The organism is Kitasatospora sp. NPDC051984, from assembly GCF_044593455.1.
In the GTDB taxonomy this organism is placed as follows: Bacteria; Actinomycetota; Actinomycetes; order Streptomycetales; family Streptomycetaceae; genus Kitasatospora.
The window spans coordinates 1-56,287 of the sequence record NZ_JBIUCB010000023.1; the positions used below are offsets into that span (position 1 = coordinate 1).

The 56,287-nt window shown below is 73.7% G+C and carries 49 protein-coding genes and 1 rRNA gene (1 of these 50 cut by a window edge); 37 read left to right on the forward strand and 13 right to left on the reverse strand.

Going from position 1 to position 56,287, the window contains the following annotated elements:
- Together rrf and ACIHEI_RS30580 are read left to right on the forward strand one after the other, a co-directional pair.
- Positions 1 to 87, forward strand: a 5S ribosomal RNA gene (rrf, locus tag ACIHEI_RS30575); the annotation flags it as partial.
- Positions 88 to 1,496: 1,409 nt separating this feature from the next.
- Positions 1,497 to 2,369 (forward strand): tetratricopeptide repeat protein, encoded by an 873-nt coding sequence (locus tag ACIHEI_RS30580; RefSeq protein WP_387636896.1) that lies wholly within the window; start codon positions 1,497 to 1,499, stop codon positions 2,367 to 2,369.
- Positions 2,370 to 2,443: 74 nt separating this feature from the next.
- Here the strand turns inward: ACIHEI_RS30580 and ACIHEI_RS30585 are convergent, their stop codons facing one another.
- Positions 2,444 to 3,799, reverse strand: a complete 1,356-nt coding sequence (locus ACIHEI_RS30585) for a DUF1015 family protein (protein ID WP_396608988.1) — start codon at positions 3,797 to 3,799, stop codon at positions 2,444 to 2,446.
- 41 nt (positions 3,800 to 3,840) lie between these two features.
- Here ACIHEI_RS30585 and ACIHEI_RS30590 point away from each other — a divergent pair, with 41 nt between their 5' ends.
- Positions 3,841 to 4,413 (forward strand): tetratricopeptide repeat protein, encoded by a 573-nt coding sequence (locus tag ACIHEI_RS30590; protein ID WP_387636746.1) that lies wholly within the window; start codon positions 3,841 to 3,843, stop codon positions 4,411 to 4,413.
- 42 nt (positions 4,414 to 4,455) lie between these two features.
- Entirely contained in the window at positions 4,456 to 5,469 is a 1,014-nt protein-coding gene (locus tag ACIHEI_RS30595) for an HAD-IIA family hydrolase (protein WP_396608989.1), read from the forward strand.
- Positions 5,470 to 5,724: 255 nt separating this feature from the next.
- Here the strand turns inward: ACIHEI_RS30595 and ACIHEI_RS30600 are convergent, their stop codons facing one another.
- The gene (locus tag ACIHEI_RS30600; protein ID WP_392955611.1) at positions 5,725 to 6,072 is read right to left on the reverse strand and encodes an SCP2 sterol-binding domain-containing protein; all 348 of its coding nucleotides are present in this window, start codon (positions 6,070 to 6,072) and stop codon (positions 5,725 to 5,727) included.
- Between the two features lie 187 nt (positions 6,073 to 6,259).
- Here ACIHEI_RS30600 and ACIHEI_RS30605 point away from each other — a divergent pair, with 187 nt between their 5' ends.
- The 4 genes from ACIHEI_RS30605 (at position 6,260) to ACIHEI_RS30620 (ending at position 9,120) form a co-directional block, all read left to right on the forward strand.
- Positions 6,260 to 7,135, forward strand: a complete 876-nt coding sequence (locus tag ACIHEI_RS30605; RefSeq protein ID WP_396608990.1) for a hypothetical protein — start codon at positions 6,260 to 6,262, stop codon at positions 7,133 to 7,135.
- Positions 7,128 to 7,283, forward strand: coding sequence for a hypothetical protein (locus ACIHEI_RS30610; RefSeq protein ID WP_387868380.1), 156 nt, complete (start codon positions 7,128 to 7,130; stop codon positions 7,281 to 7,283). Before ACIHEI_RS30605 ends, ACIHEI_RS30610 begins: the two co-directional genes overlap by 8 nt.
- Positions 7,284 to 7,319: 36 nt before the next feature.
- Entirely contained in the window at positions 7,320 to 8,126 is an 807-nt protein-coding gene (locus ACIHEI_RS30615; RefSeq protein ID WP_387636728.1) for a TlyA family RNA methyltransferase, read from the forward strand.
- Between the two features lie 91 nt (positions 8,127 to 8,217).
- Positions 8,218 to 9,120 carry an NAD kinase gene (locus tag ACIHEI_RS30620; RefSeq protein WP_387636726.1) on the forward strand — a complete coding sequence of 301 codons (903 nt, stop codon included), beginning with the start codon at positions 8,218 to 8,220 and terminating at the stop codon, positions 9,118 to 9,120.
- 156 nt (positions 9,121 to 9,276) lie between these two features.
- Here ACIHEI_RS30620 and ACIHEI_RS30625 read toward each other — a convergent pair whose 3' ends face one another.
- Positions 9,277 to 10,752: a PLP-dependent aminotransferase family protein gene (locus ACIHEI_RS30625; RefSeq protein ID WP_396608991.1), complete on the reverse strand. Its 1,476-nt coding sequence runs from the start codon at positions 10,750 to 10,752 to the stop codon at positions 9,277 to 9,279.
- Positions 10,753 to 10,865: 113 nt separating this feature from the next.
- Between ACIHEI_RS30625 and ACIHEI_RS30630 the strand changes: the two genes are divergently transcribed.
- The 3 genes from ACIHEI_RS30630 to ACIHEI_RS30640 all read left to right on the forward strand — a co-directional run bounded on the left by ACIHEI_RS30630 (position 10,866) and on the right by ACIHEI_RS30640 (position 14,594).
- Positions 10,866 to 11,498, forward strand: a complete 633-nt coding sequence (locus ACIHEI_RS30630) for a YitT family protein (RefSeq protein WP_387636722.1) — start codon at positions 10,866 to 10,868, stop codon at positions 11,496 to 11,498.
- A gap of 64 nt (positions 11,499 to 11,562) precedes the next feature.
- Positions 11,563 to 13,293, forward strand: a complete 1,731-nt coding sequence (recN, locus tag ACIHEI_RS30635; protein ID WP_392955628.1) for a DNA repair protein RecN — start codon at positions 11,563 to 11,565, stop codon at positions 13,291 to 13,293.
- Between the two features lie 140 nt (positions 13,294 to 13,433).
- The gene (locus tag ACIHEI_RS30640; RefSeq protein ID WP_396608992.1) at positions 13,434 to 14,594 is read left to right on the forward strand and encodes a glycosyltransferase family 4 protein; all 1,161 of its coding nucleotides are present in this window, start codon (positions 13,434 to 13,436) and stop codon (positions 14,592 to 14,594) included.
- Between the two features lie 7 nt (positions 14,595 to 14,601).
- On the opposite strand, the gene ACIHEI_RS30645 is transcribed toward ACIHEI_RS30640, so the two are convergent.
- Entirely contained in the window at positions 14,602 to 16,533 is a 1,932-nt protein-coding gene (locus ACIHEI_RS30645) for a glycoside hydrolase family 15 protein (RefSeq protein ID WP_396608993.1), read from the reverse strand.
- 352 nt (positions 16,534 to 16,885) lie between these two features.
- Between ACIHEI_RS30645 and ACIHEI_RS30650 the strand changes: the two genes are divergently transcribed.
- From ACIHEI_RS30650 to ACIHEI_RS30695, 10 genes are all read left to right on the forward strand, one after another.
- Positions 16,886 to 18,556 (forward strand): CTP synthase, encoded by a 1,671-nt coding sequence (locus tag ACIHEI_RS30650; protein ID WP_392955598.1) that lies wholly within the window; start codon positions 16,886 to 16,888, stop codon positions 18,554 to 18,556.
- Positions 18,557 to 18,705: 149 nt separating this feature from the next.
- Positions 18,706 to 19,320, forward strand: a complete 615-nt coding sequence (locus ACIHEI_RS30655; RefSeq protein ID WP_387636891.1) for an NUDIX domain-containing protein — start codon at positions 18,706 to 18,708, stop codon at positions 19,318 to 19,320.
- An 806-nt stretch (positions 19,321 to 20,126) separates the two neighbouring features.
- Positions 20,127 to 22,013 carry a tetratricopeptide repeat protein gene (locus ACIHEI_RS30660; protein WP_396608994.1) on the forward strand — a complete coding sequence of 629 codons (1,887 nt, stop codon included), beginning with the start codon at positions 20,127 to 20,129 and terminating at the stop codon, positions 22,011 to 22,013.
- A gap of 242 nt (positions 22,014 to 22,255) precedes the next feature.
- A complete protein-coding gene (gene ald / locus ACIHEI_RS30665) occupies positions 22,256 to 23,371 on the forward strand; it encodes an alanine dehydrogenase (protein ID WP_100586047.1) in 1,116 nt (371 codons plus the stop codon).
- A 480-nt stretch (positions 23,372 to 23,851) separates the two neighbouring features.
- Complete coding sequence (locus ACIHEI_RS30670; RefSeq protein WP_387636889.1) at positions 23,852 to 24,913, forward strand: ParA family protein; 1,062 nt, start codon at positions 23,852 to 23,854, stop codon at positions 24,911 to 24,913.
- Positions 24,910 to 25,428, forward strand: a complete 519-nt coding sequence (locus ACIHEI_RS30675; protein ID WP_387868368.1) for a hypothetical protein — start codon at positions 24,910 to 24,912, stop codon at positions 25,426 to 25,428. The genes ACIHEI_RS30670 and ACIHEI_RS30675 overlap by 4 nt, the downstream gene beginning before the upstream one ends.
- A 165-nt stretch (positions 25,429 to 25,593) precedes the next feature.
- Positions 25,594 to 26,388 (forward strand): segregation and condensation protein A, encoded by a 795-nt coding sequence (locus tag ACIHEI_RS30680; protein ID WP_392955592.1) that lies wholly within the window; start codon positions 25,594 to 25,596, stop codon positions 26,386 to 26,388.
- Between the two features lie 131 nt (positions 26,389 to 26,519).
- Positions 26,520 to 27,122 carry an SMC-Scp complex subunit ScpB gene (gene scpB, locus ACIHEI_RS30685; RefSeq protein ID WP_396609045.1) on the forward strand — a complete coding sequence of 201 codons (603 nt, stop codon included), beginning with the start codon at positions 26,520 to 26,522 and terminating at the stop codon, positions 27,120 to 27,122.
- Positions 27,115 to 28,311: a pseudouridine synthase gene (locus ACIHEI_RS30690; protein ID WP_392955588.1), complete on the forward strand. Its 1,197-nt coding sequence runs from the start codon at positions 27,115 to 27,117 to the stop codon at positions 28,309 to 28,311. Before scpB ends, ACIHEI_RS30690 begins: the two co-directional genes overlap by 8 nt.
- Before the next feature lie 207 nt (positions 28,312 to 28,518).
- On the forward strand, positions 28,519 to 29,496 hold the full coding sequence (locus ACIHEI_RS30695; protein WP_387636700.1) for a helix-turn-helix domain-containing protein: 978 nt from the start codon (positions 28,519 to 28,521) through the stop codon (positions 29,494 to 29,496).
- A 4-nt stretch (positions 29,497 to 29,500) separates the two neighbouring features.
- On the opposite strand, the gene ACIHEI_RS30700 is transcribed toward ACIHEI_RS30695, so the two are convergent.
- The 3 genes from ACIHEI_RS30700 to ACIHEI_RS30710 are packed head-to-tail and all read right to left on the reverse strand — an operon-like array spanning position 29,501 to position 33,532.
- Entirely contained in the window at positions 29,501 to 29,863 is a 363-nt protein-coding gene (locus ACIHEI_RS30700) for a DUF952 domain-containing protein (protein ID WP_392955586.1), read from the reverse strand.
- A gap of 43 nt (positions 29,864 to 29,906) precedes the next feature.
- On the reverse strand, positions 29,907 to 31,484 hold the full coding sequence (locus ACIHEI_RS30705; RefSeq protein WP_392955584.1) for a mucoidy inhibitor MuiA family protein: 1,578 nt from the start codon (positions 31,482 to 31,484) through the stop codon (positions 29,907 to 29,909).
- Positions 31,481 to 33,532, reverse strand: coding sequence for a DUF4139 domain-containing protein (locus ACIHEI_RS30710; RefSeq protein WP_396608995.1), 2,052 nt, complete (start codon positions 33,530 to 33,532; stop codon positions 31,481 to 31,483). The genes ACIHEI_RS30705 and ACIHEI_RS30710 overlap by 4 nt, the downstream gene beginning before the upstream one ends.
- Before the next feature lie 171 nt (positions 33,533 to 33,703).
- Between ACIHEI_RS30710 and ACIHEI_RS30715 the strand changes: the two genes are divergently transcribed.
- The 4 genes from ACIHEI_RS30715 to der all read left to right on the forward strand — a co-directional run bounded on the left by ACIHEI_RS30715 (position 33,704) and on the right by der (position 38,183).
- Entirely contained in the window at positions 33,704 to 34,789 is a 1,086-nt protein-coding gene (locus ACIHEI_RS30715) for a prephenate dehydrogenase (protein ID WP_387636691.1), read from the forward strand.
- A 193-nt stretch (positions 34,790 to 34,982) separates the two neighbouring features.
- Entirely contained in the window at positions 34,983 to 35,774 is a 792-nt protein-coding gene (locus ACIHEI_RS30720; protein WP_396608996.1) for a DUF899 family protein, read from the forward strand.
- A 95-nt stretch (positions 35,775 to 35,869) separates the two neighbouring features.
- Positions 35,870 to 36,586, forward strand: a complete 717-nt coding sequence (gene cmk / locus ACIHEI_RS30725) for a (d)CMP kinase (protein WP_387636687.1) — start codon at positions 35,870 to 35,872, stop codon at positions 36,584 to 36,586.
- A 145-nt stretch (positions 36,587 to 36,731) separates the two neighbouring features.
- A complete protein-coding gene (gene der / locus ACIHEI_RS30730; RefSeq protein ID WP_392955578.1) occupies positions 36,732 to 38,183 on the forward strand; it encodes a ribosome biogenesis GTPase Der in 1,452 nt (483 codons plus the stop codon).
- Between the two features lie 137 nt (positions 38,184 to 38,320).
- Here der and ACIHEI_RS30735 read toward each other — a convergent pair whose 3' ends face one another.
- Together ACIHEI_RS30735 and ACIHEI_RS30740 are read right to left on the reverse strand one after the other, a co-directional pair.
- Entirely contained in the window at positions 38,321 to 39,082 is a 762-nt protein-coding gene (locus tag ACIHEI_RS30735; protein WP_396608997.1) for a hypothetical protein, read from the reverse strand.
- A 14-nt stretch (positions 39,083 to 39,096) separates the two neighbouring features.
- Complete coding sequence (locus ACIHEI_RS30740) at positions 39,097 to 40,029, reverse strand: hypothetical protein (RefSeq protein ID WP_396608998.1); 933 nt, start codon at positions 40,027 to 40,029, stop codon at positions 39,097 to 39,099.
- A 632-nt stretch (positions 40,030 to 40,661) separates the two neighbouring features.
- On the opposite strand from ACIHEI_RS30740, the gene ACIHEI_RS30745 reads away from it, so the two are divergent.
- Positions 40,662 to 41,438 (forward strand): transglycosylase family protein, encoded by a 777-nt coding sequence (locus tag ACIHEI_RS30745; protein WP_396608999.1) that lies wholly within the window; start codon positions 40,662 to 40,664, stop codon positions 41,436 to 41,438.
- Positions 41,439 to 41,552: 114 nt separating this feature from the next.
- On the opposite strand, the gene ACIHEI_RS30750 is transcribed toward ACIHEI_RS30745, so the two are convergent.
- Complete coding sequence (locus ACIHEI_RS30750; RefSeq protein ID WP_396609000.1) at positions 41,553 to 42,356, reverse strand: MBL fold metallo-hydrolase; 804 nt, start codon at positions 42,354 to 42,356, stop codon at positions 41,553 to 41,555.
- Positions 42,357 to 42,809: 453 nt separating this feature from the next.
- Here ACIHEI_RS30750 and ACIHEI_RS30755 point away from each other — a divergent pair, with 453 nt between their 5' ends.
- From ACIHEI_RS30755 to ACIHEI_RS30765, 3 genes are all read left to right on the forward strand, one after another.
- Positions 42,810 to 43,496 carry an alpha-ketoglutarate-dependent dioxygenase AlkB family protein gene (locus ACIHEI_RS30755; RefSeq protein ID WP_396609001.1) on the forward strand — a complete coding sequence of 229 codons (687 nt, stop codon included), beginning with the start codon at positions 42,810 to 42,812 and terminating at the stop codon, positions 43,494 to 43,496.
- A gap of 244 nt (positions 43,497 to 43,740) precedes the next feature.
- A complete protein-coding gene (locus ACIHEI_RS30760; RefSeq protein WP_396609002.1) occupies positions 43,741 to 44,604 on the forward strand; it encodes an acyl-CoA thioesterase in 864 nt (287 codons plus the stop codon).
- Positions 44,605 to 44,711: 107 nt separating this feature from the next.
- The gene (locus tag ACIHEI_RS30765) at positions 44,712 to 45,500 is read left to right on the forward strand and encodes a DUF1684 domain-containing protein (RefSeq protein ID WP_387636667.1); all 789 of its coding nucleotides are present in this window, start codon (positions 44,712 to 44,714) and stop codon (positions 45,498 to 45,500) included.
- A gap of 138 nt (positions 45,501 to 45,638) precedes the next feature.
- Here the strand turns inward: ACIHEI_RS30765 and bla are convergent, their stop codons facing one another.
- A complete protein-coding gene (gene bla, locus ACIHEI_RS30770; RefSeq protein ID WP_396609003.1) occupies positions 45,639 to 46,592 on the reverse strand; it encodes a class A beta-lactamase in 954 nt (317 codons plus the stop codon).
- A 218-nt stretch (positions 46,593 to 46,810) separates the two neighbouring features.
- Here bla and ACIHEI_RS30775 point away from each other — a divergent pair, with 218 nt between their 5' ends.
- From ACIHEI_RS30775 to ACIHEI_RS30795, 5 genes are all read left to right on the forward strand, one after another.
- Positions 46,811 to 47,518: a TetR/AcrR family transcriptional regulator gene (locus ACIHEI_RS30775; RefSeq protein ID WP_387636654.1), complete on the forward strand. Its 708-nt coding sequence runs from the start codon at positions 46,811 to 46,813 to the stop codon at positions 47,516 to 47,518.
- Positions 47,515 to 48,417, forward strand: coding sequence for a VC0807 family protein (locus ACIHEI_RS30780; RefSeq protein ID WP_396609004.1), 903 nt, complete (start codon positions 47,515 to 47,517; stop codon positions 48,415 to 48,417). The genes ACIHEI_RS30775 and ACIHEI_RS30780 overlap by 4 nt, the downstream gene beginning before the upstream one ends.
- 173 nt (positions 48,418 to 48,590) lie before the next feature.
- Positions 48,591 to 48,995 (forward strand): hypothetical protein, encoded by a 405-nt coding sequence (locus ACIHEI_RS30785; protein WP_396609005.1) that lies wholly within the window; start codon positions 48,591 to 48,593, stop codon positions 48,993 to 48,995.
- Positions 48,996 to 49,497: 502 nt separating this feature from the next.
- On the forward strand, positions 49,498 to 51,588 hold the full coding sequence (gene fusA, locus ACIHEI_RS30790) for an elongation factor G (RefSeq protein ID WP_396609006.1): 2,091 nt from the start codon (positions 49,498 to 49,500) through the stop codon (positions 51,586 to 51,588).
- 76 nt (positions 51,589 to 51,664) lie between these two features.
- Positions 51,665 to 51,982, forward strand: coding sequence for a hypothetical protein (locus ACIHEI_RS30795; protein ID WP_396609007.1), 318 nt, complete (start codon positions 51,665 to 51,667; stop codon positions 51,980 to 51,982).
- 94 nt (positions 51,983 to 52,076) lie between these two features.
- On the opposite strand, the gene ACIHEI_RS30800 is transcribed toward ACIHEI_RS30795, so the two are convergent.
- Positions 52,077 to 52,952: a helix-turn-helix domain-containing protein gene (locus ACIHEI_RS30800; protein ID WP_396609008.1), complete on the reverse strand. Its 876-nt coding sequence runs from the start codon at positions 52,950 to 52,952 to the stop codon at positions 52,077 to 52,079.
- 140 nt (positions 52,953 to 53,092) lie between these two features.
- Here ACIHEI_RS30800 and ACIHEI_RS30805 point away from each other — a divergent pair, with 140 nt between their 5' ends.
- Positions 53,093 to 53,707 (forward strand): YbhB/YbcL family Raf kinase inhibitor-like protein, encoded by a 615-nt coding sequence (locus ACIHEI_RS30805; protein ID WP_396609009.1) that lies wholly within the window; start codon positions 53,093 to 53,095, stop codon positions 53,705 to 53,707.
- A 78-nt stretch (positions 53,708 to 53,785) separates the two neighbouring features.
- Here ACIHEI_RS30805 and ACIHEI_RS30810 read toward each other — a convergent pair whose 3' ends face one another.
- Entirely contained in the window at positions 53,786 to 54,505 is a 720-nt protein-coding gene (locus tag ACIHEI_RS30810; protein WP_387636611.1) for an SDR family oxidoreductase, read from the reverse strand.
- Between the two features lie 178 nt (positions 54,506 to 54,683).
- Here ACIHEI_RS30810 and ACIHEI_RS30815 point away from each other — a divergent pair, with 178 nt between their 5' ends.
- Positions 54,684 to 55,256 (forward strand): TetR/AcrR family transcriptional regulator, encoded by a 573-nt coding sequence (locus ACIHEI_RS30815; RefSeq protein ID WP_396609010.1) that lies wholly within the window; start codon positions 54,684 to 54,686, stop codon positions 55,254 to 55,256.
- Positions 55,257 to 55,368: 112 nt separating this feature from the next.
- Positions 55,369 to 56,287 carry the 5' portion of an MFS transporter gene (locus tag ACIHEI_RS30820; RefSeq protein WP_396609046.1) on the forward strand. It continues 344 nt past the right edge of the window, so the window shows 919 of its 1,263 coding nt (coding positions 1-919); the start codon lies at positions 55,369 to 55,371; its stop codon lies beyond the right edge, outside the window.

The window sequence follows — 56,287 nt, forward strand, 5'->3', positions numbered from 1 at the left end:
GGTTACATTCCGAACCCGGAAGCTAAGCCTCACAGCGCCGATGGTACTGCAGGGGGGACCCTGTGGGAGAGTAGGACGCCGCCGAACAATTCTTCAAAAGGCCGAGGCCCCAGCGATGAGCTGGGGCCTCGGCCTTTTTTGTTGGGCTTTTTCAGCCGAACACAGACGGCCGGCAGACGGCGGTCGGGCACCCGGGCGCGGTGCTCGCTCGTGTGCCGGACAATGGACAAGACGGATGTAACGGACGGACCGGGCCCTGGTGGGGTTCGGGGGTCGTCCGGATCGCGCGCTGGTGTCGATGGATCGGCAGTGGCGCCTCTAGAGCCAGCAGTGTGCAGACAGGAGTCACCAGCATGTCGAACCCGCCCCAGGACCGGCCCGAGCGCCGTAACGACGGCGGCCGGGGCTACGAGCCCAGGTCGCGCGGGGGCTGGTCGAACGACCGCGGCCCGCGTCGTGACGACCGTGGCGAAGGCGGCGGCTACCGCGGTCGTGACGACCGCGGCGACCGTGGCGCCGACCGCGGTGGTTACCGCAGCGACCGTGGCGACCGCCCGTCGTACGGCGACCGCCCCCAGGGCGGCGGCTTCCGCCGCGATGACCGTGGCGACCGTCCGCAGGGTGGCGGCTTCCGTCGTGACGACCGCGGTGACCGTCCCCAGGGTGGCGGTTACCGCAGTGACCGTGGCGACCGTCCGTCGTACGGCGACCGCCCGCAGGGCGGCTTCCGCCGTGACGACCGTGGCGACCGTCCCCAGGGCGGCGGCTTCCGCGGCCGTGACGAGCGTCCGCAGGGCGACCGTGGCGGCTTCCGTCGGGAGGACCGTCCGCAGGGTGGCTTCCGTCGTGATGACCGTGGTGACCGTCCGCAGGGTGGCGGTTACCGCAGTGACCGTGGCGACCGTCCGTCGTACGGTGACCGCCCGCAGGGTGGCTTCCGTCGTGACGACCGTGGCGACCGTCCCCAGGGCGGCGGCTACCGCAGCGACCGTGGCGACCGTCCCCAGGGCGGCGGCTACCGCAGTGACCGTGGCGACCGTCCGTCGTACGGCGACCGTCCGCAGGGTGGCTTCCGTCGTGACGACCGTGGGGACCGCCCGCAGGGTGGGTTCCGTCCGCGTGAGGACCGTCCGTCGTACGGGCGGGACCGGGACGAGCGTGGCGGCTACGACCGTCCGCAGCGCACCGGTGGGTTCGAGCGCCGTGACGACCGTGGCGACCGTCCGCAGGGTGGGTTCCGTCGCGACGACCGCGGCGACCGTCCCCAGGGCGGCGGCTACCGCAGCGACCGTCCCCAGGGCGGCGGCTACCGCAGCGACCGTGGCGACCGCCCGCAGGGCGACCGTGGCGGCTTCCGTCGGGACGACCGCGGTGACCGTGGCGGGTTCCGTTCCCGTGACGACCGCGGCGACCGCGGTGGCTACCGGGGTGGCCGGGACGACCGTGGCGGGTTCAACCGCGACCAGGACGAGCGTCGGATGGAGCCGGTGCGCCGGCTGCCGATCCCGGACGACGTGACCGGGTTCGAGATCGACGCGGATGTCCGTCAGGACCTGAAGAGCCTGCCGAAGACCCTCGCCGACGACGTGGCGCGCAACCTGGTGATGGTCGCGCGGCTGCTCGACAGCGAGCCGGAGGAGGCCTACAACTACTCGCGCGTCGCGCTGCGGCTGGCGTCGCGTGTGGCGAGCGTCCGTGAGGCGGCCGGCTTCGCGTCGTACATGACGCAGCGGTACTCCGAGGCGCTGACCGAGTTCCGTGCGGCGCGGCGGATGACCGGCCGGGTGGACCTGTGGCCGGTGATGGCGGACTGCGAGCGTGGTCTGGGCCGTCCGGAGCGGGCGCTGGCGATGGCCGGCGAGCCCGAGACGAAGCAGCTGGACAAGGCCGGTCAGGTCGAGATGCGCCTGGTCGCGGCGGGTGCCCGCGCGGACCTGGAGCAGTTCGACGCGGCCGTGGTGACGCTGCAGAGCCCGGAGCTGGCGTCCTCGGCGATCCACCCGTGGACGGCGCGCCTGCGCTACGCGTACGCCGACGCGCTGATCGCGGCGGGTCGGGCCGACGAGGCCCGCGAGTGGTTCGTGAAGGCCGTGGAGGCCGACTCGGACGGTTCGACCAACGCGTCCGAGCGGCTGGCGGAGATCGACGGCGTGGAGTTCACCGACGCGCTGGACGAGGACGCCGAGGCCGAGGCCGTGGAGTCCGAGGAGCCGGCCCGCAAGCCGGTCAACAAGGACGACATCGGCGACGACCGGATGATCTTCGAGGACGAGGAGGACGTCGAGGAGTTCTACGACGACGACGACCTCGAGATCGACGAGGAGTACGACGAGGACTCCTTCGAGGAGAAGAAGCCGAAGCAGGCCTGATTCTCAACTGGCAGTCAGACGGCCCCCGTTCCGGGTAGGAGCGGGGGCCGTTCTGCGTGCTGCGCGGGTTCGGGTCAGCCGAGTTCGAGGGAGCGCAGAACCAGTCCGGTGGCCGGTTTGGGGCCGAAGGAGGTGGACTTGCGGGGCATCGTGACGCCCTGCTCGGCGAGGCGGCGGACCACGCGTTCCTCGACGGGGTGGAGCAGTACGGCGGTGCCACCGGTGCGGGCGGCCTCGCGGACGGCGGCCTCGGGGGAGTGCAGGTAGCCGATGTGCTCGGGGCTGTCGGGGACGTGCCAGGTGCGGTCGAGCAGGGTGGCGTGCAGGACGGTGGCGTCGAGGTGACGCCATTCCTCGGGGCGGTCGGTGCGGACGGTGGCGTCGAGGGTGCGTTCGTCGGGGCCGGTGAGCAGCAGGTAGCGGTCGTCGCCGGCGGTGAGGACGAAGGCGTTGCGGGCGTCCGTGCGGGCCTCGCCGAGGGCCTTGAGGGCGTCGTCGAGGGAGCCGGGGAGTTCGGTGAGCTGCCAGACGTCGGGGTCGAGGGCGGCGATCGCGGCGTGCAGCGGCAGGCGGTGCAGGACGCGGTGGATGGCGCGGACCCGCAGCGGGTAGCGGTCGGTGTCGACGAGCAGGACCAGGCCGCGGTCCCAGGGGCTGCGGGGCAGGTGGCGGTGTTCGCGCTGGAGCCGCAGGTACATCTCCCAGCGGTGGTGGCCGTCGGCGATGAGGGCGCGGCAGGTGGCGAGGTCGCGGCTGACGGCGGCCAGGTCGGCGGGGGCGGTGACGGCCCACAGCCGGTGGTGGGTGCCGTCGCTGGTGGTGACGTGCAGCAGTGGTTCGCCGGCGGCGGTGCGTTCGACGACCTCGGCGGCGCGGCCGTGGCCGCGGTAGGTGAGCAGCAGGGGCTCGAGGTTGGCGCGGGTGGTGCGCATCAGGCCGACCCGGTCGGCGACGGGCTTGGGCATGACGTCCTCGTGGGGGAGGACGACGCCCGTTTCGGCGCCGCTGACGGCGAGGGCGCCGATCAGGCCGCGTTGCAGGTCGCCGGTGGGGGAGTGCTGCTCGTAGACGTACAGGGCGGGCCGGGGGTCGGCGGTGAGGATGCCCTGTTCGCGCCAGTCGCGCAGCAGGCGGGCTGCGTGCCGGTAGCGGGTGTCGCGGTCGGGGCGGAGGCCGGAGTCCTCCGGTTCGGGGCGCGGCAGGATGAGTCGGACGATGTTGTGCGGGTCCGAGGTCTCCAGGTCCTGGCGCCGTCCGGGGTCCACCACGTCATAGGGGGGTGAGGTCACCGCGGCCAGGTCGCCGACCTTCTGGGGGTCGTAGCGCAGGCCGCGGAACGGGGACAGGGACAGCCCTGCGGTGGCGACGTGCCCGGGGTCTCCGGGGCCGCCCGAGGGCTCGTTGCCGATTTCGGCACGAGGGGCGCTCATCCTGGGCATGTTAGCCGGGTACTCCTTGTTGGGAGATCGCGATGCACGCGGCCGTTCCGGTTGCGGGCGGGGCGGTGGGCGCCGACCAGGAGAGCGGGGAGTTGCGGATGAGCTACGGGAGCCACGACGGCGACGGCGCGGAGGCCTCTTCGGGAAGTGCGGCGGGGGCGCCCGGCGGCGGGGTGTACGACTGGTTCCGGCGCGGGGTGCGGCTGTTGGAGGAGCGGCACCCGGCGGCGGCGGTGCAGCTGCTGGCGCGGGCGGCGGAGGCGGAGCCCGGGTCGCGGTCGATCCGGGAGGCGCTGGCGCGGGCGCAGTTCGACGCCGGGCAGTACGCGGCGGCGCTGGCGAGTTTCCGGACGGTGGCGGAGGCGGACCCGTCGGACGACTACGCGCAGTTCGGGTGGGGCGTGGCGGCGGCCCGGCTGGGGGACTTCGAGTCCTCGGCGGAGCACCTGGCGCTGGCGGTCGCGATGCAGCCCGGCAACAAGCACTACCGGGCGGCGCTGCGGCAGACCCGGGCGACGCTGGCGGCCCGGGCGGGGGCGTTCGGTCCGCTGCGGCCGGGGGCACCGGGGTACTTGGCGCCGCCTGAGGAGCCGGACGGGTCCTAAGGTTGCGGGTGTTCGATCGTTCGAGGTGAGTGGAGAGCTGTGATGGTGCGGAGCGTGCCGCAGGGTAGCGCGGTGGCGTTGACGGAGGCGTACGACACGGCGCTGCTGGACCTCGACGGGGTGGTGTACGCCGGGCCGCACGCGATCGTGCACGCGGTGGAGTCCCTGGAGCGGGCGCGGGCGGCCGGGATGCGGCTGGCGTACGTGACGAACAACGCCTCGCGGCCGCCGCGGGTGGTGGCGGAGCACCTGTCGGAGCTGGGGGTGCCGGCCGAGCCCGCCGATGTGATCAACTCGGCGCAGGCGGCGGCGCGGGTGGTGTCGGAGAAGGTTCCGGCGGGTTCGCGGGTGCTGGTGATCGGCGGAGCCGGGCTGGTGGAGGCGCTGGAGGAGCGCGGGCTGGTGCCGGTGCGTTCCCTGGACGACGACCCGGCGGCGGTGGTGCAGGGCTACGACCCGTCGGTCGGCTGGGCGGACCTCGCGGAGGCCTCGTACGCGGTGGGCCGGGGCCTGCCGTGGGTGGCGTCGAACACCGACATGTCGATTCCGACCGCGCGCGGCATCGCGCCCGGCAACGGGACGCTGGTGGCGGCCGTGTCGGCGGCGACGGGCGTGACGCCGGAGGTGGCGGGCAAGCCGCTGCCGCCGATGCACCGGGAGACAGTCCTGCGGACGGGCGCGACGCGTCCGCTGGTGGTCGGCGACCGCCTCGACACCGACATCGAGGGCGCGTTCAACGGCGGCGTGGACTCGCTGCTGGTCTTCACCGGCGTCACCACCCCCGAACTGCTGCTCGCCGCCCCCGTGCAGCACCGCCCGACCTACCTGTCGGACGACCTGCGCGGCCTGCTGGAGCCGCAGCCCGAGGTGTCGGAGCCGGTCGACGGCCGGTTCGCCTGCGGCGGCTGGGAGGCCGGCGTGGACGGCGGCGCGCTGACCCTGGACGGCGGCGGCGAGCGGATCGACGCGCTGCGGGCGCTGTGCGCGGCGGCGTGGACGTGGGCGGACGCGAACGGGGCGGCCCCCGAGACGTCAAAGGCGTTGGCAGCGCTGTGAGTTGACGATCAGCCGGGCGGGTATCCCGGGAGCACTGCTTCGGATCGTCCAGGGGGGGATGATGCGGGGACGTGGAAGGGTCGTGCGGAAGGCGGTGGCCGACGCTTCTACGCCCTCTGTCCGCGGGGCTTTCTGCAGGGCCGGGTGGTGCTGCGGGTGCACCGCCCGACCGGGGTCGCCGATGTGGTGATGGCCTTCGGCAGGACCGAGGTCATGGCCCCGCAGCAGGCGCAGTCCTGCGGGTGAGCGCAGGCGTCAGAGCAGGCTGCGCAGGCGCAGCAGGTCGAGGAAGCTCGCGTCCAGCTTGAGGCGGCCGGTGGCCCAGGCGGTGGGGAACGCCAGCTTGCCGTCGACCAGGGCGACCAGGTCGTCGCCGGTGGTGGTGAGCCGGATGTCGGCCTTGGCGGTGGGGGCTCCGGGGTTTTCGGTGATGCCGGTGAGCTGCCCGTCGGTGAGCCGCCCGGTGAAGGTCAGGCCGAGGTCGGTGAGGTGGCAGCTGAGCGACCGGTCGAGGGCGGTGGCCTTGCGGACGTCGCCGTTCGCGCCGGCGAGGTTGCGGCTGAGCTGCTCCAGTGCGCGGCGGCACTCCTCGATGGTGACCATGGGTGCGGCGTACTCCTGTCTCGGTGATAGGTGGGGCGTTCCACGCTAACGCGCCGGGCGGGCGGGGCGGCCGGGCGGGGGTGACCGGGGGCCGACCGTGGGGCGGGTGGTGCGGGCGGGTACGGGCCGGCGTAGGACGGGGTAGCGTCAGTGCGGGCAGTCGGTGCCCGCGGAGGAGGCGGTTCGGATGCTGCGGGATGCGGTGCGGGGTGTGGTGGTGGTCGCGACGGAGCTCGCCGAGGAGGCGAGCCGTCGGGTGTTGGGCGCGGCCGAGGGGCTGATCCAGCGGACCGGTGAACTGCCGCCCGGGGTCGAGCAGTTGCGGGTGCTGGCCGAGGAGACGGTGACGGCCGGGCGGGCCGGGGTGGACCTGGTCGCGGGCGTCGTCAAGAACGAGGCCGAGAGGGTGTTCGAGAAGGTCGGCGACCAGGTGGTGAAGGTCGGCGTGGTGCTGAGCTTCATCGAGTCGAAGCTGCGCGAGGTCGACGAGCCGACCGTACCCGAGCCCGAGGAGAAGCCGGAGGAGCCGACGGTCCGCCCGGCCGCCCGGGCCCAGGGCCTGTTCGGCGCCGGGTGGGACGCGGAGCCCGCGCCCGCCGACGAGGCGTCGGACGGGGCGGCCGGGCAGCCGACGAACACGGCACCGGCCGCCACCCCGGCGCCCCGCAAGGCGACCGCCCGCAAGGGCGCGGCGGCCAAGCAGGCCGCGGCGAAGCGCTCGGTGCCGCGTAAGGCCCCGACGGAGGGCGGCGCGGCCGTGACGCCGAAGACGGTGGCGAAGAAGGCCGCCGCGAAGAAGACGGCCGCGAAGAAGACCGTGACCAAGAAGGCCACCGCCGACAGCCCGTCCGCCCCGCTGCCCGCCGCGGCGAACAAGGCCGCCGTGAACGAGGCCGCCGCGAAGAAGGCCGCCGTGAAGAAGGCCGCCGTGAAGAAGGCCGCACCGGCCAAGAAGACCGCGACCGCGAAGAAGGCCGCACCCGGCAAGGCCACGACCGCGAAGAAGGCGCCCGCGCGGAAGCCCGCCGCGAAGCCGGAGCCAGGGGGCACCGACGGTGAGTGAGGTGCGGTGGACGGGCGAGTCCGAGGTGGACGAGGCGCTGGCCCGGCTGGGGGAGACGGACGGGGTGGGGGCAGGGGAGCTGGTCGAGGTGTACGAAGATGTTCATGCGCGGCTCGCCGCGACCCTCGCGGCGCTGGACCGCGAGTGACGATTGCGGAATGTGGGAGCTGACGTAGTAGTGGCAGTGGCACGACGCCGTCTGGATGCGGAGCTGGTGCGGCGGAAGCTGGCCCGGTCGCGGGAGCATGCGAGCGAACTGATCGCGGCGGGCCGGGTGACGGTGGGCGGCACGGTGGCGACGAAGCCGGCCACGCAGGTGGAGACGGCGGCGGCCGTGGTGGTCGCGAAGGACGACGCGGACCCGGACTACGTGTCGCGGGGCGGCCACAAGCTGGCGGGCGCGTTCGCCGCGTTCGTCCCGCAGGGCCTGGTGGTGGAGGGCCGGCTCGCGCTGGACGCGGGGGCGTCCACCGGCGGCTTCACCGATGTGCTGCTGCGCGCGGGCGCGGCGCATGTGCTGGCGGTGGACGTCGGCTACGGGCAGCTCGCGTGGTCGCTGCAGAGCGACGAGCGGGTGACGGTGATGGACCGCACCAACGTGCGGGAGCTGACGCCGGAGCTGATCGGCGGGACGCTCGTCGACCTGGTGGTGGGCGACCTGTCGTTCATCTCGCTGGGCCTGGTGCTGCCGGCGCTGGCCGGTTGCGCGGCGCCGGACGCGGACCTGGTGCTGATGGTGAAGCCGCAGTTCGAGATCGGCAAGGACCGGCTGGGCTCGGGCGGCGTGGTGCGTTCGCCGGAGCTGCGGGCCGAGACGATCCGCCAGGTGGCGTCGCAGGCCTGGCAGTTGGGCCTGGGCGTGCGGGCGGTGACGGCGTCGCCGCTGCCCGGGCCGTCGGGGAACGTGGAGTATTTCCTGTGGCTGCGCCGGGATGCGGAGCAGCTGGATCCGGCCGACGCGGACCGGGCCGTGGCGGAGGGCCCCAAGTAGGGTACTTGGCAGGCGTCCGAGCGTTGCGCAGACTGGCATGCCACGACCGGGCCAGCAAGGTCCGGCGGGCGTAGGGAGAGGGCAGCGGGCAATGAGCGATCGTCGTACGGTCTTCCTGATCGCGCACACCGGCCGGGAGGCCGCCCTGCGCAGTGTGGAAGGGCTGGTGGACGGCCTGCTGAAGGCGGGGATCCGGATCCGGCTGCTGGAGGCGGAGGCGGTGGGCCTGGATCTGCCGGACGGGGTGGAGCTGGTGCCGGGCGGCCCGGGCGCGGCCGACGGCTGCGAGTTGATCCTGGTCGCGGGCGGGGACGGCACGCTGCTGCGGGGGGCGGAACTGGCCCGCGAATCCGGGCTGCCGATGCTCGGCATCAACCTCGGCCGGGTCGGCTTCCTCGCCGAGGCCGAGCGCGACGACCTGGCGACGGTGGTCGACCGGGTGGTGGACGCCGACTACGCCGTCGAGGAGCGGATGACCATCGACGTCCTCGTCCGCACCAACGGCGATGTGCTGCACGAGGACTGGGCACTCAACGAGGCCTCGGTGGAGAAGGCGGCACGCGAGCGGATGCTGGAGGTCGTCACCGAGGTGGACGGCCGCCCGGTGTCGAACTTCGGCTGCGACGGCGTGGTGCTTTCGACGCCCACCGGCTCCACGGCGTACGCGTTCTCCGGTGGCGGGCCGGTGGTGTGGCCGGAGGTGGAGGCGCTGCTGATGGTGCCGATCAGTGCGCACGCGCTGTTCGCCCGTCCGCTGGTGACGTCGCCGGACTCGGTGCTGGCCGTCGAGGTGCAGCCGAAAACGCCTCACGGGGTGCTGTGGTGCGACGGGCGGCGCTCGGTCGAACTCCCGGCCGGGGCACGGGTGGAGGTCCGCCGGGGCAAGACGCCGGTCCGCTTGGCGCGGCTGCACCGGGCGCCGTTCACGGACCGGCTGGTCGCGAAGTTCGCGCTGCCGGTGACAGGCTGGCGCGGGCGCTCGGGAACGGCCTGATTGCGCGACAAGCGCCAACCTGTCCGTAGGGTCGCGACCACGTGCAAGTCATTGTCCTGGGTCGCGATCTTTCCGACGAGTGCTTTCCCCTTCGCGCAGTTCCCCGCGCCCCTGTTTTCGCGCCCGCCTGCGTTTCGCGTCCTTTACCCGCTGGGTTCAGAGGCTGCACGGCTCCGGATCCGCTGTCGCGAAGCGCTCCTTGCGGGCGAGTTCGGCGGCCTCGGTGATGCGGTGGAGGGCGTCGGGGACGTGGGTGGCGGGGAGGGTGAGGGGGAGGCGGAGGTACTCCTCGAACGCGCCGTCGATGCCGAAGCGGGCGCCGGAGGCGATGCGGACGCCGAGGCGTTCGCCGGCTCGGGCGAGGGCGGTGGCGGGGAGGCCGGGGGTGGCCACCCAGAGGGCGAGGCCGCCGGGTGGGAGGGTGAAGCGCCAGTGGGGGAAGTGCTGGGGCAGGGCGGCGGCGAAGGCCTCGGCGGTGGCGCGCAGGCCGGCGTGGCGTTCGGCGCGGACGGCGGGGAGGTGGTGGGTCAGCAGGCGGGTGGTGATCAGCTGGTCGAGGACCGGGGTGCCGAGGTCGAACAGGGCCCGGTCGGTGGCGAGTTGACGGACCAGGGACGGTTGGGTGCGCAGCCAGCCGATCCGTAGGCCGGGCCAGAGCAGTTTGCCCGCCGAGCCGACGGTGATCACCCGGGCGTCGCGGTCGAGTGCGGCGAGCGGGCGGGGCAGGTCGGAGTCGGCGACGCCCCAGCCGAGTTCGGCGCAGGTCTCGTCGGCGAGGACGGCGGTGCCGGCGGCGCGGGCGTGGGCGAGCAGGGCGCGGCGCTGGTCCTCGTCGATCAGGGCGCCGGTGGGGTTCTGGAAGTCGGGGATGGTGTACGCGAGTTTGGGGGCGGCGCCGCGGAGCACGCGTTGCCACTGGGGGAGGTCCCAACCCGCTTGCCCGGCATGGTCGGTGGCGAACGGGACGGGTACCAGGCGGGCGCCGTGGCGGTCCAGGGCGCGCAGCGTGTTGGGGTAGCTGGGTGCTTCGACGGCGACCCGGTCGCCGCGGGTGAGCAGTGCGTGGTGGGCGAGGTGGAGGGCGCTCATCGCGCCGGTGGTGATCAGGATCTGGTCGGGGCCGGTGGGCAGGCCGCGTTCGGTGAAGCGGCGGGCGACGGCTTCGCGCAGGACGGGCAGGCCGGTCGGGTAGGTGCCGTGGCCGCAGGCGTAGGCGGGCAGCCGCTCGAGGGCGTGGGCGGCGGCCTCGGCGAGCTGGGGCGGGGCGATGGGCGCGGCGAGGCCGAGGTCGAGTTCGCTGCCGGGGCGGTCGGGGCCGAGCGGGTGCAGGGCGTCGGCGGGCGGCCGGGTGCCTTCGGGCAGGGCCGTCCAGGAGCCGGCGCCGCGCCGGGAGCGCAGGAAGCCGTCGGCGCGCAGTGCCTCGTACGCGGCGGCGACGGTGGTGCGGCTGAGCCGGAGTTCGGCGGCGAGTTCGCGTTCGGCGGGCAGCCGGGTGCCGGCCGGGAGGCGGCCGTCGGCGACCAGCCGGGAGACCCGGTCGGCGAGTGCGCGGTAGGCGGGGTGGCGGCCGTCCGCCGGGGGCAGCTGGCGGGCGAGGGCGTGCGGGGTCAGGGTGCTGTGCCACTCGGCCATCGGAAATCAGTCCACTCGGATCGGATTGGCCCTGTCGGGTGCCCTTTTGGACTGCCCATAGTGGCGTCCAGTGCCGAGGAACGGCAAGCACCGTACGAGAAGAGGTCCACCCGATGGCGGTCTCCCTGCCTTTGTTCGCCCGCTCCACCGACCTGCCCCGCCGGGTTGTCCAGCTCGCCGCGGGCCTGGTGCTGTACGGCGTCTCGATGGCCCTGGTGCTGCGCTCCTCGCTGGGCGGCAACCCGTGGGACGTCTTCCACCAGGGCCTGGCCCGGCACCTCGGCCTGAGCGTCGGCACCTGGGTGACGCTGGTCGGCGTGCTGGTGCTGCTGCTGTGGATACCGCTGCGGCAGAAACCGGGCGTCGGCACGGTCGGCAACGTGGCCGTCCTTGGCGTCGCGATGGACGCCACGCTGGCGCTGCTGCCGCACCCGCACGCGCTCGCCGCCCGGATCCCGCTGCTGGTGGCAGGCATCGTGCTGAACGCCGTGGCGACCGGCCTGTACATCGGGGCGCGGCTCGGCCCCGGCCCGCGGGACGGCCTGATGACCGGCCTGCACCGGCGTACCGGCCGTTCCGTGCGACTGATCCGCACCGGCATCGAGTTGACCGTGCTGGCCGCCGGCATCGCCCTCGGCGGGACGTTCGGCGTCGGCACGGTCGCCTACGCGCTGGCCATCGGCCCGCTGGTGCAGTTCTTCCTGCCGCGCCTCACGGTGCCCGTTCCGGCCGCCACCTCCGGGTGAACCGGGGGGCGGTCGTCGCGCGCCGACGGTGGAACCTCGTAAGGTCGTCTCCGTGTTGGACGAGATGCGGATACGGGATCTGGGTGTCATCGACGACGCGGTGGTCGAACTCGCCCCCGGCTTCACCGCCGTCACCGGCGAGACCGGCGCCGGCAAGACCATGGTGGTGACCAGCCTCGGGCTGCTGCTCGGTGGCCGGGCCGACCCGGCGCTGGTACGGAACGGCTCCGAGCGGGCCGTCGTCGAGGGCCGGCTGGCGCTCGACCCGGCCTCGCCGGTGGTGGCCCGGGCCCAGGAGGCGGGCGCCGAACTCGACGACGGCGAACTGCTGATCAGCCGTACCGTCTCCGCCGAGGGCCGCTCCCGGGCGCACGTCGGCGGCCGCTCGGTGCCGGTCGGGCTGCTCGCCGAGCTCGGCGAGGACCTGATCGCCGTGCACGGCCAGACCGACCAGCAGCGGCTGCTGCGCCCGTCCCGGCAGCGCGGCGCGCTCGACCGGTACGCGGGCGAGGCCGTCGCGGAGCCGCTGGCCCGCTACCGCGAGGTGTACCGCACCCTGCGCGAGGTGTCCGCGACGCTGGAGGAGCTGACCACCCGGGCCCGGGAACGCGCCCAGGAGGCCGACCTGCTGCGCTTCGGCCTGGAGGAGATCGCCGCCGCCGAACCCGTCGCCGGGGAGGACGCCGAACTGGCCGTGGAGGCGGAGCGCCTCGGCCACGCCGACGCGCTGTCCTCCGCCGCGACGCTCGCGCACGCCGCGCTGGCGGGCGACCCCGCCGACCCGGAGGCCGTGGACGCCGGCACCCTGCTCGCCCAGGCCCGCCGCGCCGTGGACGCCGTCCGGCACCACGACGAGCGCCTCGCGCAGCTCGCCGACCGCCTCGGCGAGGTCGGCTACCTGCTCGCCGACGTGGCCGGCGACCTCGCCGGGTACGCCGACGACCTGGACGCCGACCCGGTGCGCCTGGCCGCCGTCGAGGACCGCCGCGCCGTCCTCGCCCACCTGGTCCGCAAGTACTCCGGCACCGAGGGCACCCTCGCCGAGGTGGTCGCCTGGGCCGAGGCCGGTTCGGTGCGGCTGCTGGAACTCGACGGCGACGACGAGCGGATCGACGAACTCGGCGCGCAGGAGACCGAGTTGCGCGCCCAGCTGGCCGACCTGGCGGCCGAGGTGTCGCACGCCCGGCACGCCGCCGCCGACAAGTTCGCCGCCGCCGTCTCCGGCGAGCTCGCCGAACTCGCCATGCCGCACGCCCGGGTGACCTTCGCGATCAGCCAGGTCGACGACCTGTCCGGCATCGAGATCGAGGGCCGCACCGTCTCCTACGGCGCGCACGGCGTGGACGAGGTCGAGGTGCTGCTCGCCCCGCACCCCGGCGCGCAGCCCCGCCCGATCGCCAAGGGCGCCTCCGGCGGCGAGCTGTCCCGCGTCATGCTGGCCGTCGAGGTGGTGTTCGCGGGCGCCGACCCGGTGCCGACCTACCTGTTCGACGAGGTCGACGCGGGCGTCGGCGGCAAGGCCGCCGTGGAGATCGGCCGCCGCCTGGCCAAGCTCGCCCGCAGCGCCCAGGTGGTGGTGGTGACCCACCTGCCGCAGGTCGCCGCGTTCGCCGACCGGCACCTGGTGGTGGAGAAGACCAACGACGGCACCGTCACCCGCAGCGGCGTGAAGACCCTCAACGACGAGGAACGGGTGCGCGAGCTGTCCCGGATGCTGGCCGGCCTGGAGGACTCCGAGCTCGGCCGGGCACACGCCGAGGAACTGTTGGCGGCCGCCCGCACCGCCCGGGGCTGACCCCGCCCCGCCCCCGCACGCGTCGCCCGGCCCGTACGGCCGGGCGACGCGCCGCAGCGGTGCCGACTGTCCAAGAGGGCGAGAGACCTGGCATCGTGGCGAGCGGAAACCAGCTGACTACGAGTCGGAGCGAAGACGACGTGGACCATTCCGCCGCCCGGGCCACCGCGGCCCCCCAGTTGCATGTGGTGCTCGTCCTGGCCGCCGCGACGGGCGGGATCGGCGCGCACGTACGCTCCCTGACGCAGGGTCTGGTCGCCCACGGGGTGACGGTCACGGTCTGCGCGCCCGAGGGCGCCGACCGCCGCTACGGGTTCTCCGCGGCCGGCGCCCGCCTGCACACCGTGGACATCACCCCCACCTCGGGGGCCCGCTCCGACACCGTCGCGATCGGTGAGCTGCGCCGCGCCTTCACCGGCGCCGACGTCGTCCACGCGCACGGGCTGCGGGCCGGCCTGCTGTCCGACCTGGCGCTGCGCACCGCGGGCCGGTTCCCCGGCATCCGCCCGGAGACCCCGCTGGTGGTCACCTCGCACCACGCGCTGCTCTCCACCGGCCTGGACCGCCGGCTGCAACGCCTGATGGAACGCCGCGTGGTGCGGGCCGCCGACCTGGTACTCGGCGCCTCCTCCGACCTGGTCGCCCGGGCCCGTGAACTCGGCGCCACCGACGCCCGGCTCGGCCCGGTCGCCGCCCCGCCGCTGCCGCCCGCCGAACTCGACCGCGCCGCGGCCCGGGCCGCGCTGCCCGGCATCGACGACGGCCGCCCCGTGGTGCTGGCGATCGGCCGCCTGGTCCCGCAGAAGTGCTTCTCGCTGCTGCTGGACGCCGTCCCGCACTTCGCCGCCCCCGACGAACCGATGCCGCACGTGCTGCTGGCCGGCGACGGCCCCGAACGGCAGGCGCTGGCCGAGCGGGTGCGCGCCGAGAAGCTGCCCGTGGAGGTGCTCGGCCACCGCACCGACATCCCCGACCTGCTGGCCGCCGCCGACCTGGTGGTGCTCTCCTCCCGCTGGGAGGCCCGCTCGCTGGTCGCCCAGGAGGCGATGCGGGCCGGCGTGCCGGTGGTCGCCACCGCCGTCGGCGGCATCCCCGAACTCGTCGGCGACGCCGCCGTCCTGGTCCCGTTCGCCGACCCGCAGGCGCTCGGCGGCGCCGTCCGTGAGCTGCTCGCCGACGACAAGCGGTGCGCCGAACTCGCGGACGCCGGCCACGCCCAGGCCCGCACCTGGCCGGACGAGGCGGCTACCGTCGCCCAGGTGCTGTCCATCTACGACGAACTGGTGCAGCGTCAGCAGTGACGGGGTGTCAGTGCGACGACAGGTCCAGCCCGCCCGCGGCGGTCAGCCGCAGCGCCGTGTCGATCAGCGGCACGTGGCTGAACGCCTGCGGGAAGTTGCCGACCTGACGGCGCGTCCGCGAATCCCACTCCTCGGCGAGCAGCCCCAGATCGTTGCGCAGCGCCAGCAGCCGTTCGAACAGCTCGCGGGCCTCGCCGACCCGGCCGATCATCGCCAGGTCGTCGGCCAGCCAGAACGAGCAGGCCAGGAACGCCCCTTCGTGTCCGGACAGGCCATCGACGTTGTTGCCCTGCTCGTCGTGCGTCGGGTAGCGCAGCACGAAGCCGTCCTCGGTGGACAGTTCGCGCTGGATCGCCTCGATGGTGCCGATCACCCGCTTGTCGTCCGGCGGCAGGAAGCCGACCTGCGGGATCAGCAGCAGTGAGGCGTCCAGCTCCTTGCCGCCGTAGTACTGGGTGAAGGTGTTGCGGTCCGGGTCGTAGCCCTTGGCGCACACGTCCGCGTGGATCTCGGCGCGCAGCTTCTGCCAGCGCTCCGCCAGGCCCGGCGGCACGTTCTCCAGCTGCTCCAGCAGCTTGAGGGTGCGGTCGACGGCGACCCAGGCCATCACCTTGGAGTGCACGAAGTGCCGGCGCGGGCCGCGGACCTCCCAGATGCCCTCGTCGGGGTTGCGCCAGTGGTCCTCCAGGTACTCGATCAGGCGCAGCTGGAGCTGGTGGGCGTGGTCGTGCCGGGCCAGGCCCGACATGGTGGCCAGGTGCAGTGCCTCGACGACCTCGCCGTACACGTCGAGCTGGAGCTGCCCGGCGGCGCCGTTGCCGACCCGGACCGGGCGGGAGTCCTCGTAGCCGGGCAGCCAGTCGAGCGAGGACTCCGTGAGTTCGCGCTCGCCGGCGATGCCGTACATGATCTGCAGGTTCTCCGGGTCGCCGGCCACCGCGCGCAGCAGCCACTCGCGCCAGGCGCGGGCCTCCTCGCGGTAGCCGGTGCGCAGCAGCGAGGACAGCGTGATCGCGGCGTCCCGCAGCCAGGTGTAGCGGTAGTCCCAGTTGCGTTCGCCGCCGAGGTCCTCGGGCAGTGAGGTGGTGGGGGCGGCGACGATGCCGCCGGTCGGGGCGTAGGTGAGCGCCTTCAGGGTGATCAGCGAGCGGACCACGGCCTCCCGGTAGGGGCCCCGGTAGCGGCACTGCTCGACCCACTCGCGCCAGAACCGCTCGGTGGACTTCAGCGCGTCCTCGGCGTCCGGCGGCGCCGGGGCCGGCTCGTGCGAGGCCTTCCAGGTCAGCCCGAAGGCGATCCGCTCACCCTCGGTGACGGTGAAGTCGGCGTACGTGGTCAGGTCGCGGCCGTAGGTCTCGGCCCGGCCGTCCAGCCACACCGAGTCGGGGCCGGCCACCGCGACGGTGCGGTGCCCGCCGCCGCCGGGCTGCTCCACCCGGTGCACCCAGGGCACGATCCGGCCGTAGCTGAACCGCATCCGCACCGCCGAGCGCATCCGGACGGTGCCGGCCAGGCCCTCCACGATGCGGATCATCTGCGGCACGTCAGGCGTGCCGAGCAGGTGGCGCGGCGGCATGAAATCGATCACCCGGACGGTGCCGCCCTGGGTGTCCCACTCCTGCTCCAGGATCAGCGAGTCGCCCCGGTATCGGCGCCGGTCGCAGGGCAGCGCGGGTGCGGCGGCGGTCACCGGCGGGACGGGCGGCTCGGCGGCGTCCAGCAGGCCCCGGCTCGGCGGGGTGGCGGCGGGCGGCGGCTCTACGGGCAGCGCCGGGCCGATCCGCCAGAACCCGTGCTCGTCGGTGCCGAGCAGCCCCGCGAACACCGCGGGCGAGTCGAACCGCGGCAGGCACAGCCAGTCGACGGCGCCGTCGTGGCGGACCAGCGCGGCCGTCTGCATGTCCCCGATGAGCGCGTAGTCCTCGATGCGACCGGCCATGGCTCTCCGTTCCCAGCGGCCCAGCGTGCCCCGGCGGCGGCGGTGCGCACGGGTCGGGGGTCGGGCGAGGATGTCGACGTTTGAGCAGAATACGATGATTCGGGTGTTTCGGGCGCGTCCGGATTCCCCCGCCCGCCTGCCCGCACCCCGTGCGCCGCATGCCCTCCAGGCCCTTTCCCGACCCCCCGGACGACCCGTCCGGACGACCCGCCGGGGCCCCGCCCACCCGGACGCGGGCGAGCACTCGCCGGGGCACTGATACGCTGGTATCCCGTGGAACTGGTGGGAACGAGGGCCGGGTAGCCCCTCCACCGGCGTCACTCTCCGACACGACACCCACGGGAGCCCCCTCTTGGCACAGCCCCATTCCGGCAAGTCGGCCAACGGCCGCGCCGTGACGACCAAGCACCTCTTCGTCACCGGGGGTGTCGCCTCTTCGCTCGGCAAGGGCCTCACCGCCTCGAGCCTCGGCGCGCTTCTCAAGGCCCGCGGCCTGCGCGTGACGATGCAGAAGCTCGACCCCTACCTCAACGTGGACCCGGGCACCATGAACCCGTTCCAGCACGGTGAGGTCTTCGTCACCGACGACGGCGCCGAGACCGACCTCGACATCGGTCACTACGAGCGCTTCCTCGACACCAACCTGCACGGCTCGGCGAACGTCACCACCGGCCAGGTCTACTCCACCGTGATCGCCAAGGAGCGGCGCGGCGAGTACCTCGGCGACACCGTCCAGGTCATCCCGCACATCACCAACGAGATCAAGTCCCGGATCCGCCGCATGGCGACCGAGGACGTCGACGTGGTCATCACCGAGGTCGGCGGCACCGTCGGCGACATCGAGTCGCTGCCGTTCCTGGAGGCCGTCCGCCAGGTCCGCCACGAGGTCGGCCGCGACAACGTCTTCTTCGTGCACGTGTCGCTGCTGCCCTACATCGGCCCGTCCGGCGAGCTCAAGACCAAGCCCACCCAGCACTCGGTGGCCGCGCTGCGCAACATCGGCATCCAGCCCGACGCGATCGTGCTGCGCGCCGACCGCGAGGTGCCGCAGGCCATCAAGCGCAAGATCTCGCTGATGTGCGACGTCGACGAAGAGGCCGTGGTCGCCGCGATCGACGCCAAGTCGATCTACGACATCCCCAAGGTGCTGCACGCCGAGAACCTGGACGCCTACGTGGTGCGCCGCCTCGACCTGCCGTTCCGCGACGTCGACTGGACCACCTGGGACGACCTGCTGCGCCGCGTCCACGAGCCGCAGCACGTGGTCAAGGTCGCCCTGGTCGGCAAGTACATCGACCTGCCGGACGCCTACCTGTCGGTGACCGAGGCGCTGCGCGCCGGCGGCTTCGCCAACAACGCCCGGGTCGAGATCAAGTGGGTCACCTCCGACGACTGCGAGACCCCCGAGGGTGCGCAGCAGCAGCTCGGTGACGTCGACGCGATCTGCATCCCCGGCGGGTTCGGCGACCGCGGTGTCACCGGCAAGGTCGGCGCGATCACGTTCGCCCGCGAGAACAAGATCCCGCTGCTCGGCCTGTGCCTGGGCCTGCAGTGCGTGGTCATCGAGGCCGCCCGCAACCTGGCCGGCCTGCCCGAGGCGAACTCCACCGAGTTCGACCCGGCCGCCAAGCACCCGGTCGTCTCCACCATGGCCGAGCAGCTCGCCATCGTCGACGGCAAGGGCGACCTGGGCGGCACCATGCGCCTGGGCCTGTACCCGGCGAAGCTCGCCGAGGGCTCCATCGTGCGCGAGGTGTACGGCGGCGAGCAGTACGTCGAGGAGCGCCACCGCCACCGCTACGAGGTCAACAACGCCTACCGCGCGGACCTGGAGAAGACCGGCCTGCAGTTCTCCGGCCTCTCCCCGAAGGGCGACCTGGTCGAGTACGTCGAGTACCCGCGCGAGGTCCACCCCTACCTGGTCGCCACCCAGGCCCACCCCGAGCTGAAGTCCCGCCCGACCCGGCCGCACCCGCTGTTCGCGGGCCTGGTCGCCGCGGCGATCGACCGCAAGGTCGGCTGACGCTCCTGCTTTTGAGACCGTGCTGTTCTGAGGCCGCCCGTCCCGGAGTTCGCTCCGGGACGGGCGGCCTCGGCGTGTCGGGGCTTCGGCTCCGCTAGATTGGTCCTTTGTGTCTGACTGACGAGAAGGGGTGGTGCCCGGTGACCGGAATGCGCGACGTGGCCGAGGAATGGGACGTCCGGGACGGGCACACGCCCTTCCAGGGCCGGATGACGGGCATGCGCTCCGAGCAGGTGCGGATGCCCGACGGCAAATGGGCCCAGCGCGACTACCAGCTCCACCCCGGCTCGGTGGCCGTCCTCGCCGTCGACGAACAGGCCCGCGTCCTGGTCCTGCGCCAGTACCGGCACCCCGTCCGGCACCGGCTCTGGGAACTCCCCGCCGGGCTGCTGGACGTCCCCGGCGAGAACCCGCTGCACGCGGCGCAGCGGGAGCTGTTCGAGGAGGCGTACTGCAAGGCGGGGAACTGGCGGCTACTGGTCGACTTCTACACCTCGCCCGGCGGCAGCAACGAGGCGCTGCGGCTGTTCCTCGCCACCGACCTCTCCGAGGCCGAAGGGGACCGCTACGCGGCCCACGGCGAGGAGCTGGAACTCGAGTCCGCGTGGGTTCCGCTGGAGCAGCTGCTCGACCTGGTCCTGGCCGGTGAACTCCACAACCCCACCCTGGTCACCGGCACCCTCGCCCTCCACACGGCCCTGACGCGCGGCGGCATCGACGCCCTCCGTCCGGCGGACGCGCCCTGGCCGGCTCGGCCGTTCTGAGACGCCGCTCCGCGAGGGTGGGGGCTTCAAGGGGATGTCGGGTCGCCCACCTGCGCCCGCCCCGCTTCGCGGGCCCACCCGGCACCCGGCAGAACTAAAGGGGTGCGGGGTCGCTCGCCGGTGCCCTGGGCCCTGTCGGCACCCGGCAGAACCCCACGGGGCGGGGGCGCTCGTCGGCGCCCCGGGCCCTGCCGACGCCCGGCAGAACTAAAGGGGTGCGGGGTCGCTTGCCGGCGTCCCGGGCCCTGTCGGCACCCGGGAGAACCCCACGATGCGGGGTCGCTTGCCGGCGTCCCGGGCCCTGCCGACGCCCGGCAGAACCCCACGGGGCGGGGGCGCTTGCCGGCGTCCCGGGCCCTGTCGGCACCCGGCAGGACCCCACGGTGCGGGGCGTTCTGAGTGCGCGCTCCGGGCCCAGCCGGCACCCGGCAGAACCCTACGGGGCGGGGTCGCTTGCTGGCGCCCTGGGCCCTGTCGGCACCCGGCAGAACCCCGCGGGGCGGGGGCGCTCGCCGGTGCCCTGGGCCCTGCCGGCATCCGGCAGGACCTCACGATGCGGGGCGTTCTGAGTGCGCGCTCCGGGCCCAGCCGGCGCACGGCAGGACCCCACGGGCGGGGGTCGGGAGCGTGTCCACACTGCCCGTTGCATTCCGTGCGGCTTGTGTGGGCGGGTTGGGCCGGGGGGGTGGTGTGGGGGTTGGTGGGACCGGGGTGTCCGGGTAGGGCGGGGTGGTCGAACTACGCTTCGCGGACAGGGCCCGGTGTGCGGGTCCGGGGGGCTGGGCGACGGGTCGGGAGTGGCGCGGGTGGCGAGGGATGCGGCGGCGGTGGCCGAGGCGGCCGGAATCTTCGACGCGTTGCCTGCGGGCGCCCGGCCGTTCGGGGGGCGTACGGCGGAACTCGCGGCGCTGAGGGTGGCCGCGGGCCGGCCCGCGTCGGGGCGGGGGCGGTTGCTGGTGTTGGCGGGGCGGCCGGGGTCGGGCCGGACCGCGTTGGCCGTGGAGTGGGCGCGAAGCGTGGCGGGGGAGTACCCGGACGGGTTGCTCTACGCGCGGATGTCGGCGCCGGACGGGACGCGGGTGGGGGCGGGGCGGGCCGCGAGAAGGCTGCTGGAGCAGCTCGGTGAGCGGCCGGGTCTGGCGTTGCTGCCGGGGGCGGCCGAGGAGGATCCGGCGTGCGAGGCGCTGCGCGAGGCGCTGACGTCGCGGCGGGCGTTGCTGTTGCTGGACGACGTGCGGGACACCGGGCAGGTGTGGCCGCTGCTCGCGGAGAAGACCGAGTCGGTGGTGCTGGCCACCACCTCGGGGCCGTTGACCGGTATCGAGGGTATCGATCCGGTGATCCTGGGCGGCCTGGAACACCGGGCCACGCTCGAGTTGCTGTCCGAGCTGGTCGGCGGTACCCGGATCTCCTGCGACCCGGTGGGCGCGGCCGATCTCGCGGAGGCGTGTGCGAATCGTCCGGCCGCGCTGCGGCTGGCCGCGGGCTGGTTGCGGACGGAGCCGAGGCTGGCCGTCACGGAGGCGGCGGCCCGGTTGCGTCGTCCGCCGGAGCAGGTGCGGGAGCGCTCCCGCGCGGACGGGGCGGAGCAGTCGGACACCGTGCCGGTGGTGGAGGGCGATCCGCTGCGGGGGGCGTTCGAGCCCGCGTACCGGCGCCTTCCGGCGGCCCGGGCGAGGCTGTTGCGGCTGTGCACGCTGGCGCCCGGTCAGCAGGTCGATCTGCGGACCGCGTCGGCGTTGGTGGGCTGCCCGGCGCCGGAGGCCGGGACGCATCTGGCGGCACTGGCGGAGCTGGAACTGATGGAGCGGGAGCCGGCGGCCGCGGACGGCACGGAGCGCTACCGGGTGCCGGGGCGGCTGTACGGGCGGCTGGTGGAGCTGCGGACCGAGATCGACCGGCCGTCCGAGCTGGAGCTGGCCCGGGCCCGGCTGCTGGAGCGGCTGGTGCGGCTGGTCGATTCGGCGCGGCTGCTGCTGGATCCGGCGGCCGGGCCGAACCCGGACCCGCTGCCGGGGCCGCTGCGGCTGCGTTCGGCCGCGCACGCCGGGCAGTGGCTGCTGGGGGAGCGTGAGCAACTTCTCACCGCCGTCGCGGACGCCGTCGGCCAGGGCGACCTGGACGGCAGCGCGGGCCGGCTGGTGGCGGCGCTGCTGCGCGCGCTGCCGCTGACCGGGGAGGCCGCGCCGGCCGATCTGCACGCGCTGCACGAGTCGGTGCTGAAGGTCGCCGAGCGGCAGCGCGCCCCGCGCCGGGCCGCCGCCGCGCTGCTCAACCTCGCCGAGCTGCAGGCGGAGGCGGACCGCTGGGAGCAGGCCGCGGAGCGCTACCGCCGGGCCGTGGAGCTGTCCCGGGGCGCCGGGGACGAGGACGGCTGTGCCCGCGCGCTGGAGGGCGTCGGCCACTGCCACCGGGCGCTCGGCGATCCGCTGCGGGCCGCCGACGCGTACGGGCGGGCGCTGGTGCTGCGGCAGGCGGTCGGCGACCCGGTCGCGGAGGCGCGGCTGCTGGTGCGGCTGGCGGAGGCGCACACCGCGCTGCGGCGCTTCGAGGAGGCGCTGCGCGAGTACCGCTCGGCGGCGGCGGTGCTGCGCCGGACCGGCGACGCGCAGGGCGAGGAGCGGGTCGCGGCGCTGGCCGATCGCCTGCGGCGGCACCTGGGCCGGGAGGGGTTTCGTCCGCTTTCGGAGTAGTGTCTTGAGTGCGGAGTTCATCCCGCAATGTGGCCCCAGAAGGCACGGAAGCCTACGAATCTGCCAACGAGTCGAGCTGATTTGTTCGCTTTGGAAGGCTGACACGCTGCCTGGGCTTCATTACACTCGAACTCAGTCGCGCATGGATCTATGCACCGGTTGCCCCCGTTGTGCTCATCGTGTGCGGCAACCCGCCGGTCTTCCCCCGGTAGGAATCCCCATGCAAGAGGACGTGTTAGCCCGTGAAGGTCGGCATCCCCCGCGAGGTCAAGAACCACGAGTACCGCGTGGCCATCACGCCTGCCGGTGTGCATGAGCTGGTCCGCAACGGACACGAGGTCGTCATCGAGGACAACGCCGGTGTCGGCTCCTCGATCCCCAACGAGGAGTACGTGGCCGCCGGTGCGACCATCCTCCCCACCGCCGACGAGGTGTGGGCCGCGGCCGACATGATCCTCAAGGTGAAGGAGCCCATCGCGTCGGAGTACCACCGACTGCGCAAGGGCCAGACCCTCTTCACCTACCTGCACCTGGCGGCCGACCGCCCGGGCACGGACGCGCTGCTCGCCTCCGGCACCACCGCCATCGCGTACGAGACCGTGCAGCTGGCGAACGGCGCCCTGCCGCTGCTGGCCCCGATGTCCGAGGTCGCGGGCCGCCTGGCCCCGCAGGTCGGCTCGTACCACCTGATGCGTCCGGCCGGCGGCCGCGGCACCCTGCCCGGTGGCGTGCCCGGCACCCACTCGGCCAAGGCCGTCGTCATCGGCGGTGGCGTCTCCGGCTGGCACGCGGCCACCATCGCCATCGGCATGGGCTACGACGTGACCCTGCTGGACCGCGACATCAACAAGCTGCGCGAGGCCGACAAGATCTTCGGCAACAAGATCAAGGCCATCGTCTCCAACTCGTTCGAGCTGGAGAAGGCCGTCGTCGAGGCCGACCTGGTCATCGGCGCCGTGCTGATCCCGGGCGCCAAGGCCCCGAAGCTGGTCACCAACGAGCTGGTCTCCCGCATGAAGCCGGGCTCCGTGCTCGTCGACATCGCCATCGACCAGGGCGGCTGCTTCGAGGACTCGCACGCCACCACGCACGCCGAGCCGACCTTCCAGGTCCACAACTCGGTCTTCTACTGCGTGGCGAACATGCCGGGCGCCGTCCCGAACACCTCCACCTACGCCCTCACCAACGCCACCCTGCCGTACGTGGTGGAGCTGGCGAACCGTGGCTGGAAGGACGCGCTGCGCCGCGACGCCGCGCTCGCCAAGGGCCTGAACGTGCACGAGGGCCAGATCACCTTCCCGGCCGTCGCCGAGGCCTTCGGCCTGGAGTCGGTCTCGCTGGAGAGCGTCCTCGCCTGACGTCCCGCACCTGCTGTCGCCCCCGGCCGTCCTTCCTTTCGGTCCGGGGGCTTCGGCATGCCCGCGGCCGGTCCGGGGGGTTCCGCCGAGGTGTTCGGCGGTGTCCAGAGGTGTCCGGGCGTGTCCACGGTCGGTCAATTCCGGTGCGGTTTGTCACCCGCTCTGTCGACAAGACCACCTGACGGCCCCTCATGGCCCCCCGCCTGCGCGGAAACGTTAGGCTCGTCTCTTGACACGGGGTGGGTGGGTGGCCGACACAACGTGCCCACTACCGTGGATTGTGTTGCTGCGAATGCCCGAAACGGCCTAGAGTCGCAAACCGTTGGCATGCTGCCACGCTGACGAATCGACATAGAGTCCTGGATGGCCAAGGAGGTAAGACGACTTGTGAATGAGTCGACATTTGCTCCCGGGGGTGGTCAGCCAGGACTGGCGGAGCTCTCCGCCGGGCAGCCGAACGAGGAAGCCCGGCACGCCACGGTGGGTGCGCAGGAGGTCGGCTCGGTCGCGGTCCGCACCTTCGAGGCCCGCCAGAGCGCGGCGACTGCCGTCACCGACTACGACGCCGACTTCGCGGCGTACGGACTCGCGTACAACGAGCTCGGCTACGGGCCCTACGACGACCCCGACGCCGAGTACGAGCCCGACCCCGAGTACGCGGCCACCCTGGCCCCCGACGCGGCCCGCCAGCGCCGCGAGCGGGTCGGACCGACCGGCCGCCCGCTGCCGTACTTCCCGATCCCCGCGCCGGTCGCCGAGCACGGCCCCGCGCAGATCATCGCGATGTGCAACCAGAAGGGCGGAGTCGGCAAGACCACCTCCACCATCAACCTGGGCGCCGCACTCGCCGAGTACGGCCGCCGGGTCCTGCTGGTGGACTTCGACCCGCAGGGCGCGCTCTCCGTCGGCCTCGGCGTCAACCCGATGGAACTCGACGTCACGGTCTACAACCTGCTCATGGAGCGGGGCCTGACGGCCGATGAGGTCCTGCTGAAGACCGCCATCCCCGGCATGGACCTGCTGCCGTCCAACATCGACCTGTCCGCCGCCGAGGTGCAGCTGGTCAGCGAGGTCGCCCGCGAGTCCGCGCTGGCCCGCGCGCTCAAGCCGCTGCTGCCCGACTACGACTACGTCATCATCGACTGCCAGCCCTCGCTGGGCCTGCTGACGGTCAATGCCCTGACGGCCGCTCACAGCGTCATCGTGCCGCTGGAGTGCGAGTTCTTCGCGCTGCGCGGCGTCGCGCTGCTCACCGAGACCATCGAGAAGGTCTGCGAGCGGCTCAACCCCGAACTGCGCCTGGACGGCATCCTCGCCACCATGTACGACTCCCGCACCGTGCACTCGCGCGAGGTGCTGGCCCGGGTCGTCGAGGCGTTCGGCGAGCACGTCTTCCACACCGTCATCGGACGGACCGTCAGGTTCCCCGAGACCACCGTGGCCGGTGAGCCGATCACCACCTACGCCACCAACTCGGTCGGCGCGGCCGCGTACCGTCAGCTCGCCAGGGAGGTGCTCGACCGGTGCCGCCCCGTCGAGTGAGCCTCCCGGGGGCCGACGAACTGTTCCGGTCCACGGGCGGAATGGCCCTGTCGCCCTCGCTCGCGCGAAACGGTTCCGGCGGCGGGCCTGCCAACGGCGGGCCCTCCAAGGGCGGGCCTGCCGGGGCACAGGAGCCCTCGAAGGACGGTCAGGGCGCTCCCGGGGCGGGCCGCACCGCGGACGTCCCGGGCGCCCGGCCGGAGCCCCCTGCCGGCCCTGCGGGGCGCGCGGAGGACCCCGCCGAGGCGGCGCGGCGGGCGGCGACCACGACGGTGCGCGGACGCGGACGGGCCCGGCGCCCGTCCGGGCGGGAACGGCACGACGAGAAGATCACCGTGTACGTCTCCGCCGAGGAACTGATGGACCTGGAGCACGCGCGACTGGTGCTGCGCGGCGAGCACGGCCTGGCGGTCGATCGCGGACGGGTGGTGCGCGAGGCGATCTCGGTGGTGCTCGCGGATCTGGAGCAGCGGGGCGAGGCGTCGATTCTGGTTCGGCGGCTTCGGGGGCGTTAGCTGCTGCTCGGGGCGCGTTCACGTGCAGGTCATTGTCGTGGGACGCGATCCTGCGGACAGGTGCGTTCCCCTTCGCGCAGTACACCGCGCCCCTGTTTTGGCACCCACCTGCGCCCCGGTTTCACGCTCGGATGCCTCAAAGGCTTTCTGCCAGAATGGGACGTTATGTTCCAGGTCCGGTTGGAGAACTTCGAGGGGCCGTTCGACCTGCTGCTCGGGCTGATCGCGAAGCACAGGATGGACGTCACCGAGGTGGCGTTGTCGAAGGTCACGGACGAGTTCGTGGCGCACATCCGGGCGATGGGGCCGGAGTGGGACCTGGATGCGGCGACCGAGTTCCTGGTGGTGGCGTCGACGCTGCTGGATCTGAAGGCGGCGCGGTTGTTGCCGGCGGCGGAGGTCGAGGACGAGGAGGACCTGGCGCTGCTGGAGGCGCGGGACCTGCTGTTCGCGCGGCTGTTGCAGTACCGGGCGTACAAGGAAGTGGCGGGCCTGTTCGCGGAGCGGTGGGCGGCGGAGGCGTCGCGGCGGCCGCGGGCGGTGGGGCTGGAGCCGCACCATGCGCAGCTGTTGCCCGAGGTGGTGCTGACGGTCGGGCTGGAGCGGTTCGCGCAGCTGGCCGCGAAGGCGTTCCTGCCGAAGCCGAAGCCGGTGGTGTACGTGGATCACATCCACATGCCGCCGGTGAGCGTGCGGGAGCAGGCGGCGCTGGTGGTGGAGCGGCTGAGCGCGCTGGGGGAGGCGACGTTCGGGCGGCTGGTCGAGGACGCGGACAACGAGCTGGTGGTGGTGGCCCGGTTCCTGGCGCTGCTGGAGCTGTACCGGGAGAAGGTGCTGGCGTTCGAGCAGCCGCAGGCTCTGGAGGAGCTGGTGGTGCGCTGGGTCGCCGAGGGGGACCGGACGGTCGAGGTGACCGACGAGTTCGACCGCCCGGCGGGCGGGGAAGGCGGCGTTCGATGACGGAGCGGCGGCCGCGGCGGGCGCTCGGCCTGCCCGGGCAAGCCCGGCCGGGCGAGTGGCAGGAGCCGGTGCACCGGGACGGCGGGCCCGCGGCCGGGGTGCCGTTGCGGGCGGCGCTGGAGGCGGTGCTGATGGTCGCCGACGAGCCGGTGGCGGAGGCGCACCTGGCCTCGGTGCTGGCCGCGTCCAGCGGTGAAGTGGCGGCTGTGCTGCGAGAGTTGGCGGCGGAGTACACGGCACAGGGGCGCGGTTTCGAGCTGCGGCAGGTGGCCGGCGGGTGGCGGTTCTACAGCCGTGCGGAGTGCGCGGCGGCGGTGGACCGGTTCGTTCTGGACGGGCAGCAGGCGCGGCTGACGCAGGCCGCGCTGGAGACGCTGGCGGTGGTGGCGTACCGGCAGCCGGTGTCGCGCGGGCGGGTTTCCGCGGTCCGTGGTGTGAACTGCGACGGCGTGATGCGTACCCTGGTACAGCGAGGACTGGTCGAAGAAGCCGGCACCGAGCCCGAAACCGGAGCGATCCTGTATCGGACGACGAACTACTTCCTGGAACGGATGGGGCTGCGCGGCCTGGACGAGCTGCCGGAGCTCGCGCCCTTCCTGCCCGAGGTCGACGACGTGGAAGCGGAGTCCCTGGAGGGCACGATGATCGCGCAGGCGGTCGCCGCCGCACAGGAGGGGCCGAACCAGGCCGACCGGACCCAGACGGATACGACGTACGGACATTTTGATGCGTAGCAGTGGCAACGGCAGGAACAGCGGCGGCGGTCAGGGCCGGGGCGGACAGGGCGGCCGGGGCGGCCAGCAGGGCGGCGGCCGCGGCGGGTCGTCCTACGGCCAGGGCGGCGGACAGGGCCGCGGCGGGCAGTCCCGCGGCGGCTCGGGCTCCTACGGTGGCGGCTCGGGCTCGTACGGGGGCTCGTCGCGCGGTGGCAGCGGGCGCGAGGAGCGTCGCTACCCGGACCGGCCGCTGCGGCCGGAGGAGCGCAAGTACGACCGCCCCGAGTACGGCGGCGGCCCGAACGCGACGCCCTCGTACAGCGCCTACGGTTCGCGCAAGCCCGGGGCGGCGCCCCGGCCGCGCCGGGACGGGCAGGGCGCGCCCGGCGACCCGCGGCGTCAGCCGCAGCGTTCGCGCGAGCTGCAGGGCCGGATCGAGGACCGGGTGCTGGCTCGGCACGAGGGCCCCGGCAAGCAGGTCGGCGAAGAGGGCGAGCGCCTGCAGAAGGTGCTGGCGCGGGCCGGCATGGGCAGCCGTCGGGCCTGCGAGGAGCTGATCGCGCAGGGCCGGGTCGAGGTCAACGGCAAGCTCGTCGTCGAGCAGGGCCTGCGGGTCGACCCGATGAAGGACGAGATCAAGGTCGACGGCCTGACCGTCGCCACCCAGTCCTACCTGTTCTTCGCGCTGAACAAGCCGGCCGGCGTCGTCTCCACCATGGAGGACCCGGAGGGCCGGCAGTGCCTGGGCGACTACGTGACCAACCGGGAGACCCGGCTGTTCCACGTCGGCCGCCTGGACACCGAGACCGAGGGCCTCATCCTGCTCACCAACCACGGTGAGCTGGCCCACCGCCTGACCCACCCCAAGTACGGCGTCACCAAGACGTACCTGGCGGCCATCCAGGGCCCGATCCCGCGCGACCTGGGCAAGCAGCTCGCCAAGGGTGTGGAGCTGGAGGACGGCTGGGCGCGGGCCGACAGCTTCAAGGTGATCTCCAACGTCGGCAAGAACTACCTGGTCGAGGTGACCCTGCACGAGGGCCGCAAGCACATCGTGCGTCGCCTGCTGGCCGAGGTCGGTTTCCCGGTGGAGAAGCTGGTGCGCACCGCCTTCGGGCCGATCTCGCTCGGCGACCAGAAGTCGGGCTGGCTGCGCCGGCTGACCAACCCCGAGGTGGGTGCCCTGATGAACGAGGTCGGGCTGTAGCAGCTCGCTCCGGGAGCCCGTTCGCCGTACGGCGGGCGGGCTTCCGGCGTGTGCGGAGGGCTTTGCCGGGTCTTGACCGGTGAGGCGGGCCGTGCAGCCTTGCTATCGTTCGACCCGTTGGCAGAAGATTGCCACCGAAGTTCGCCCCGACGCGTGGCGGAAGTGCGCCACCGCGTCAGGGGACGGGGCGGCGGGGGAAGGAAGCACATGCTCGACGCATTCACCGTGCTGGGCCTCGGGCGGCCCGACGGTCAGGTGTACGCCGCGCTGGTCGTCGCGCCGCAGTCGACCGCCCAGGAGTTGGCCGAACACTGCGGCCTGACCTTGGACCAGTGCCGGCAGGCGCTGGACCGGCTGGCCGAACAGGGCATGGCGACCCGCGCCCCGGTCGACCGGGAGCGCTACCTGGCGGTCGCCCCGGACGTCGCCATCGGCACCCTGATAGGCCACCGCGAGGCCGAACTGCGCTCCGCCCGCGCCGAGATGCACCGCCTGATGGACGCCTTCCGGGAGGCGTCGCGGTACACCGACCCCGCGCACTCGGTGGAGGTGCTCACCGGCAGCGAGGCGATCGCCCAGCGGCTGGAGCACCTGGTGGAGTCCGGCCAGTACCAGATCCGCGGCTTCGACTGCCCGCCGTACGTGCAGGACCCTACCGTGCAGCAGCCCCGGCAGCGGGCCAAGCTCAAGGCCGGGGTGCGGATCCGTACCGTCTTCGACAAGGAGGCGATCGCCTGGCCCGGGCGGCTCGAGCAGGAGATCCTCACCGGCGTCGAGGACGGCGAGGAGGCCCGGGTGCGGCCGGTGCTGCCGATGAAGATGATGATGGCCGACGACAAGATGGCGATCATCCCGATCAGCGTCGGCGACAGCGTCCTGGACGCCGCGTACGTCATCCACCCGTCCGCCCTGCTCCAGGCCCTGGACGCGCTGTTCGAGGCCGAGTGGGAGCGGGCCGTGCCGCTGCAGACCGTGATCGGCGACGGCGACGGCCCCGGGCCGGACTCCGACCACCTGAAGCTGCTCGGGCTGCTCGCCGCCGGCCTCACCGACGAGTCGATCGCCCGCTCGCTCGGCTGGAGCGCCCGCACCACCCAGCGCCGCCTGCAGGGCCTGATGCGCGAACTCGGGGCCACCACCCGGTTCCAGGCCGGGATGGCGGCCCGCGAGCGCGGCTGGCTGTAGTCCCCTAGCTCCAGGGGAGCAGCGCGGCCCAGCGGCCGTCCGGGCCGCGCTCCAGCTTCTCCAGGCCCACCACGGCCGTCCGGTTCAGCCGGCCGTAGATGTGCGGGAACAGCACCCCCTCGGTGCTTCCGGGAGGCGGCCCGCCGGTGGCCGCCTCCCACTTCACCATCGGCTCGACGAGCTTCTCCTCGATCAGCAGCGCCATCAGTGGGTCCGGGGCCTGGGGGAAGAACAGGTTGGCGACTGCCAGCACCGTGGTCTCGTCCGGCGAGCAGTGCAGGAAGCCCTCGGTGAGCAGCGAGGCGGCGGTGTACGGCCGGCCCGGGTCGCGCAGCCAGTCGTCCAGCGGGGCGAGATGGTAGATCATGTCTCTTTTGTACCGGAGTTGACGCCGCGTCGGGCGCGACCGCTCACAGCCCCGCCACCTTCGCCGACGCCGACACCTCGTACACCAGCGTGACGGTGCGCCGGCCGCCCGGCGGCATCGGCACCTCCCAGCGGGCGATGCCGTCGGCGTCCAGCTCCTCCGGCGGCGGCGAGCAGCGCTCCTTGCGCAGCCGCACCTCCACCGCCGACACCTCGGAGACCGGGATCCGCTCGCGGACCGTCACCACCTGCTCGGCGTCCTCGCCCGGCGCGGAGAACCGCGACAGGTGCAGGCGCACGGTGCGGGTCAGCAGGGTGCGCTGGCCGCCCAGGCCGGCGCCCTCGCGGCGCTCCTCGGCCTCCCGGACCACCCGCAGGCCGTCCGTGGCGCCGAACGCCAGGCGCACCGGCGCGCCCGCCGCGGCGAACTCCAGCGTGCCCCGGCCCGTGTAGCCGGAGCCGCGCACCAGGTCCACCGGGCCGGCCAGCAGCGCGTGGCCCGAGGCGTTGCGGAACGACACCACCTCCGTCACCAGCTCCGACAGCTCCGGCGCCGCCGAGAACTCGCTGCGCGCCCCCGTCTCGAACACGCTCACCGGCACCCGGTGCGCCCGCCCGTCCGAGGGCACCGTGACCGGCTCCGCGGCCCGCAGCACCCGGACCTCGCCGCCGTCGTCCACGCCCGGCAGGCCCGGCTCCAGCGGGCCCGCGTCGGCGATCGCCTGCTCGCGCAGCTCCACCTCGACGGTCTTCTTCTCCTGCGCGGAGCGCTCCCGCAGCACCAGCCGGTCCTCCACCAGCTCCGGTGGCTCGCCCGCCAGTGCCGAACGCGCCGTGGACAGCGTCAGGGCGACGTTCGACCAGTCCTCGCCGGTGCGCTGCCACACCATCGCCTCGGTCTCCAACCGCAGTGTGCCGCCCACCAGTTCGGCCCGGTACGCCGGACGCCACAGCGCGCACGGCGTCAGATGCCCCACCCGGGCCAGGAACCGGCCCGGCTCGGCGCACTCCACCGACAGCTCCACGAACGCCAGCAGCTCGGCCGGCTCCTGCTCGGCCCGGGCCAGCGCCAGCTCGGCGTGCCCCTGGGCCGCCATCAGCTCCGACGCGCGCAGCCGCGAGGCCCGCAACTGCTCGCCGTACGACTCCCGTTCGGCGTCCACCCGGTCCAGCTCGCGCGACCAGCGGGCCTGCTCCAGTTCGCCGCTGCCCGCGCCCTCGCCGATCTCCCGCAGCAGGTCCGCCGCAAGCTGGCCGAGCAGCGCCAGGCGCGCCTCCAGCCGCTCCTGGCGGCGCGACTCCGCCAGGTACTCGCGCTCCAACTGATGCACCCGGCGGCGCAGCGCCGAATCGTCCGGCCCCGGCTCCAGCGGCGGCCGCGGCTGCCAGGACCGCACCAGGCGGACGTCCAGCACCTTCGCCGCGCCGGTCGGCGCGCCGTCCCCGGCCAGCACCGCCGCGTGCAGCGAACGGTCCACCGCCAGCGCCGTCACCGGGCCCAGCCGCAGCCGGTGCACGCCCGGCCGGAGCTCCAGCTCCGCCGTCCGCTCCAGCTGCGCCCGGTCCTCCAGGCACGTCACCGCGGTCACCGGAAGGGGAAAAGTTTCCTCGTGCACGTTCAACTCCTCCGATTTCCGCCGACCACGGCCTTACCGGCCGGGATGCGGATCACATAACCGCCCGTCAGCTCCACCGAACCTCCCGGCGGCACCACCACCCGGCGGATCCGCGCCGAGGCGGGCACCCCGGCGGACGGCTCCGCGGGCGGCGACCAGCCCGGACGCTCCTCGATCCGCACCTCCGCGTCGCCCGACACCGGGACCCGCTCGCGGACCTCCACCGACGCCTCGTGCGGCAGCCGGTTCACCAACTCGATCCGCACACCGTGGTCCAGCACCGTCGTCGAGTTCAGCACCCCCGACGTCGACTCGCGCACCTCGCTGTGCCGCGCCACCCGCAGCTCCTCCGCCCGGCCCAGGCCCAACTCCCGCACCCCGCCCGGCGCCAGCGTCGGCAGCCCCGCCGTCAGCAGGAACTCGCCGTCCACCGACACCTCCACCGGGCCGGCCAGCAGCGCGTGCGCCGTCGCGTTCGACAGCTCCAGCACCGCGTACACCGCCTCCTCCACCGACGGCACGCACACGTAACCCGTGCGCACCCCCACCGGGAGCTCCGCCACCGCCACCGTGTGCCACACCCCGTCCGAGGGGACGTGCGCCGGGGCCTGCGCGTCGAAACGGTGGTCGAACGACCCCGCCGACAGTCGCGGTGGCGCACCGAACCGCGGCAGCGGCAACCGGCCCACCTCCTCCGCCCCGCGCAGCGCGCCGCCCGACCCGGGCCGCGACGGCTCCGGGAACAGCCGGCCCCGGCGCAACGGCTCCTGCTCCGGGCCCGCCAGCACCAGCGCCGCGTAGTCCAGTTGGTCGGACGACGGGCGGAGGGCCGGTTCGGTGTCCGCCAGTGGGGCAGGGGCCGTGCCGTACGGCGCGGGTGGTGGGGGAGCGGCGGCAGCCATCGGCATCGGGGCGGGCGGCGGGGCGAAACCCGGGGCGGCGGGAGCGGGTGCGGTGTCCGCGCCTCCTGCCGGGCCGCCTGCCGCGCCGCCCGCTGCTCCACCTGCCGCTCCGCCGAAGCGCGGACGACCCGCCAGCGTGCCACCCGGGCGGGGGGCCCGCTTCGCGGACGGCCCCGGCCCCGGCATCGGCGCGGACGCCGCGACCGGCGCCGCTCCCGGCGCCCTGGGCGGCTCCGGTTTCGAGCGCTGCGCGTCCTGCCAGCCGTCGAACAGGCCCGCCAGGCCCGCCGGTTGCGTCCGCCACCCCGACGGCGCGGGCGCCGCCTGGCTGCGGCCGATCCGCAGCGAGCTCAGCCGCGGCAGCCCGCCCGGCCCGGCGAGGTCCGCCGTCGACAGCGCCAGCCGCACCCCCGACCAGTCCTCGCCCGTCCGCTGCGCCACCGACGCCCGCAGCACCAGCCGTGCCGAACGCTCGCCCCGGCGGTGCGCCAGTTGGTACGTCGGCACCCAGACCGCCCCCGGGACGGTGTACTCCACCTCCAGCTCCACCGGGCCCTCGCCGCGCACCGTCAGGTCCGCGCAGGCCCCCGACTCCACCCCGCCGGGCTGTTCGGCGCTGGAACGGGTGCTCGCGGCCGCCGCCGCCGTCCGGAAGGCGTGCTCCGCCAGTTGAAGCTCCAGGGCCAGCTCCACCGCGCGCTCCTGGAGTACCTCCAGCCGGGCGTCCACGAACTCCGCCAGCGCCAGCACCGCTTCCGCCGGGGCCCGGCGGTGCCCCTCGTCCCGGCGGCGCTGCGGCGGCACCACGCGCAGTGCCGACACCTCGGCGATTCGCTTGTCCAACCGCTCCTGACGCTCCTGCAGCAGCTCGGCGCGCTGCCGGAGATCCGTCAACTCCCGCTCCCAAGCCGGGAGTTCGTCCTCGCCGCGGACGCGCGCCGGATATGCCGTGCGGGCCTCGGCGACCCGGCCGGCGCCCGACAGCACCCGCACCCGCAGCGACCCCTCCGCCGCCAGCAGCGGCAGCCCCGCCACCCGCACCCGGCCGTCCGCCGGCAGCACACCCGACGCGCGGCGCCGGCACACCGCACCCACCGCGTGCACCACCACCGAGTCCAGGCTCGACTCCCACACCGCCAGCTGCCCCGCCACCCCGCCCCCTTCGACCGCCGGCCCGAACCCCGGACCCGGGCGCCCAGTCTGCACCCAACCCCCGTCACAGCGCCCGGATTTCCGCTGCGCGTCGGCCAACCCGCGCCCGGCACAGGCCCGTGCGGGACAATGGCCCGACCAGCACCGCGACCAGGGAAACGGGACCCCGCCATGCGAACAGCCGCCGTCATCGGCACCGGACTGATCGGCACCTCCGCCGCGCTCGCCCTCACCCGTCGCGGCATAAGCGTGTATCTGGAGGACGCCGACCAGGACGCCGCCCGCACGGCCGCCTCGCTCGGCGCCGGCACCACCGAACTCCCCGACGGGCCCGTCGACCTGGCGATCATCGCCGTCCCCCCGACGCTCGTCGGCAAGGTCCTCGCGGACTGCCAGCGACGCGGCCTCGCCCGCTGCTACACCGACGTCGCCAGCGTCAAGGCCGGTCCGCGCGGCGAGATCACCGCGCTCGGCCTCGACACCGTCCACTACATCGGCTCGCACCCGATGGCCGGCCGCGAACGCTCCGGGCCGCTCGCCGCCACCGCCGACCTCTTCGAAGGCCGGCCCTGGGTGCTCACCCCCACCCCCGACACCGACACCGAGACGCTCAACGCCGCCCTCGAACTCGTCGCGCTGTGCGGGGCGATGCCCATCGTCATGGACGCCGCCGACCACGACCGGGCCGTCGCGCTCGTCTCGCACGCGCCGCAACTGCTGTCCTCGCTGGTCGCCGCGAGGCTGGAGCACGCCGAAGAGACCGCGGTGCGGCTGTCCGGGCAGGGCGTGCGCGACGTCACCCGGATCGCCGCCTCCAACCCCGCGATGTGGATCGACATCCTCTCCGCCAACGCGGGCGTCGTCGCCGACATCCTCGACGACCTCGCCACCGACCTCGCCACCACCGTCACCGCGCTCCGTGCCCTCCAGGGCACCGACGAGAACGCCCGCCGCGAGGGCGCCGCCGGCATCGAAGCCGTCATGCGACGCGGCAACACCGGCCAGGCCCGCATCCCCGGCAAGCACGGTGCACCGCCCACCCGCTACGAGACCGTCACCGTCGTCCTCGGCGACCAGCCCGGCGAACTCGGCCGCCTCTTCGGCGAGGTCGGCGCCCTCGGCGTCAACATCGAGGACGTCACCATCGAACACTCGACGGGCCAGCAGGTCGGCCACGTGCAGCTGTCCGTCGCGCCGTCGGTGGTGCGGGCGCTGGTGGCGGGGCTGCGGGAGCGGGGGTGGGGGGTGCGGGACTGACGGGCTTCGCCGCTGCGCGGGGCTGGGGCGGGGCTTCGAGTGGGACCGTACCCGTCTGCGCCCGCCCCGCTTCGCGGGTCCACCCGGCACCCGTCAAAACCCAGTGCGGGGGAGCGATGAGTTTCGGGGACGGGGGCCGTCTGTACGGGGTGGGTGCCGGTGGGGTGCCCCCGAGTGGACGGAGAGCTCTGCGATGAGTGGGACTGGCGGGCGGCCGGCAGTGGTGGACATGGCGGCGTGGGAGGCGGCGCGGCAGGAGTTGCTGGTGCGGGAGAAGGCGCACACGCGGGAGGCGGACGCCTTGGCGGCGGCGCGGCGGAGGTTGCCGATGGTGGAGGTGGACGGGGCGGCCGAGGTGGTGGGCGCCGGTGGGGCGGTCGCGTTCCGGGACTTGTTCGAGGGGCGTGACGAGCTGGTGGTGTACCAGCACATGTGGTACGACGGGGCGCCGTTCCAGGGGCAGTGCGAGGGCTGCACGATGGTGGCGTGGCACCTGGGGGACTCCGCGTACCTGAACGCCCGGGGGGTCTCGTTCGCGGTGCTGACCAGTGGCCCGTGGGCGGAGGTCGCCCCGTACGTGGAGTTCATGGAGTACACCCAGCCCTGGTTCTCCGTGCGTGACGCGCCCGCGCCGATCGGCGGGGACATGGGCCGGCTGATGAGTTTCCTGCGGGACGGCGACCGGGTGTTCCTCACCTACAGCACCACCGGCCGCGGCACCGAGCGGATCAACAGCTCGCTCGCGCTGCTCGACATGACGCCGTACGGCCGCCGGGAGGGCTGGGAGGACGTCCCGGAGGGGTGGCCGGAGGTGCCGGACGCGGGGTCGCCGGTGGGTGGGCACGGCGCGCCGATCGGCTGGTTCTGGCGGACGGACGCCGACGGGGTGGCGACCTGGGGCCCGACCGGGCGGCCGGTGCCGCAGTGGACCCGTCCGGGGGCATCGCCGGTGGAGACCCTCGGTCGGGGCGGCCACTGCCACTGACGACGGTCGAGCCGGGGACGGGGCCGGGACGGGGCGGGGCGGGAGTCCATTAACCTTGAGGTGAGTTCTTGTGCCGTGAGAGAGAGGTTCGCCCCGTGGACAGTGTCGACCGAGCGTCGAACAGCCCGGTCGTCGTCGCCATCGACGGACCTTCGGGTTCCGGGAAGTCGACGGTGTCGCGGGCGGTGGCCGCACGGCTGGGCCTGAGCTTCCTCGACACCGGCGCGATGTACCGGGCGATGACCTGGTGGATGCTCGCCAACGAGGTGGACGTGGACGACCCGGAGGCGGTCGCGATCGCCTGCGCGAAGCCCGTCATCGTCTCCGGCACCGACGCCGCCGGGCCGACCATAACCGTGGACGGCCAGGACGTCTCGGCCCCGATCCGCGGCCCCGAGGTGACCGCCAAGGTCAGCGCGGTGGCCGCGGTTCCCGCGGTGCGGGCCCGGCTGGTGGAGCTGCAGCGCGGCTGCGCCTCGCACGCCGCCCGGGGCATCGTCGCCGAGGGCCGTGACATGGGCAGCGTGGTGTTCCCGGACGCCACCGTGAAGGTTTTCCTGACCGCCTCCGAGCAGGCCCGTTCGGCCCGCCGGGCCGCCGAGCTGCGCGCCAAGGGCCTGGACGAGGCGACCATCACCGCGATGGCCGCCGACCTGGCCCGCCGGGACGCCGCCGACTCCTCCCGCGAGACCGCCCCGCTGACCCGGGCCGCGGACGCGGAGCTGGTGGACACCAGCGAACTCACCCTGGACCAGGTGATCGGCGCGATCATCGCCCTGGTCGAGGACCGGGCCGGCCTGACCGCCGCCTGATCCCCGAGCACCCCCTTTTAACGATCCGAACACCCCCTTTTAACGATCCGACCGCGCGAGATCCGCGCGGTTCGCGCTGCCCGCCGGGCAGGTACGCACGGTCCGCCCCTGGGAAGGGCCGGGCCGGGAAATGGAAGACGGAAACATGAGCAACGACACGACCGCCCAGCACGGCGAGCTCGGCGACGCCGAGTACGCCGAGTTCATGGCGCTCGCCGCCGAAGAGGGCTTCGACATCGGCGAGGTCGACGCCGACCTGGACGGCCACGGCCCGCTGCCGGTGCTGGCGATCGTCGGCCGCCCGAACGTCGGCAAGTCCACCCTGGTCAACCGCATCATCGGCCGCCGCGAGGCGGTCGTCGAGGACCGCCCCGGCGTGACCCGTGACCGGGTCAGCTACGAGGCGATGTGGGCCGGCCGCCGGTTCAAGGTGCTGGACACCGGTGGCTGGGAGATCGACGTCCTCGGCATCGACGCGATGGTCGCCGGGCAGGCCGAGCTCGGCATCGAGCAGGCCGACGCGGTGCTGTTCGTGGTGGACGCCACCGTCGGCGCCACCGACACCGACGACGCGCTGGTCAAGCTGATCCGCCGGGCCGGCAAGCCCGTGGTGCTGTGCGCCAACAAGGTCGACGGCCCGTCCACCGAGGCCGAGGCCGCGTACCTGTGGTCGCTGGGCCTGGGTGAGCCGTACCCCGTCTCCGCCCTGCACGGCCGCGGCTCCGGCGACCTGCTGGACGCCGTGCTGAAGGTGCTCCCGGAGGCCCCGCCGCAGCTGTTCGGCGACGGCCAGGCCCCCGGCGGCCCGCGCCGCGTCGCGCTGATCGGCCGGCCCAACGTCGGCAAGTCCAGCCTGCTGAACAAGGTCGCCGGCGAGGACCGCGTGGTCGTCAACGAGCTGGCCGGCACCACCCGTGACCCGGTCGACGAGATGATCGAACTCGGCGGCAAGACCTGGAAGTTCATCGACACCGCCGGTATCCGCCGCCGTGTCCACCTGACCTCGGGCGCGGACTTCTACGCCTCGCTGCGGACCTCCGCCGCGCTGGACAAGGCCGAGGTCGCGGTCGTCCTGGTCGACGCCAGCGAGACCCTCACCGAGCAGGACACCCGGATCATCTCGATGGCCGTCGAGGCCGGGCGCGCCGTCGTCGTCGCCTACAACAAGTGGGACCAGCTCGACGAGGAGCGCCGCTTCTACCTGGAGCGCGAGATCGAGCGCGACCTGGTGCAGGTCCAGTGGGCGCCCCGGGTGAACGTTTCGGCGAAGACCGGACGCCACATGGAGAAGCTCGTCCCCGCGATCGAGACCGCGCTGGCCGGCTGGGAGACCCGCATCACGACCGCCCGCCTGAACGCCTTCCTGGGCGAGCTGGTCGCCGCGCACCCGCACCCGATCCGCGGCGGCAAGCAGCCGCGCGTGCTGTTCGGCACCCAGGCGGGCACCCGCCCGCCGCGGTTCGTGCTGTTCGCCTCCGGCTTCCTGGAGGCCGGCTACCGCCGCTTCATCGAGCGCCGCCTGCGCGAGGAGTTCGGCTTCGAGGGCACCCCGATCTCGATCTCGGTCCGGGTGCGCGAGAAGCGCAAGAAGAAGTAGTAGTAGCGGACGCCGACACGGCTGTGGGCCGCGGACACCGGTGAGGTGTTTCGCGGCCCACAGCCGTTTTTCGTGCGCCCGTCAGGCGTCCCGGCCCGGGGTGCGCCCGTCAGGCGTCCCGGCCCGGGGTGCGCCCGTCAGGCGTCCCGACCCGGGGGCAGTGACAGCACCGAGCGGTGCCGCCCGCCCGCCGGGCCGCCCGCCGGGCCGGCCGCCGTCGGGGCCGCGGGGACGGCAGCGGGGGCCGGGGGCGCGGCGGGCCGCGGGGACGGGCCGAGGTAGCCGGACGCCACCCAGCCCTGGCCGTTCGCCTGCGCGCCGGACGGCTGCGCGGGCACGAACTGCGGCGCGGCCTGGGCCTGCGGCCCGGCGTACGGCTCGAAGGACTGGTGCTGCTGCGGGTACGCGGCGGGCTCGCGCCGCTCGGCCGCCACCTCGCGCGGCGGCTGCTGGTCGCGGACCGCGAAGCCGGCGAAGCGCAGCCCCTCCTCGCCGGAGCGGTCGCCCGGCAGGGCACGGAACATCCGCCGGTACTCGGAGTACAGCGAGTCGTAGATCGGGGTGGCCGACACCGGGTGCTCCGCGTCGTACGACGGGCGCATGCCGGGGATCGACCGGCTGGCGGGGGAGGACGGACGGCCGGCGGAGGCGAGGTCGTAGCTGTACACGTAGGAGCCAACGAGCGAGACCGGCTTGGGATGCGGGGGCGCCGCGCCCAGTCCCAGTCGCAGGGCGGCCTGTCCGGTCGGCAGGGCGGCCTGTCCGGTCGGCAGGACCGGCCGAACAGGTTCTATGACCGGACGGCCGCCCCGGGCGTGCTCAACCTCGGCCGCGGTGGCCGGGGTTGACGCGCGGTCGGACGATCCGGTGGCGGCCGGGTCGTTCACGGGGTCGGTCATCGGTGCGCCCCCGCTCAGGTGCCGGCCAGCGGCAGCATGCCCGCGGCCAGCACGCCGCGGGCGGCGGCGCGGTCCAGGGCGATGCGCAGCAGGTCCTCGCGGGGCTGGCGGCCGACCGCGCCGGCCGGCACCGCGAACATGATCACCTCGGACTTGCGGGCCGCCGCGGCCCGCCACGCCGGGGTGACCTGCAGCGCCTGGTGGGCCTGCCACCAGGCGGCCGAGCCGCCGGTCGCCGAGGGCTGCAGGATCGCGTGCAGCTGCCCCATCGCCATCAGCACCGACCAGCCGGCCCGCGGCCGGGCGGGTGCCCGGTTGACGTCCGGGATCAGCTGGAAGCCGTGCTCGGTCAGCAGCGTCAGGAACTCGTCCTCGCCGCTGGTGCTGCCCGGCCGTCCGACCGGCCCGGTCGGCTCGATCACCAGCGCGGCCTGCTGGGTGTCGCCGCACAGCACGATTCCGCAGGTCACGCCGAGCACGGCGGGCTGCGACCGGCCGACCGTCGCGGTGTTGATCGGCTCCGGGACGGTCACCAGGGCGACCGGCTGGGGCTGGGAGAGGTGGGGCTGGGAGAGCTGGGGCTGGGAGAGGTGGGGCTGGGAGAGGTGGGGCTGGGAGAGGTGGGGATGCGAGGGCTGTGGCGGTACGGGCGCCGTCGGCTGGGGGGTGGGGGCCGCCCCGCCCTGGCTGATCGAGGCGACGGCGCCGCGCAGCTGCTGCTCGTCCACCGGCACCACCTGGGACGGGATGCAGCGGGCGTGCGCGAAGGCCAGCACCGCGGTCTCGTCGCCGACGAACAGGACCGTGCTGGTGGGTTCGCGCAGCGAGTCGCCCGGTTGTCGGCAGGAGGTGCAGTCGTAGGCGTCCGGGGCGTGCGCTCCGGCCAGCAGGCCCTCGGCCTCTTCGTCGCCGATTTCGGCGCGTACGTCCTCGCTCACCTGAAGCATGCGCGGCACAAAGACTCCTCGTTTCGCCCTGACGTTCTGTGTGCGCCCGGTGGGACATTCCGGGTGCGCGGCGCGGGGCGCGCCGACCGCCATTACCAACGGGAGGTTGTGGCTGGGGTCACGGGTCGGCGTGCGGACGACGAGATTTGCGTGGCTTCTGACTGCCCTGTGTGCGCGGGACGTCGCTATCTGTCGACGCTGTGCCCGACCTCACACCGGTCAAACTGTGACCGGGACCATATCCGCATATGGAATGACCTTCGAAAAAGCAGACAAAGCGGACATTTCGCCTTCGTTTACTTGATCAATACCCCCGGTAACCCCTCATTGACCTGGGAGAACCCGAAACTGTTTGGCGCGCCGTGAAGCGGCTCGTAGGTTCATGGCCGGTGCAACGAGCACCTCCCGGGTTCACCCCCGACGCAACGGTCCGCCCCGGCTCACCCCGGAACCGGACCCTGCGCCACCGGCGCGACGGCAGCCAGCCGCCGCCGGGGATGCGGACAGGTGGCCGGGGCGGCAAGCGGCACGTCCGACACGTGCACGGCCGCCCACCGGACTTGGCGAGCGAACACGGCCCTGCACAGGGCCTGGTTCCGCCTGCCCATCCCGGGGATGTCGAGAGGGATCTCATGACTTTCCGTAACGAGACTGCCGCTGCCACCACCACCGTCTCCAAGCGCAACCGCGTCCGCGCGGCTGTCGTCGGTGGCGCGCTGCTCGCCGCGCCGGTGGCCGGCCTCGTCACGGCCAACTCGGCCTCCGCCGCCGACGTTGCCACCTGGGACAAGGTCGCTCAGTGCGAGTCCAGTGGCAACTGGTCGATCAACACCGGCAACGGCTTCTACGGTGGCCTGCAGTTCACCTCCTCGACCTGGGCCGCGTTCGGTGGCACCGCGTACGCCGCGCAGGCCAACCTGGCCACCAAGGCGCAGCAGATCTCCGTCGCCGAGAAGGTGCTCGCCTCCCAGGGCCCCGGCGCCTGGCCGGTGTGCTCCGTCAAGGCCGGTCTGACCAAGGGCGGCGCGCCGGCCCAGGTCGACACCTCTGCCGGTTCCTCCTCGACCTCGACCTCCACCTCGTCGAACACCGCGAAGTCGACCTCGTCGAACACCGCGAAGTCGAACACCGCCGCCGCGGACAACTCCGCGAAGGCCTCCCGCTCCGAGACCCGCGCCCAGGCCCCCAAGGCCCAGCAGAGCGCCCCCGCGAAGCAGGACGCCCCGAAGCAGACCTGGAAGAACACGTCCGGCGCTGCTGCCAACACCTACACCGTCAAGTCCGGTGACACCCTGTCCAAGATCGCCGCCGGCCTCGGCGTCGACTGGCACGCGCTGTACAACAACAACACCGGTGTCGTCGGCGGCAACCCGGACCTGATCCTCCCCGGCCAGGTCCTGTCCGTCTGAGACACCCCCGGAAGCCCCTCCGCTTCCACCGGGATCCGCTGATCCCCTCCTGTCGGCGTGAAGCCGCCACCCTGCCTGTCGCGGGGTGGCGGCTTCCGCCGTTCGCGGATGCTGTTACGGGTGGGCGATGGCCGCGAGGACGCCCGGTGCCACCGTGTCGGGAAGCGCGGCGGACGGGAAGCGGCGCAGCAGCGCGGCCCGCACCGCGTCCGGGGGGACGGGTTTGCCGAGTTCGGTCTCGAAGGCACGCAGGTAGTCGCCCGTCCAGACGACCGGATCGGGAACGTGGTCCGGGACCGGGGTCGTGAGGTGGCGGTGGCCCGGGACGGTGCGCTGCGGTTCGAGGGCGGCGATCTCGTCCAGCAGCGCGATCCAGGCGGTGCGCTCGGCGGCGTGCGGGGTGTCGGCGAGCCGCGGGTGGACGTTCAGCCACAGCAGCGGGCCGCCGAACAGGGTCCGGCTGCGGTGCTCCCACACGTAGTGCCGGTCCGGCAGGCCGAGGGACGCGCCGCGCAACTCCAGCCGGTGATCCTCCAGCTCCACCGCGTCCTCGGCCAGCGGCTCCAACCCGACCAGCCGGGTAGGGAGTTCCGCCCCCAGGCCGGCCCACGCGGCGCGCACCGCGACGTGATCGCGTTCGATCCGGGCCAGGACGGGCGCCGGGGAGAGGAACCGGGCCTCCGGGAACTCGTCGCGCAGCACCTCCGCCGCGAGCCAGTACTCCGGCGCGAAGTCCGGCACCAGCACGGCGCTCAGCCGCCGCCCCGAGGACGTGACCTCCCGGGCCAGCCGCCGACCGTCCGCCAGCCGCAGCCCCGTACCGATCAGCACCGCCCGGTGCTGCCCGAGCACCAGCATCGCCACCTGGTGCGACGACTCCTCGGGAAGATCCACCGCCCGGAACTCCAGGGGATGCATCGCGCCTCCTCCGCCAACCGGCAACACCCTCCCCCCAGGGTCGGACGGGACGGGGGTCGGCGCATGTGGGGCGACGAGTGGGCGGCGGGGCGGATCTGAGGGGATCGGGTCCCGGGCGGGGACGGGGGCCGGCCGTTCTGGGGTGGTGGTGAGGCGGGGACCGGGGGGTGGGGCTGGGGCAGAGGGCGCCGGACGGGATGGGGGTCGGCGCATGTGGGGCGACGGGTGGGCGGCGGGGCGGATCTGAGGGGGGCGGGTCCCGGACGGGGACGGGGGCCGGCCGTTCTGGGGTGGTGGTGAGGCGGGGACCGGAGGGTGGGGCTGGGGCAGAGGGCGCCGGACGGGACGGGGGTCGGCGCATGTGGGGCGACGGGCCTTGGGACGGAGTGCGGTGGCTGGGGGAGGTGCGGTTGGGCCGGGAGGGGGCCGGGGTGCGGGTGGGAGCATGGAGGGATGAGTGGTGGCGGGGTGTTCGCCGGGGAGCTGTTCGGGCGTGAGCGGGAGGAGCCGGCGCCCGGGGTGGTGCTGGTGCCGGGGTGGCTGGGGACGGGGGAGCAGCGGGAGCTGGTCGCGGCGTGCCGGGAGTGGGCGCGGCCACCGGCCGGGATGCGGACGGTGACGCTGCCGACCGGCGGGGTGATGTCGGTGCGGACGGTGTGCCTGGGCTGGCACTGGTATCCGTATGGATACGCACGAACCGTGGTGGACGGGGACGGCGCGCCGGTGAAGGCGTTCCCGCCGCTGCTGGGGGAGCTGGCCCGGCGGGCGGTCGCGGAGGCGTACGGCGACGGCGTCGGCGGGATCGCGGGCGCGGCGGGCTTCGCGCCGGACGTGGCGCTGGTCAACCACTACCCGCACGGCGCGAAGATGGGCCTGCACCGGGATCGCGAGGAGCGGGTGGACGCGCCCGTGGTGTCGCTGTCGCTGGGTGACAGCTGCGTGTTCCGGCTCGGCAACACCGAGACCAGGACCCGCCCCTGGACGGATCTGGAGCTGCGCAGCGGCGATCTGCTGGTGTTCGGCGGCCCGATGCGGTTCGCGTACCACGGCGTGGTGCGGACGCTGCCGGGGACCGCCGACCCGGACCTCGGGCTGGTGGGGCGGCTGAACATCACGGTGCGGCAGTCCGGCCTGGAGTAAGTACGGGCCCTGGCGTGCCGGTCGTGGAGTGGCACGGGCCGTGGCCTGCGGTCCTTGCGTGTGCCGTGTGCCGTGTGCCGTGTGCCGGTCGTGGAGTGGCACGGGCCGTGGCCTGCCGGTCCTGGCGTGCGCCGCGTGCCGGAGGGCGGGAATGCCCGGTGGGCGCGGAGACTTGTGTTGGACGGAACAGGCGTCCGGCGGCACACCCAGCCCCGCCCGGCCGCCCGGAGAGGGAGCGACACACATGGGAACCCCCGTCGACCAGCTCGTCGACCTGCTCGACCTGGAGCGGATCGAGCTGAACATCTTTCGCGGCCGCAGCCCCGAGGAGGCGCTGCAGCGCACCTTCGGCGGGCAGGTCGCCGGCCAGGCGCTGGTCGCGGCGGGCCGTACGGTGGACGAGGACCGGCCGGTGCACTCGCTGCACTCCTACTTCCTGCGCCCCGGCGTTCCCGGTGTCCCGATCGTCTACCAGGTGGACCGGATCCGGGACGGACGCTCCTTCACCACCCGCCGGGTGCTGGCCATCCAGGACGGGCGGTCGATCTTCGCGCTGACCGCGGACTTCCACAAGCCCGAGCCCGGTGGCATAGAACACCAGTTCCCGATGCCGGACGTCCCCGCCCCCGAGGACCTGCCGAGCGCGCTGGACGAGGTCGGCTCCCGGCTCGGCGAACTGCCGCCGTTCATCAGCCGCCGCCAGCCCTTCGACATCCGCTACGTCGACCGGCTCAGGTGGAGCCGCGAGGAACTCGACGGTGTCGAGGCCCGCAGCGGCGTCTGGCTGAGGACCAACGGCCCGCTCCCCGACGACCCGCTGATCCACGTCTGCGCGCTCACCTACGCCAGCGACATGACACTGCTGGACGCCGTTCGCGCGCCCGTCGAACCCCTGTGGGGAGAACGGAACTTCGACATGGCCTCGCTCGATCACGCGATGTGGTTCCACCGCCCGTTCCGGGCCGACGACTGGCTGCTGTACAGCCAGGAGTCGCCGATCGCGCACGGCGCGCGCGGCCTGGCCCGCGGCGAAATCTACAACCGGGAGGGGCAGTTGGTGGTCTCCGTGATGCAGGAGGGCCTGTTCCGCCCGCTTGCCGGGCGCTGACCCTTCCGCCATTCGTCCGGACCCGTCCCAGACCCGTCCCGGACCCGTCCCAGACTCGTCCAGCTGAAACAAGTGCACGAACCAGAGCACCACTTGGAGGCAGTCCGATGACCGACACCGCAGCCGAGGCGTGGCAGCACTGGACGGAGTCCCGGAGCGCCGCGGTGAGCGCCCCGCACGGCCCGCTGGCGCTGACCGGCACCCACTGGTTGGAGCCCGAACCGGCGAAGCTGCCCGGCCTGCCCGGCACCTGGTGGGCCGAGAACGGCACCGTGTGCGCCGAACTCGCCGCCGGGGACGGCGTCCGACTCGAAGGCGAGCAGCAGGAGGCGACCGGCCGGGTCGCGCTGCGCCCCGACACCGACCCGGGCGCGCAGATCGCCGTGCTGGACGCGCTGCGCCTGGTCCCGATCGAGCGCGAGGGCGAACTCGCCCTCCGTGTCTTCGACCCCGACGCGCCGCGCCGGGCCGCGTACGCCGGGATCTCGGTCTTCCCGTACGCGCCCGACTGGGCCGTGCCCGCCGTGTTCACCCCCTTCGAGAGCGGCGCGCAGGACTTGATGGTGGAGAACGCCGATGGCCGGTCCCGTCCGATGACGGTCGCCGGTCAGGTCGCGTTCATGCTGGCCGGTCAGGAGTTCACCCTGACCGTCAGCGGCTCCGGGGGCCCGCTGAGCGGTGTCATCGCGGACGGCACCAGCGGCCGGGAGACCTACCGGTTCCGGTTCATCACGCTGCCCGCGCCGGACGCCGACGGGCACACGGTGCTCGACTTCAACCGGGCGTTCCTGCCGCCGTGCGCCTTCTCCGACCACTTCATCTGCCCGTTCCCGCCGCCCGGTAACCGGCTCAACATCTCGGTCGAGGCGGGCGAGCGGCAGGCCGTCACGGTCTGATTTTCTTCTCCGGCTGCCCGTTTTGCTGCCCGGTTTGGCTGCCCGTGTTCCTGCCCGGCCCCGGCGTGACTGCCGGGGCCGGGGTGCGTTCGGGGCCTTGGGCTCGCGCCTTGGGCTCAGGGCCTCAGGTCCAGGGCCTCAGGTAAGGGCGGCGGCCAGGAGAGCGGCCGTTGCGGCGATCAGTGGCTCGTCGGGGGTGGCGGTGGGGGTGCCGTCGGGGGTGTCGGCCTTCGTGGTGAGGACGGCGAGGAGGATCGGGGCGCGTCCCGGCGGCCGGGCGAGGCCGATGTCGTTGGCGGTGCCGTACGAGCCGGTGCCGGTCTTGTCGGCGAGGGTCCAGGTGGGCGGCAGTCCGGCGCGCAGGCGATTGGCGCCCGTGGTGTTGGCGAGCAGCCAGCCGGTGAGCAGCTCGCGATCGGCCGGGTCGAGGGCGTCGCCGAGGGTGAGACGGGCGTAGCTGCGGATGAGGGCGTGCGGGCTGCTGGTGTCGGTGGTGCGGCCGGGCTCGGCGGAGTTCAGCGCGGGCTCCCAGCGGTCGAGCCGGGTGACGCGGTCGCCCAGGGACCGGCAGAAGCGGGTGACGGCGGACGGCCCGCCGAGCAGGCGCAGCAGCAGGTTGGCGGCGGCGTTGTCGCTGAACTCGATTGCAGCCGCGCACAGTTCGGCGACCGTCAGCCCGGTCGCGAGGTTCTCCGGCCGGCCGGTGACCGGCGCGTAGCCCGCCTCGGTGACGTCGTCCCGGGTGTACCGCACCCGCTGCCCGAGGTCGTGGCCGCTGCGCAGGACCGCGCCCACTGCGAGTGTCTTGAACGTCGAGCACATCGGGAACAGCTCGTCCGCCCGGTACCGGATCGCCGCGCCCGACCCCGTGTCGTACCCGAACACCCCGAGCCGCGCGCCGTGTTCACGTTCCAGCGTCCGGAGTCGGTCGGTCAGTGCGTCCGCCGCCGGCTTCGTTTCGGCGGTTCTTCCGGCGGCCTTCGCGGCGGTTCTTCCGGCGGCGCTTTCGGCGGCCGGTAGGACGGTGGCGAGGGCTGCTGCGGCGGCCGTGGCGGCCGTGAGCAGGTGGCGGCGGGCGGGGCGCGGGTGCACGGGGTGCTCCCTCCGGTCGGCGGCTCTCGTCCGGGTTCTGCCCGTTCTGTGGCGCGTGCCCACCTGGAGGGGTCTGCCGGCGGATTGGGTGACTGATGTCATGTGCATGGCAGTGCGCTCCGGGATCGGACAGGCGGGTTGGGGCCATTCGGGGCGGCCTTCGGGCTGCTTGGCGGGCCTGGTTCGGGAACTTCTTGCTCGGCCGTACAGCTTCTTGCTTGCCCGAGCAATTGAGAGTAGCTTTTTGCTCGGGCGAGCAAGGGCTGGCTCGGGCGAGCAGAGAGGGGTGCTCCGTGGGGCGCACGTTCACCGAATCGGCGCGGCGTCGGCAGATCGTCGAGGCGGCCATCGAAGTGATCGCCGATGCGGGGTACGCCAAGGCCTCGTTCGCGCGGATCGCCAAGCACGCGGGGCTGAGCAGCACCGGGATGATCTCGTACCACTTCAAGGGCAAGGACGATCTGCTGCGCGAGGTGGTCGCCGAGGTGATGCAGGTCTCCGAGGCGTACATGCGCCCGCGGATCGAGGCGGCGGTGGGCCCGCGGGAGCGCCTGCGGGCGTACATCGAGTCCAACGTCGAGCTGGCGGCCGCGCATCCGCGGGAGCTGGCCGCGCTGGTGGAGATCCTGAACGGTCAGGGCGATGACACGGAGGGCCAGTTCGCGGCAGGGCGCCGGGCGGTGATGGACCTTCAGGAGTACATCGTCCGCGCTGCCCAGGCCGACGGCGAGTACGGCCCGTTCGACGCGAGGGTGCTGGTGACGGCGATCCGCGGGGCGATCGACGCGGTCCTGGTCCGCGTGCTGCGCGAGCCGGAGATGGATGTGGCCGCCAGCGCACGGGAGTTGGCCGACTTGTTCGACCGGGCGGTGCGTCCGGCCGAGGTCTGCATGGAAGCGCATCGGGTGCCGGGGGAGGACACATGAACGAGCGACGGCCGGAATCGGTGGGGCAGGACGTGACGGGGGTCGGCATGACGGTGGCGGGGACGACGGGGGCGGGCATGGCAGGGACTGGCTCGGCTGGAACGGGCTTGGCGGGGGCGGGCGTTGAGGCCGGCGCGGGTGCGGCCGACGGGGGTGCGGCCGACGGGGGTGCGGCCGGCGTGGGCGCCGTCGGTGGGGGTGCGGCCGAGTTGCCGCGGACGGCGGACGGGCAGGTGGACTGGGCGGCGCTGGCGGGGGACGACTCGACGCCGCAGCAGCGTGCGGCGCGCGGGTGGCGGCAGGCGGCCAAGGCGCTGGTGTTCGAGCTGGCGATCCCGCTGGGCGGGTACTACACGCTGCTCGGACTGGGTGCGGGCCAGTGGCTGGCGATCACGCTGAGCAGCCTGGCCGCGCTGCCGTGGTTGCTCTACGGGCTGGTGCGCAACCGCCGGCTGGATCCGATGCCGGTGTTCACCCTGCTGCTGATCGCGGTGAGCACGCTGCTGTCGGCGGTGACGGGCAGCCCCAGGGTGCTGATGGTGCGCGACAGTTGGGTGTTCGGCGTGATCGGCGTGTGGGTGCTGGGTAGTCTGCTGACCCGCCGCCCGTTCATGTACGGCGCGGCCCGGGCGGTCGTCGCCGCCAAGATCGGCCCGGCGGGCGCCGATGCCTGGATCGGCCAGTGGGACTACGACCCGGCCTTTCGGCGCCACCTCCGCCTGCTGACGGTGATGTGGGGCACGGGCTTCGCCCTGGACGCCCTGATCCGGGTCGGGTTCGCGCTGACCCTGCCGCTCGGCGCGGTGCCGCTGGTGAACGCGCTGCAGTGGCTGGTCGTGCTGGGCGGGATGATCGGCTTCCACACCTGGTACGTGAAGCGGAACGGGCTGCTGGTCTGAGTCGCTTGCTGGGCGCGGCGGTTCCGGTGCGGAGGTGCCGGGGTCGCCGCGGCCGTCGTGGTGTGTTGTGGTGCGTCGGCGCGGGGTCGGCGCCTGGCGGCGCCTGGCGGCGCCTGGCGGTGCGTTTCGGCGTGTGTCGGCGTGTGTCGGCGGGCGGTGGCAGGATCGGCGGTGTGATCGCTGTCGAGGATGTCATCGAGCGGGCCGGCCCGGAGGGCGTCCTGCCGCTGCTCTCCCTGGCCGAGTTCTTCGCGGGCAACACGGTCGAGGACTCGCTGGCACCGAACCAGTGGGGCTACGGGCGGCCGCCGTTGGCCGAGTTGGCCGCCGGTCTGGCCCGGATCGCGGACCGGCCGGAGGTGGCCTGGGTGCGGGTACAACTCCACCCGGAGACATTGGACTTGGCAGAGCTGCTGGCCGAGGCGGTCGCCGTTTGCACCAGCGCGGACGCCGCGAGCTGCGAGTCCTGGGCGGCGGGTTGGGAGTCCAGCGGCGTGGTGAACGGCCTGGTCGACGAGTATCTGGACGTTCCTCCGGTGCCCGTCGGCATGGCGATCCGCTCGATCGTCTGGGACTGACGATCCACTAACTCGCGCTACCGAAAAGCGCGTTGAGTCGTCCAACAGAAAATGCGGGTGACGTCGGAGACCGGACGCCCCTAGACTCGGCTCGCCGAAAGACGCCCGGGCCGGATGGCCGGCCGGGGCACACCGTGATGTGGAGAGGGAGGGGCCAGCCGTGCGTACCGCCGCTGTTGTCGTTCCCCCGTCGCGGTTCGAGGTGATCCTGGTGTCCTCGGCAGACCGGCGCCCGCTGCGCGGCCGGCGCCGGTAAGGACCGCGAGCTCCACCCAACCACCCTTCTGTGTACGCCCGTTGTGGGCGTCCTGCGGTCGCGCCGCCACTGCCGGCGGACCGCTCCCCCGTTGCCCTTCCCCTGCTGTGCCGCGTTGCGCGCCGTGTCGCGCTGCGCCGCCGATCGGGGGTGGGTCCGGGGGTGGGCCAGGGTGCGGTGGTGCGGCTCGTGCTGCCGTGAATCGCGCCGCCCACTCCAGGATCGAATTCCGAAAGGCGCCGGGCCATGCGCACCGACCTCACCCTCACCACCACTGCTGTCTCCGCGGCCGCCACCGTCCGCAACCTCGGCATCCTCGCGCACGTGGACGCCGGGAAGACCACCGTCACCGAGCGCATCCTGTTCCTGACCGGGGCGATCCACCGGCGCGGTGAGGTGCACGAGGGCACCACTGTCACCGACTTCGACCCGCAGGAGCGCGACCGGGGCATCACCATCTTTGCTGCGGCGGTCAGTTGTGACTGGGACGGCCACCGGCTGAACCTGATCGACACGCCGGGGCACGTGGACTTCGCCGACGAGGTGGAGCGTTCGCTGCGCGTGCTGGACGGTGCGGTGGCGGTCTTCGACGCCGTCGCGGGCGTCGAGCCACAGAGCGAATCGGTGTGGCGGCAGGCCGACCGGCACGGGGTGCCGCGGATCGCGTTCGTCAACAAGATGGACCGGCCCGGCGCGGACCTGGACGCGGCGGTCGCCTCGATCCGGGACCGGCTCCACCCGGTGCCGCTGGCCGTGCAGTTGCCGATCGGCCGGGAGGGCGAGTTCACCGGCGTGGTCGACCTGCTCCGGCTGCGCGCGCTGACCTGGCCGGACGGCCCGGGCAGCGTCGGTGGCGTCGGTGGCGCCGGCGGCGTACAAGTCTCCGACGTACCAGCCGAGTTGGCGGCCGAGGCGGAACGCCGCCGGCAGGCGCTGGCGGAGGCGGTGGCCGAACTGCACCCGGCGGCACTGGAGGAGTACTGCGCCACCGGCACCCTCGGCGCGGACACCCTCGCGGGCGCGCTGCGTCAACTCACCGCCGACGGACAGGCGGTGGTGGTGCTGTGCGGTTCCGCGTACCGCAACCGAGGGGTCGAACCGCTGCTGGACGCGGTGACGGCGTACCTGCCCTCGCCACTGGACGTCCCGCCGGTGCGGGGCTACTGGCAGGGAACCGTCCAGGAACGCTCGGCGGATCCCGAACAGCCGCTGGCCGCACTGGTGTTCAAGGTGAACGCGAGCACCACCGGCAGGCTCAGCAGCCTGCGGATCTACTCCGGCACACTACGGAAGGGGGACACCGTGCTCGACGCGCGCACCGGACGCACCGAGCGGATCGGCCGCATCCTGCGGGTGCAGGCCGACCGGCACACCGAGACCGACACGGCGGTGGCCGGCGACATCGTCGCCGTCATCGGGCCCAAGGCCGCCCGGTCCGGCAGCACGCTGTGCGCGCCCGGCGCCCCGCTGGTGCTCGAACCGGCCGTCGCCGCCGACCCGGTGGTGACCGTCGCGGTCGAGGCCCGCCGCTCGGTGGACACCGACCGGCTGGCGGTCGCGCTGCTCCGGCTCGCCGAGGAAGACCCGTCCCTGGTGGTCGGGACCGACCCGGAGAGCGGGCAGCGGGTGCTGTCCGGCCTCGGTGAACTGCACCTGGAGGTGGCGGTGGAGAAGCTCCGCCGCGTCGGGCTGGAGGTCACCGTCGGCCGGCCGCAGGTCGCCTATCGCGAGACGCTCTCCCTGGCGGTCGCCGGACTCGTCCTGCGGCACGTCAAACAGGACGGCGGCGCAGGGCAGTTCGCGCACATCGTGGTCGACGTCGAACCGCTCGGCGAACCCGGCACGGAAGGCTTCGAGTTCCGTTCCACCGTCACCGGTGGGCGGGTCCCGCAGGAGTTCGTGCAGGCCGTCGAGGCGGGCTGCCGGGACGCCCTCACGGACGGCCCGCTCGGCCACCCGGTCACCGGAGTCCGGGTCACCCTCACCGACGGGGCGACCCACGTCAAGGACTCCTCCGACCTGGCCTTCCGCACCGCCGGCCGGCTCGCCCTTCGCGAGGCCCTGCGGCGCGGCAGCCCCGTCCTCCTGGAGCCCGTGGTGGACCTCACCGCGACCGTCCCGCCGGACAGCCTCGGCGGCGTCCTCGGCGACCTGTCCGCCCGCCGCGGCCGCGTCCACGGCTCCGAACCCCAGGGCGCCCGCGGCGCGACCCTGACCGCCACCGTCCCGCTCGCCGAACTCTTCGGCTACGCCGGCGCCTTGCGCAGCCGCACCCAGGGCCGCGGCACCTTCACCACCCACCCGGCCGGCTACACCCCGGCCCCGTGCCGGCAGTAACGGCCGCGTCTGCCCCGCCCCGGACTTTCGGAGCGGGGCAGGCGGGTCGGTTGACGGGTTGCGGCAGGATTCGGTCATGAATTTTCGGATCGAGTGGCCCGCGCCCATGGACGAGTACGACTGGGCAGTTCAGGAGTGCAAGGGCTGGTTGGAGGCCACCCTCGTCCGGGACGGTGGCAGCCGCCAGCTCGTCGAGGTATACGACCCGGCTCGGCTCGCGCAGGCAGTGGCCGACGAACTGGCTCGAACCGGTTGCTTCACGGCCAGGAACCTGCTGGTGGTCCCGAGTGTGACGCGGGAGAACATCGAGACCGCGATATCCGCGATTGTGGACGAGGACGCCTGCGAGCAGGGCCGATGCAGTGGGGCGAGGCCGGAGACGCCATCTCACTGACCTTGTCAGGTGCGGGGGAACGCTCTCGGGTGCGGCCCGGGGTGGGCGGCGGTGGGCGACATACCGCCAGTATCCGCCGGCCCGCCGGCAGGCGTCACGCGGCGCTGATCGGGTGGACGTCGGCGCCGACGGCGGTGGTGGTGAGGAGGCGGCGGAGGGCGTGTTCGGTGGTGGGGTCGGCCGGGGTGATGGTGAACAGCAGGTGGTCGGCGGCCGGTCCGGTGGAGAGGATGTCGTAGCGCAGCCGGAGTTCGCCGGCTGCCGGGTGGCGGACGCGTTTGTTGCCGGCGGAGCGTTCGAGGACGGTGTGGTCGTTCCACCAGACGTCGAACTCGTGGCTGTGGGAGCGCAGTTCGGCGACCAGTGCGGCCGTGCGGGGATCGCCCGGGTGGCGGGCGTGGCCGGCCCGGAGGTGGCCGACGGTTTCGCGGGCGACTCGCGACCAGTCGAGCTGGCTGGTGCGCGCGGCCGGGTCGAGGAACAGCATGCGCGCCGTGTTGTCGGCCCGGCCGGTGCCGAACCCGGTTCCGAACAGGGCCCGCGCCGCCGTGTTGTGGGCCAGCACGTCGAGCCGGTGGTCGGTCAGGTAGGCGGGGAACAGTGGTATGCCGTCGAGGAGTTGGAGCAGCGATGGGCGCACCCGGTCGGTCCGCGCCGGGGTGGAGGGTGCGGGTTCGCGGCGGGCGAGCAGGTGCAGGTGGCGGCTCTCGTCCGGGGTCAGGCGCAGGGCGTCGGCGAGCGCGTGCAGGACGGCTGCGCCCGGGGTGCCGACCCGCCCCTGCTCCAGGCGGACGTACCACTCGACGCTGACGGCGGCCAACTGGGCGACCTCCTGGCGGCGCAGCCCCGGGGTGCGGCGCCGAGGCCCGCGCGGGAGGCCGACGTCCTCGGGCTGCAGCCGGGTGCGCTTGGCGCGCAGGAAGGCGGCCAGTTCGGCCTGCTGGGGCGCTCGTTGGGGCGTGCCGGTCATGGTGTCGATGATGCGCACGGGCGGCCCGGGGCGTCCAGCGCGGATCCTGGTACGCCGGATGACACCATCCGGCGTGGCTCCCCAAGTGCGGTGGAGCGGACGAGGGTTGGGGCATCAACGCCGACCAGGGGAGATGCCTCGTGCCACGCCTGCCTCGCACCACTGCTCTACTGCTGAGCTCCGCCGCCGCCCTGGCGCTTCTCGGGGCCGCCGATTCGAGCGCCCAAGTCCGGGGATCCGTCCGCGACTTCGGCCGGGTGTCGGTGCGCTCGGGGATCCCGGCCGATGCCGGGCGGTTCACCGTCACCAGCCCGGATCTGGTGAACGGCAAGTTCCCGCAGGCGAATTGGGCGAACTCGTTCGGCTGCGACGGCGGCAACCGACCGCCGCGACTGGAGTGGCGCGGCGCGCCCGCCGGCACCCGCAGCTTCGCCGTCACCATGTTCGACCTGGACGCCCCGACCGGCTCCGGCTTCTGGCACTGGCTGAGCTGGGACCTGCCCGCCACCGCCACCGCACTCGGCGAGACCCTGCCGCCCGGCGCGGTCTCCGGCACCGAAGACGCCGGTCAGCCAGGCTACTTGGGCCCGTGCCCGCCGGCCGGCGACCGCCCGCACCGCTACCGGATCACCGTCTACGCACTGGACACGCCGAGCCTGGCGCTGCCGGCCGCGACCCCGCCGGCCGTCACCGCATTCACGTTGGGCGGTCACGTGCTGGCCTCCGGGCAGACCACGGCGGTGGCGGCGCGGTAGGCGTGTGCAACGGGCCCGGCCCGCAGGCGAGTTGGGTGCCTTCGGGCCGGGCGTTCGTGAACTGGTGGGCGGGGGTGGTCAGTTCATGGAGATCAGGTGCAGGCCGCCGTCCGATTCCAGGACCGTGCCGGTGAGGTTGCGGTTGGTGGCGGCCAGGGCGACCGCCTCCGCGACGTCCTCCGGGTCGGCGACCCGGCGGACCGGCAACTGGCCTGCGGCGTGGGCGAAGTAGGCCTCCCGCGCCTCCTGCGGCATGCCGTCCCACCACGGGGTGGCGACCAGGCCGGGGGAGACCGCGTTGACCCGGCGCGGGGCGAGTTCGACGGCGAGCGGCTTGATCATCGACTCCAGCGCGCCGTTCACCGCCGCGAGTCCGGCCGTGCCGGGCAGGGCCGTCCGGGCCGAGATCGCGGTGACCAAGGTGATCGACCCGTCCTCGGTCAGGTGCGGCAGCGCGGCCTGGACGGTCGTCAACTGCCCCCAGAACTTGGCCTCGAAGGCGCTGCGCAGCCCGGTCAGGTCGAGCTCGGCGAACGGGCCCGCCCCCTCGGCGCCGCTGAGTGCGACCACCAGCCAGTCCAGCGACCCCACAGTGCGCAGGACTTCGGCGATCTGCTCGCGGTCGCCGCCGTCCGCCCGGTGGCCGACCAGCTCCGGGTCGCTCACCGCGAGTGCTTCCAGACGTTCCTTGCTGCGGCCCACCACGTGGACCGCAGCGCCCTGCGCGTGCAGCCGGCGCGCGGTGGCCAGCCCGATGCCCGAGGTGCCGCCGACCACCAGTGCAGTGCGCTCACTCATCTGTGCCATCTCCCCTGTGCCTGTCGGTGGAAGCGGGCCGAACCCGGCCGCTCCTGACGATCCGCCGGCCCGCTATTTCGAACCGCGACGTCTCGTCTCGAATTACGGTAGCGTGCTGCCCGTGATCGAGCAAGCGAAATCCACCCCCGGTGGTACAACTGACGAAGCATCAACTGCCGTGCCGGGACCGCCCGTCCGGCCCGGCCGCCGCCGCAGCGAGGAGAGCCGCCAGGCCATCCTCGGCTCCGCGCTCGGCCTGCTCGACGAGGTCGGCTACGCCCGCCTCACCGTCGAAGGCATCGCCGCCCGCGCCGGCACCGGCAAACAGACCGTTTACCGCTGGTGGCCCGGCAAGGCGGACGTCCTGCTCGAAGCCGTCACCGCCCACGCCCGGCAGCACATCCCCCTGCCCGACACCGGCGACCACGCTGCCGACCTGCGCACCTTCCTCGCCGCCACGTTCGCCGCCGCCACCCCGCGCACCGCCGACGCACTGCGCGCGCTGATGGCCGAGGCACAGATCGACCCAGCCTTCGGCGAACGCTTCCGCGAAACCCTGCTGCGCCCACGCCGCGAAGCCCTCGGCGCCCTCGTCGAACGCGCCCGCACCGCCGGCCTGCTCGCCCCCCACCTCACCACCGCCACCGCCGTCGACCTCGCGTTCGGTGCCCTCTGGTACCGACTGCTGGGCAACAGCGGGCCACTCGACGACGAACTCGCCGAACTCCTGACCCGGACGCTGCTGCGCTGAGGCAGCCTTCGCCGCCACCCCGCCTTCGCCGCCACCCCGCCTTCGCCGCCACCCCGCCCGGAGGGCCGCCGACCTGCTGGCCGACCATGGCGACGTGCCCACTGAACCGCCCATACCCTCCGCGACCCCGTCCCGGCTGCGCCGCCTCACCCGCGGCGCGTTCGCCGACCTGACGCCGCTGCGCCACAGCCCCGACTACCGGCGGCTGTGGTTCGGACAGTCGGTCTCCGCGATCGGCCAGCAGATGACCGCCGTCGCCGTCTCCGTCCAGGTCTACGACCTCACCGGCTCCACCTTCGCCACCGGCCTGGTCGGACTCTGCTCACTGCTCCCGCTGATCGTCTTCGGCCTGTACGGCGGCGCCATCGCCGACCGGGTCGACCGCCGCCGCCTCGGCCTGATCGGCTCCGGCGGACTCGCCGCCGTCTCCGCCCTGCTCGCCGCCCAGGCCCTGCTCCACCTCGGCGTCGTCGCCCTGCTCTACGCGGCCGTCGCCCTCCAGGCCGGCTTCTTCGCCATCAGCTCGCCCGCCCGGTCCTCGATGATCCCGCGACTCGTCCCCCGCGAGCAGCTCACCGCCGCCAACGCCCTCAACACCATCGGCATGAACCTCGGCCAGACCGTCGGCCCCATGCTCGGCGGCGTCGCCATCGCCGCGTACGGCGCCCAGGCCGCGTACCTGGTCGACACCGTCGCCTTCACCGCCACCCTCTACGCGATGTGGCGGCTGCCCGCGATGCGACCGCAGGCCGCGAACGGCAAACGCGCCACCGTCCTCGACGGCCTGCGCTTCCTGCGCGATCAACCCAACCTGCGGACCTCCTTCCTCGCCGACCTCGCCGCGATGATCTTCGGCCTCCCGCGCGCCCTCTTCCCCGCCATCGCCGTCGCCTTCTACGGCGGCGGCCCCGGCACCGTCGGCCTGCTGGTCGCCGCCCCCGCCGTCGGCGCCCTGGCCGGTGGACTCTTCTCCGGCTGGATCGGCCGCATCCACCGGCACGGCGCCGCGGTCCTCGCCGCCGTCGCCGCGT

What these genes read in the sequence shown, in the direction of transcription:
- ACIHEI_RS30585 (WP_396608988.1), bottom strand. Translation starts at nt 3,799, where the DNA reads ATGAGCGCCCCTCGTGCCGAAATCGGCAACGAGCCCTCGGGCGGCCCC.
- ACIHEI_RS30590 (WP_387636746.1), top strand. Translation starts at nt 3,841, where the DNA reads ATGCACGCGGCCGTTCCGGTTGCGGGCGGGGCGGTGGGCGCCGACCAG.
- ACIHEI_RS30595 (WP_396608989.1), top strand. Translation starts at nt 4,456, where the DNA reads ATGGTGCGGAGCGTGCCGCAGGGTAGCGCGGTGGCGTTGACGGAGGCG.
- ACIHEI_RS30600 (WP_392955611.1), bottom strand. Translation starts at nt 6,072, where the DNA reads ATGGTCACCATCGAGGAGTGCCGCCGCGCACTGGAGCAGCTCAGCCGC.
- ACIHEI_RS30605 (WP_396608990.1), top strand. Translation starts at nt 6,260, where the DNA reads ATGCTGCGGGATGCGGTGCGGGGTGTGGTGGTGGTCGCGACGGAGCTC.
- ACIHEI_RS30620 (WP_387636726.1), top strand. Translation starts at nt 8,218, where the DNA reads ATGAGCGATCGTCGTACGGTCTTCCTGATCGCGCACACCGGCCGGGAG.
- ACIHEI_RS30625 (WP_396608991.1), bottom strand. Translation starts at nt 10,752, where the DNA reads ATGGCCGAGTGGCACAGCACCCTGACCCCGCACGCCCTCGCCCGCCAG.
- ACIHEI_RS30630 (WP_387636722.1), top strand. Translation starts at nt 10,866, where the DNA reads ATGGCGGTCTCCCTGCCTTTGTTCGCCCGCTCCACCGACCTGCCCCGC.
- recN (WP_392955628.1), top strand. Translation starts at nt 11,563, where the DNA reads ATGCGGATACGGGATCTGGGTGTCATCGACGACGCGGTGGTCGAACTC.
- ACIHEI_RS30645 (WP_396608993.1), bottom strand. Translation starts at nt 16,533, where the DNA reads ATGGCCGGTCGCATCGAGGACTACGCGCTCATCGGGGACATGCAGACG.
- ACIHEI_RS30655 (WP_387636891.1), top strand. Translation starts at nt 18,706, where the DNA reads ATGCGCGACGTGGCCGAGGAATGGGACGTCCGGGACGGGCACACGCCC.
- ACIHEI_RS30680 (WP_392955592.1), top strand. Translation starts at nt 25,594, where the DNA reads ATGTTCCAGGTCCGGTTGGAGAACTTCGAGGGGCCGTTCGACCTGCTG.
- scpB (WP_396609045.1), top strand. Translation starts at nt 26,520, where the DNA reads ATGGTCGCCGACGAGCCGGTGGCGGAGGCGCACCTGGCCTCGGTGCTG.
- ACIHEI_RS30690 (WP_392955588.1), top strand. Translation starts at nt 27,115, where the DNA reads ATGCGTAGCAGTGGCAACGGCAGGAACAGCGGCGGCGGTCAGGGCCGG.
- ACIHEI_RS30695 (WP_387636700.1), top strand. Translation starts at nt 28,519, where the DNA reads ATGCTCGACGCATTCACCGTGCTGGGCCTCGGGCGGCCCGACGGTCAG.
- ACIHEI_RS30700 (WP_392955586.1), bottom strand. Translation starts at nt 29,863, where the DNA reads ATGATCTACCATCTCGCCCCGCTGGACGACTGGCTGCGCGACCCGGGC.
- ACIHEI_RS30715 (WP_387636691.1), top strand. Translation starts at nt 33,704, where the DNA reads ATGCGAACAGCCGCCGTCATCGGCACCGGACTGATCGGCACCTCCGCC.
- ACIHEI_RS30720 (WP_396608996.1), top strand. Translation starts at nt 34,983, where the DNA reads ATGAGTGGGACTGGCGGGCGGCCGGCAGTGGTGGACATGGCGGCGTGG.
- der (WP_392955578.1), top strand. Translation starts at nt 36,732, where the DNA reads ATGAGCAACGACACGACCGCCCAGCACGGCGAGCTCGGCGACGCCGAG.
- ACIHEI_RS30735 (WP_396608997.1), bottom strand. Translation starts at nt 39,082, where the DNA reads ATGACCGACCCCGTGAACGACCCGGCCGCCACCGGATCGTCCGACCGC.
- ACIHEI_RS30740 (WP_396608998.1), bottom strand. Translation starts at nt 40,029, where the DNA reads ATGCTTCAGGTGAGCGAGGACGTACGCGCCGAAATCGGCGACGAAGAG.
- ACIHEI_RS30745 (WP_396608999.1), top strand. Translation starts at nt 40,662, where the DNA reads ATGACTTTCCGTAACGAGACTGCCGCTGCCACCACCACCGTCTCCAAG.
- ACIHEI_RS30750 (WP_396609000.1), bottom strand. Translation starts at nt 42,356, where the DNA reads ATGCATCCCCTGGAGTTCCGGGCGGTGGATCTTCCCGAGGAGTCGTCG.
- ACIHEI_RS30755 (WP_396609001.1), top strand. Translation starts at nt 42,810, where the DNA reads ATGAGTGGTGGCGGGGTGTTCGCCGGGGAGCTGTTCGGGCGTGAGCGG.
- ACIHEI_RS30760 (WP_396609002.1), top strand. Translation starts at nt 43,741, where the DNA reads ATGGGAACCCCCGTCGACCAGCTCGTCGACCTGCTCGACCTGGAGCGG.
- ACIHEI_RS30765 (WP_387636667.1), top strand. Translation starts at nt 44,712, where the DNA reads ATGACCGACACCGCAGCCGAGGCGTGGCAGCACTGGACGGAGTCCCGG.
- ACIHEI_RS30780 (WP_396609004.1), top strand. Translation starts at nt 47,515, where the DNA reads ATGAACGAGCGACGGCCGGAATCGGTGGGGCAGGACGTGACGGGGGTC.
- fusA (WP_396609006.1), top strand. Translation starts at nt 49,498, where the DNA reads ATGCGCACCGACCTCACCCTCACCACCACTGCTGTCTCCGCGGCCGCC.
- ACIHEI_RS30795 (WP_396609007.1), top strand. Translation starts at nt 51,665, where the DNA reads ATGAATTTTCGGATCGAGTGGCCCGCGCCCATGGACGAGTACGACTGG.
- ACIHEI_RS30800 (WP_396609008.1), bottom strand. Translation starts at nt 52,952, where the DNA reads ATGACCGGCACGCCCCAACGAGCGCCCCAGCAGGCCGAACTGGCCGCC.
- ACIHEI_RS30810 (WP_387636611.1), bottom strand. Translation starts at nt 54,505, where the DNA reads ATGAGTGAGCGCACTGCACTGGTGGTCGGCGGCACCTCGGGCATCGGG.